Source organism: Vibrio sp. K4, assembly GCF_051122595.1.
In the GTDB taxonomy this organism is placed as follows: Bacteria; Pseudomonadota; Gammaproteobacteria; order Enterobacterales; family Vibrionaceae; genus Vibrio; species Vibrio owensii.
This window is the reverse complement of record NZ_CP178577.1, coordinates 1,210,179-1,267,849: the sequence shown is the minus strand read 5'-3', so window position 1 is coordinate 1,267,849 and position 57,671 is coordinate 1,210,179. Positions and strand designations below refer to the sequence as shown.

Genomic DNA, 57,671 nt, shown 5'->3' with positions numbered 1-57,671 from the left:
CTGATACAGATCTTGTGCTTCTACAGCAGTCAAAAGACCATCTAAAGCAAGCTTTTCAACAATATCTGCAACATCATGGATTGGCTTTGATATCTTTGCCGCCTCTTTCTTAATTCCAGCTCTATCAATATCGAAATAACCACGGCATTCATTCACTTTTGCTTCATGATATATTCTATAATAAGATTTGTGTTTAGCTATAAACTTGTCGTAAGCCCCTTTGGTAACATTATACTCCCCTGACTTTACACATTCAGTTACATCGTTTTCTAGAAACTCTTCAAATGTATACTTTGGAATGTCATCAATACGTTTTTTGGCAACAATGACAACCTTATTCTTAGGACAGCCATTTCTTACTTCTTCATCACATCTTTTAATATTTAGTCGAAGATAAAGAGTCATTCCTTTCCTATGTCGATACGGAGTGAAGTTCTTACCATCATCAAGTATATTATTTCTTTTCTTATCAATCGCGACATTCATTGCATCTGCATAATTAGCCATAACTTAAACCTTACAATTTATTCTTATCTTTTAATACAAGATACCAGTTAACTTTATATAAGTAAACAAACTGGAATTTACAAAAAATATAATTTTAACAGGTTGATTCGTAAAATTTATCTATTACGAATAAACTAATTTTAATTATTATTGACGGGTAAATTTAATAAAATATTTATTAACTATGACGAATCATTGATTTTTAATAATTAGTGAGGAATTAAAAAATAATGACTAGTGAATTATATATAGAAAGTGATATAATTACATTTAATGATAGCTATAAATATTAGGCTAATTATTTATACCTTAGTGATCCTGGCTAATGATACTTTCTAATAGTTTGTTCACCGAACTTCGTTGTGGTTTATCATTCTTGTGTAAGATATCAACATGAGCAGTAGCAATAAAAGTCTTATAGTCACTCTCAGAAATCTGTTTTGTGCTTAAATTTTCAAATACATTTTCCATTGTTTTTCGCTTAGTGATACAGCTAAATGCTTTATCAAGAGTATCCAAAAATAGCGCTTCAATAACTGTTTCAAAACCCATTTCGACATCTTTAAGCATAGAAATCATCTCAACGACATACACGACATCAGAAGCGCCTTTTAATCTTTTACGTGCTCTCAGATTCCATTTCATGTCATCTATGAATTGTTCTACTTCTTTGCGATATCTAACATTCACAGAAAGCATCACAAGATAACTCCTCATATCTTGATCTTGCTTACTTTCGTAAACTCTAAGCGCATTATCTGATTGTTCTTGAGCGTGCGCAGCCGCTCTTTCTAGTTCTTCTTCATAGTTACTCAGGTCCTTACAGGCGTCATGTAGAATACCGTTTCCAATAAGCTTTCCGAGTGTATATTTTCGATTTCCACCTAACTGGGAGGCAGACATTCGAACTCCGTCGAGATTAAATACGATCCCCACCGCAACCCCCTTCTTTGTTTGTAGCTCAACTTTGAGGCTTGAATGTGTTGATTCAACAGCAGTGACAAACTCTGCAAGATTAGAGCGTGGCTTTAACTTATTGATACCAGTTTTTACCAGACGAGCTATTTGAGCCTTTTTGTTAAATATTTTAGCGTCATTAATATCAGCATAGGAATCGTAACCAATCTTATTACTACTTACTAATTGTCGCAGACCAAACTCTATCTCTAGCTCCCTCATTACTTCTTGTGCTCGTATCTTGCTATAAGAGTCTTTGATGCGTTTTCTTGTTACTATATCGATAGTAGATGTGACTACATGTATATGTTGTTCATCGGTATCATTATGTTTAAAAGCAATATATCGGCAATTTGCGTAACCCAAATGATTCATCAACTTTTTAGCTGTTTTGCACCATTGGAAATTAGTTAAACTCTCATTAGTATCTAAGCTTACAATCATGTGCTTAAATTGCTGTTTGGCGGTTGGATTAAGCCTTATAGACTCCTGCATCTCCCTTATCGCAAGTGCCATATCTAACATCTCCCCTGGTGCGTTTTTAGCATTTACAGGGATATGTATAATATTATTTGCATAAATAAATTCTGTTACTGCATCAGCGCTTTTAGTGATTCCTGCACCATAATTTACTAAATATTTAGCCACTCGTTCATCGTCACCAGCCACATACTTTATGAGAGCGTCTACGGTCTGCTCAGTGTGCTCACCGCCTTTTTGTGCAGGTTCCTTATAGATCATGACTTGACCCTCTGAATTCTTTCAGTGCCTGAACAAGCTTGTCTTCACTTAAATGCTGTTTTGCTATTTCATAAGCCGCTTCTTGAGTAAAGCTATTTACTAGCAAGTGACGAGTTGCCTGAAACTCTCTTAATAGTCCCGCTAATATTACAAGAGTACTTTCTATTTCATCTCTTGTGAGAGCTTTACTATTCTCAATATCGGTGGCAATTGTTTTAATTTGATCACTGAGTTCTGAAGTTTCTGTAAAGAACTCTTTAGATGCCTCTAGAATGATGGGTTTGACTTTTACAGCATTATTGATGACGTCACGAGTAAATGCTGAAAGCTTTGAATAACCAGCCATACATTGCTTTTTAACTAGTTCTTGATATTCTTTTTCAGTGAGATTTGTCTTTACTGATTTAATCTGCAAATCACCAGGTTCTTTACGAGGTTTGTATTTCTCTTTTTTTACTGTCTTAATGGCGGTTTCAATAGCTCTAAAATCTTTTGCACCTACACTTCTTAAAATGTCTAACATATCGTGTTTCATAATTATTACCTTTTATTGTATCTATACTCACCTCTCAAATAATTAGATATAGCTATTAAGATTTAAGACTAACAACATATGATAAACCAGCGCTAACACCGAAGGGGGTTAGAGCAACCAACCAGAATGGGCGGAGTATTTGTCGGCGTTTTTATTTGGGACAAATAAACGCGCAGACACAGCTTGCTTCAAAACTTATTTCTTATATTATTAAATTAAATAATAATATTTTCAATATTTATTTAACCTTAAATAGCACTAAATATTTAAATAAAACATCACTCTTGAAAAAGAATATATAAATCATAATGATAATATGCCTTGATTAACTTGGAACGTTTTAGCTACTTACAATATAAGTAGAAGATAAGTCTAATTTACTTAATCATTAAGAAGTCATGACATATTATTTTCGTGGAATAATCAGTCCGTAATTATTAGCATGTAAAATTTAAATCATTATTACTTACTGTAAATTAATAACTAATCTATATTGAATAAAAGTAGATTTTATCTTTGTTATAGATTCTGGGTTTGTTGTAGAAATCGAATGAACTAAATCAGAATCTTACGATCAGTTCAGGGACACTTATTCACTTACTTTAATTTCATTCCGAAGCTTCAGTACAACACCACGAGCTGGCGCAAGTACAATAGCTCACGAATCTACCGAGCTTAACTCACGTTTTGGGTTGACGAAGCTGCGATAACTGAATGGAACAACCTAAGCAGGATAGGCATGGTAGACTACGGTTGTTTAGTGATCTATCTATCACGACTGCTCTCATGGTAAAGCGCGTGTTTACCTTGCCTTTAAGGGCATTGCAAGGCTCTATCGACTCCGTTTTTAGATTGGCAAATGTTCTGTTGGTTTGTCCCTATACCTATATAAGTCGCCGAGCTAAGGATGTTGAGGTTTGCTTTAAAACCTCTTCACGAGGCGCTATTCAGCACTTAACCATTGGTGCAACTGGACTCGAGGTATACGGTGAGGGCGAATGGAAAGAGAAAAAGCATGGAACCACTGGTAAGCTTCGAGCCTGGCGCAAACCACATCTTGCTGTTGATACCGATACTCATGAAATTATCACAGTTTAGCTGACACTATCAGGCGGGACAGGTGTAGAAGTACTCCCCTAAACACTTAAGCAATCAAGGAAATCTCGGGAGTCGTTGCTTACGAAACCAGGGAGTACCACAAGGTGATTAGAGTTAAGAAAATGATGCCTCCAAGTGCCTAAGCAACCTTCTCTGAAAAGCGGCATCTATGCAATCTGTAGTTCGCTGCCAGAGACTCTATGGGTCAAACAAAAGTATATGGTTACCATAGACGTTCACTGTCTGAAAACGCAATGTATCGCGTGAATGTGTTACTTGGAGTATCACTCACTCATTAGTAATGACAATGCATAAATTGGGGACAGTTATGCCATGATTAATGCACTCAATAAGTTCACTTGGATAGGTATGCCCAAAACTCAGTATTTCGCTTAAAGGACGAACGATTTAGCTAGCGTGCGCTCGTAAGCTTGATTCAGCAACAAAGTCATTTATACCCTTAAATAACTATTAACTTTCATCTTCAGGTTGATTTATCATTTCATTCATAAAGGCTTCAGCAAGATCCGACGCAAACCAAAGGTTCTCTGTACTATTTTCATTTTCGTTAACTAATGTGCCTCTTTCACCTAGATTCTGGAAGTTATCAAAACCTACATCGTTCCATGCTTTCAGTTGTTCCTCCGTGAAACTTCCCAATGATTCATCTGCAAACTCGTCACTTATCTTTGAAAATAAAAGTGCGTTTGTTTCAGCACTCACAAAAATTGATAGTTTCTTGTCCGTATAAAATTCCACGTCAACAACATTTACAATTGCATTCTCAAAAAGATTTGGATATCCATAACATTCTAACTTCTTTTTTTCCATGTGCACTTCGATTTTGCGTATACATTGCATCAAAATACTCTTAACAAAAGTCCTCGCTTCATTATTGTTATAATTTCGAGCATCATTTACTGTTCGAATGAATTTTTTAATATCGTCAGGTGCAATCTTAAATTGTTTAAATTCAAGTTTCTGCTTAATCAATTCCTCCTTTTCATTTTCTAAAGTTTCATAGTCGAATTTTAACTTTAATTTAATTTTTTCATCTTTAACTGTACGACGCATATCTATGACATTAGCCATTTCTAAATCAATTTCTTCTAAGCGATCAGAGTTGCGAATTATGTCAGCTGGCTTAACTTGAGTATTTATTAAATTATAATCTATATGCCTCGCTACCGAGATAAGAAATGCGTCTTCAATATAGTCTTGAATGATGCTTTTACAACAGTTAGCTGTTTCCTTGTGCTTTGAACAATGTAATCTTCGTCTAATTCCATGCTTTTGCTTCTGTGGCTGAGAGCCAATACTTCTGCCACACTTTACACATACTGACTTATTTCCATAATCAGTCAATAAATATACCAAGCCATTTCTCTTGCTTTTGTCGCCTTTATTCGAACCATATCGGCGTTTTTTTATCGCTTGAAAGGTGTCAAATTCCTCTTCAGACATAATTGCTGGGTAGTATGACCTTAACACATAGTCTTCTACATGCTTCTTCCCATCCTTCTGATAGTTGAGGTTAACCACATATCTACCACAAAGAGCTTGATTAGAAACAATGTGTGATAAAGTTGATACACCCCATACATCATTCTTTGGTTTCCTTGAATTAGCAGGAGAATGTTTTAATTGTGATGGTGGCTTAATGCCACGGTTTAGCAGCTCTACACTAATAGGCCGAAGTCCCATCCCTTGCTTAAAATGCATATCAACAATTAATCGAATAATTTCCTCATGCTCATTGAGTTCAAAACCAGTCTTTATTTTGGGGTGAGGTCGTTGCTTTCTACTTATCCAAAACGGAAGAGGACCAGCTAAATCCGAAACCCCTCCTTCTTCATGTGTTGCTATTTGACCATGGAGAAAGTCAATCGAGGCCTCTGTCTTTCTTAAGGATTCTTTGTGCGCTCTAACCATCTCAAGTACTGATAAAATCATCGTTCCAAGAGGGTCTTTTGCCATAGTTTCCTTAGAGTAAATTTTTTCATCCGCAGCAGTAACTACAACTATGTCTGCATTTACTAGCGAAGCTAGGGTTGCTTGTGCAATATATGGTTGTTCTCGACTTAAACGATCAAGTGATTCTACAATCAGCACTGAGCCTGGCTTAATTAACTGTTTTTCAACAGCAGCTAAAAAGACTCCTAAAGCTCCTTTTGTTTTATGGTGACCATGAAATGCAGAAAGACCTCTATCTGTCATCACCAAGTCTTTATTGATTTTTAAGTTAAACTTCGCTGAAACCTCATCAATAAATTTCTTTTGCCTCGCTAATGAGCGGCCTTTTTCTTGTCTAATATTCGAAAATCTGCTGTAAGAATAAATCTGGGGTTCAGTATGAGAAAAATGTTCCAACTTCATCTAAATAACCTATCCATGAGGTGACTGTATAGTTATGACTGTTCGATAAGCCTATGTCAATAAATACTTTTTTAAAAAGTATCAGTGTTCAGTATGCAGATGGCGCCTTTGGTTACTTCCCATCATACACGCTTGGCGCGATGTACGCGGCGCAGTTTATGGCAACGATGCAGAAAACCGTAGACGTGGATGGCGCGATTCGCTCTGGCGATCTGTCACCAATCTTTACTTGGTTGTCTGACAACATATGGAGCAAAGGCAGCTTGTTCTCGACCGATGATTTGGTGACGCAAGCAACAGGTGAAGTGTTAAACGCGAAACACTTTAAAGCACATCTAGAAAGCCGATACTTGGGTAAATAACTTTCGCCAAGCCATCACACGAAAAAAGGCTGGTTTAATACCAGCCTTTTTATTTGCGCTAGAGTCTACTCAAAGCGCTCAGACGCTTATAATTAAGCTAGATTACGTTTCACCGTACTCTTCATGTTTTGCATGAAGTTTCTGAAGTGTGGCATGAAATCAGCGAATAACGGATGCTTGCGATCTTTCATCATCACAGGACCAAGCAGACGAAGTGCAACACCAACGCGTGTCGCATCTGCAGGTTCTAATCCGCTGCCCTGACCGATCTTATCTACGATGTTCAACATGTCTTCGCGATCTTGAACTTCAAAGCTCAAGCTTTTTGCTTCACGGCCTTCTTCTACGTTTACTTCTTCAATAGTAATGCGGTAGTGGTTGTCTTTTCTCATCTCATTTCTCCAATCAATATTCACTCGCTTTTTAGAAAGCGTTCAATCTTTGGTTTGATGGTCATGGATGTAATGGTCATCAACACCATTGCTACAGGTAACGCAGCGAAAAGTCCTTTTAACCAAGCAGTTCCAAATACGGATACGTCCTCAAACCCTATGTTGTTAGCGGCGGTGATAAACGCCATAACGGATTCCATAATCAGCGCCATAAAGACACCAACCACAAAGTTTTTCTGCTTTTCACTGGCGCGGCTGAATAGTTTGCCAACCAGTTTGGTCATTAGCGTCATCATCACCATACCCGTTGGCATAAGGACAACAATCGCCATTAAGAATGAGCGCAACCAATCGCTGAAGAAAGAATCGGAATAGCCTACGTTCATGTAAGTCATTACGCCTGTCAGTGTCCCTCCCATGAGTGTCATCATCCCTAATACAACAGCAATTTTATGAATCAGTGGCGTCTTCGCCGGTTGTGTCAGTTCGTTCGACATGGTCAAGGATTCTGTCATTCAATTCTCGCTCTTGAAGTTACTCTCAATTAAGTTGATAATGTCAACTATAGTTATTTGGTTGATAATGTCAACCACTTTTGTTTGGAGTGTTACATGTCGAATCCAAAATCGCTGGATAATCTGTTCCATCTTGTGCACGTCTTAAAGCGTCAACTGCACGAGCAAATTGAGCAACTAGAACTCCCTATCGCGCCTATGCATGTCCGGGTGATAAAAATCATTAACAAACAGTCACCATGTACGGCAATGGATGTGGTGAACTTCTTAAACCGAGATAAAGCACAAGTCACACGCTTAATTAAGACATTGATTGAAGAAGGCTTTATTGAGAAGAGACCGAATCCAGAAGATAAACGCAGCCAGTGTTTGTTGACCACCGAGAAAGGCAATGAAGTGTTGTCGAAGATCAAAGCCGTCGATGCTGAGATCTTTCAAAAGATGACGTTAAACGTGTCTGAGGAAGAGCTAGAAGCGTTCCAACTTGTCGCTGGGAAACTGGCAGAAAACCTGTCGAAAAAGCCAAGCTAAAAAACGGTAATCATTTTTGAAATCGGTTCAGCCATTATGGATTACTGGCTGAACTGATGTATAGAAAGTGCTAGCAAACTACTTCTTCTAGCGCGTGATAAACGAGCTTCCCATCAACCGTTTTGCTTTCCATTAAAGCGATAGAATAAATCGGAAGTGGTAAAGGTGATATCTCAACAGCATCAAGTGGTGCTTGTTTATCGACGTGGCGAGCAAGTGTGATGTGAGGAACATAGTCACGTGACTCCGTCACAAAGCCATGCTGTTCTAATGCCTCTATGAGTTCGTTTTGCAGTGTTGTAACCGCTAAATTATCTTTAATCCCCAACCAAGCCAGTTGCCTGCCACTTTGGCGAAATGAACCTAGGTGATCGACCGTAACCTGCTCACAACGGCAGCTAAGTTGATGAAGAATATCAATAAGACGCTGCGTTTGTTCTTCTGTCGATTCACCGATAAAAGCCAACGTAATATGAAAATTATCGACGCAAGTATAGCGCCCTTCTATCTCATGCTGTTGAAGCCTATCTTGGATCTGCTTGAGCTGTGATTTACTGCCTTTATCAAACGTGAGGGCGAAAAATAATCTCATCTAAACGCTCCTACAACCACTCTAAACCTTCATAAGGTTGATGCTTTATGCTCTCTAATCGCGAGTACAAATCACCACTGTGGATTTCTAATTTGTGCCCATCAGGATCTAGAAGATACAGCGAATCCCCTTCACTCTTGTTCTTTTTCCATTGAGCAATATCGAGCTGAATAAGCTTTTGAGAAAAGTCCGTGAAGTCTTGCTGTGAGATAGAAAAAGCGATGTGGGAGTAATCACTCTTCTCGTCTGGCTTATCGACCGATAAACAAAACCAGAGATCACCCAAAGAAAGATACGCGCCTTGTCTCCACTTCACGTGCCCCTTAAAACCGAGCGCGTTGATATAGAAATCGAGCGAGCTTTCTAAATCACTCACCGCTATCGTAATGTGGTTCAATCCTGTCAGCATGGTTCATCCTTGGTCATCAAACGTCGCTATTGTGGCAAACAATCAATCAATCAATCAATCAATCAATCAATCAGAAATGAATCGACAGATAAAATAAAGCCCAGAACAAATGTCTGGGCTCGTAGGTTACATCGCAGGTACAAGTTGGGGTCTATATAAACAACATTCTCCATCCGGACGAGTTTTAAAGCGACGATGCAGCCACATGTACTGCCCAGGGCATGCCATGATCGACTTCTCGACAATCTTGTTTACGAACGCTGCCGCTTGGTCTGGGTCGTTTTTAGGGAAACCTTCAACTGGCGCACTAATGGTTAAAGTGTATTGCCCATTGCTTTCACGAACCATAGTAAATGGCACAATGGCACAATCCGTAGCATCCACCAGCAAACTGGTTCCCGTTGTTGTACAGGCACGCTTTACCGCAAACAAAGGCGCAAACGTCGATCGACGTGTACCATAGTCATGATCCGGTGCGTACCAAACACGCTGGCCTGTCTTCAGTGCTTCCAGCATGCCCTTTACATTTTTGCGGTCAATCAAAGTACGATTCGAGCGAGAACGTCCTTTGTATTGGAAGTAGTCAAAACATGGGTTGTTGTTTGGGCGGTAAACACCAGAACCCGACTTTTGGATCCCAAATGCTCGCGCACCAAGTTCTAGATTCATGGAATGCACTGCTAACATCAGAACACCTTTGCCTTGTTGTTCTAACGCTTCGATATGTTCCATCCCTTCGATGTTGACGTGCTTACTGACACGTTTGTCTGACCAAAACCACGCCATCGCGGTTTCAAACAGCGCGATACCCGCGTTATCGATGTTTTCTTTTATTATCGTCTCACGCTCTTGGTCGCTCATGTCTGGAAAACACAGCTCTAAATTACGTTTGATCGTGACTTGCCGTTTTTTCATTAATCGCATCGCAATGCGACCAATTCCGCTTCCTAGCGCGAGTTGTACACGAAATGGAAGGAGGCTAAGAAGGTACATGATGCTAATAATGATCAATGTACCCCAGTAGCGAGGTGCCAAAAATTCTGCCTTGAATTTTGGTGCTTTGTGCTTATTCATGAGTGTGTCATCAGACGAATTCGTCTATAAAAATCCTTAAAAACAACGATAAATACGAAAAGTTATTATCATTGACTGTGCTTATTAAAAACTAAAGCGCGCGGAGTGTAGGCCTCTTTGATACGCTACACAATAAGAACTTTTGGAGATTGCGGGCGACTTTATCAAATCTAAGAGAAATGCCGTGATTTTCGTCGAATTGTAATAAAAATGCGGCTTACTGTACTGACAGCAAACGGTAATTCCACCGCAGCGAGTAATTGCGTTTCGAGATATGAATGTTGAAAGAGTGAGCGTCCCGAGAGTGTCTCTATCGTCTATCGCCCAATAAAAGGAAAAAGGGAGCGAAAAGGCTCCCTTGTTGAGTCAGTTTTTAAGTACGCTTTGTTCCAATAAACCATCTTTAACCAGTTCAGTAAGAATGACTTTAGTTTTTTCTCTGAACAGATCACGCAGTAATCTTACGGTTGGCGTAATTGATTGTCGGCTCGGACAAATCAGCCACAGTTCCGTTGGTGTTGGTTTGTATTCACTCATGACATTCACTACGTTGCCTTTTAGCAAATCTTGCGACATATCTAAACACGATTTGATAGCCAAGCCCTTTCCAGAGACACACCAACGTCGGACTAAATCGCCATCATTGGAAGCTCGATTGCCTTTGAGTTTGACCTTGTGTTCACTATCACCGTCACTGAATCCCCAAACATCCTGCAACGTATCGTGGAGTTGATACAACAAACCATTATGTTCGATTAAGTCTTGTGGGTGCTTAGGCGTTCCATGTTCCGCAAGATATTCTGGTGTTGCGCATAATAACCTTGGCACATTGCAGATTTTAAACCCATACATGCTGGAATCTGTCGGTGCACCGTAACGCAGTGCCATATCGACAGAGTCTCGATAGAAGTCCACGTTGCTATCACTGATGTTGCTTCTCAGCGTCACCTGCGGATAACTGTCCATAAACTCATCGAGCCAAGGAGTAACTAAGTTTCGTCCTAAATCGGAAGAAAGCGCGATTCGCACTTCCCCATCAATAATGTCGAGATCTTCACGCATGTTCTGTTTCGCGTGTTCTAACAGTTCGAGTGCTTTCTCACACTGAGGAAGATAACGCTCACCCGCACTGGATAAACGTAAATGGCGCGTAGTCCGCACAAACAACTCTGCCCCTAAAGAAGCTTCGACTCTTTTTACCGCCGCGCTGGCCGTGGCGGTTCTCATATCTAATGCGGTCGCGGCTCCTGTAATGCTACGAAACTCAGCGACTTTGAGCACTACTTGAAGATCTTCAAGCAACATATTATCTAATCCTATTTGATAATCTCTTGATGATTATAAAGCTTTAGAGAAGATAAGGTTGTTTGAAATCTCACATTCAAAAAACGACAAAGGGAGCACTTGGCTCCCCTGTCATTAAATTCTTAGGATGTTATTTCTCAATGGCATGCGCAAATTCATTCGCAAAGTCATCGAAGTTGCGTGCTGGCTTACCAGTCACTTGCTCAACGGTGTCTGTCACTTCTGTGTAAGCTCCTGTCCCAAACCAAGCCATGATTTCAGCCAACGCATTGGCGAACCATTCATCCATCCCTGCTTCTTTCATCGCTGCGGCGGCGTCTTGTTCAGAAACAGCCACATATTCGATTTGCTTGCCTGACGCTTGAGAGATCACTTCCGCTTGCTGTGCAAAAGTCAGTGCTTCAGGGCCCGAAAGTAAATAGGTTTGGCCATCGTGACCTTCTCCAATAAGCGATTCAACAATCACTGCCGCTACATCACGAATATCCACCACACTTTGTTTAGCGTCACCAAGCGGTAAGAAGAATTTCCCCATCGCATTAATGGTCGCTAGGCTACCGTAGAGGTTCTGGAAAAAAGAGTTCGGCTGAATAATGGTCCAAGCCAAACCTGATGCTTTGACTAAATCATCGGTGACTACATGGGTACGAATGATTTCTGAACCAGCATCACTCTTAGCCCCCATGCCCGATAGCTTAACAACGTGCTCAACATTCGCTGCTTTTGCCGCCGCAATGACGTTCTCCACCCAAAGCTTGTTGTCTTGATGAATCGGCATAGAGACGTAAATACGTTTTACACCCTGCATCGCTTTTTCCATCGCAGCAACGTCTGTAAAGTCACCTTCACGAACTTGTTCTGGCTGAAGATTCATGGTTGCTGTTGACTTGGCATTTCTTACCATGACACCAAAATTTGCGCCTGTTTGTTGTAGTTGACGAACCACTTCTGAGCCTGTGTTACCTGTTGCGCCTAAAACTAGAATGTCCATGATGTTCTCCTACCGAGATTGAGCGTATGTTCTGTGTTTGCAGCATGCCGCTGCGGTATGGAGTAACTTTAGTTAATCCCGTAAAAATTGACTAGATAGCTAATCTGGGCTTCACTATCCCATATTCGGGATGAAGAAAAATAGAGTTAACATGAAAGAGATATCAGCCTTGCCTTTATTTGCGCGCGTCATTGAGCTCAATAGCTTTGCTGAAGCGGCAAGGCAACTCAATGTGCCGACAACAACCGTGAGTAGGAAGATTCAGCAGTTGGAAGCAGAGCTTGGCGGCAAGTTGATTAATCGCTCCACTCGCTCATTGTCGCTCACTGAACTCGGCCAACAAGTCTTGCCCAAAGCACAGTTAATCGCAGATACGGTCAGCGAGCTTTATCATGAAGCCGAAGATGCCGCGAGCAAGCCGATTGGCACACTCAATATCACTGCACCTCGTGCACTCAGCCAGAACCTACTCGCCTCCCTATTTGCGGAGTTTCAAGCACGCTATCCCACGATTAAGATCAACCTTGCTTCGTCTAATCGATATCAGGATATGACGAAACAGAGTTTGGACTTCGCCTTTCGTTTAGGCCCATTGAGCGATTCTTCTTTGGTGGCGATTTCGCTCTCTCCCGTGAAGTATGTTTTGGCCATTTCAAACGCTCTGGCTAACGCTCTACCCAAGTTCGAACACCCGCGTCAATTGAATGCAGCGCCGTGCATCCGCAATCACGTGGAGGGCTACTTTTTACCTTGGCGGTTTAGCTTGAAAGATGAAGTAGTCGAAGTGACCGAAGCTGGCAGTGTCACAACCGATGATTTCTTTGTTAGCAAACAACTTTGCTTAGACGGTGCAGGCGTTTGTTATCTGCCAAAGTCTATGCTCTACCAAGAATTGCAAACCCAAGAGCTCACGGTGATTTTGGATGATTGGGTCCCCCAAGATAAAACCATGCTCTTGGTATATCAGGACAGAAAACACTTACCGCAGAAGTCGCAATTGTTTATCGATTTTATAAGAGAGAAAAAGTCTTATATCGAAGCGTTTTTATCCGGTCAAAACTGACGATGACGTCGCACTCTAATCGTTTGTTTTTCAACACATGCGGGTGTAAAGTCTCGCCATAATAGCTATGAGACATTCTCTTTAATTGGAACAAGTATGAACTTCGACATCTTGTTGGCGTTTGGCGGCATCGTTTTCTTTCTGGCTGTGATACCCGGCCCTAACGCTTTGCTGATTTTGTTTACAGCCCTGACGCAAAGCCGCCGCTTCGCGATAGCCAATATCCTTGGCGTGGCGCTAGGCTTTCTGATCCATGCGTTTGTATCGGCGAAAGGTTTAAGCCTGCTGCTTTCTCAGTCCGCGTTAGCATTTAATATTTTAAAGTGGATGGGTGTCACTTACTTGGTATGGCTGGGGATCAATAACTTGAAAAGCGGCCTTAAGTTGGCAGACCAAAAGCTAAAGCTCGACCGCAAGATAGAAGAGCAGACGCTGAAACAAGCCTTTGCGAAAGGATTACTGACCAATCTTCTGAACCCAAAAATCGTGTTGTTTTACCTATCTATCTTCCCTCAGTTTGTGCAACCTGAACACATTCTGGAGCAAAGCATGATGTTGGGTGCACTACAGGCAAGCATCGTCGCGAGTTGGTTTTTGTTTGTGATCTTCTTTGCCACCAAAGTGAAAGCACTGCTTACGTCTTCCAAAACCAGTAAGTGGCTGAACTACGTGAGTGGTGGGCTGTTTATCTTCTTTGGTATTGGGTTAGCCAACACCCGTTTTTAGCTCCCAATGACAGACACAAGAAACACGCTCTAGGGCGTGTTTTTTAATACTGCTCTATTAGCCAAAAACCGCGGCCAATACTAAGATCCCGACAAATAACACCGCCACCAATCCCAGCAAATAAGAGAGTTTTCCGGTGCCACCTTTTGGCGCTTGATTACAACATCCCATGGTTTTCTCCGCTTTCTAAATCACTCTAACTGCCCTCAATCTAGACCTTCCCCCAAGGTTAGAGTCAAACAATGGCGTATTTCGACCAAATTTCTAGGATTCTGGTAATAAATAATTCGCTATAAACACATTTCTTAATATGCATTTTTTAACGCAATCTTGCGTTTTTTGACCAGAGCAAACGTTTAAATTGATTACGATTAAACCACTGAGATTTCGGTTCATTTTTGAGTAAATACATACCATTTTTGGCTATATACCGGCAGATTCGTGCAGCCCTACAATACGCCCGTCTTACTTGTAGCACGCGGGTTCTCCGTCCGAGACACGTGGCTCAATAATTAAAGGTATCGAATGAGCAATATCGCCAAATCCGCCGTCAAACTCAGTGTCTTTTCTGTCATCATGATTACGGTTACTTCCGTCGACAGTATAAGGAACATTCCGGGTGCCGCCTTATTTGGTAGTCACGCCATCTCTTTCTTCTTACTGGCAGGTCTTTGCTTCTTCGTCCCTACGGCATTAGTGTGTGCAGAATTGAGTACCACCTACCCGCAACAAGGCGGTGTATATCTGTGGGGTAAAGAGACATTAGGTCCAAACTTTGGCTTTGCGACCGTGTGGTATCAGTATGCTGAAAACATCGTGTACTACCCACCTCTCATCTCGTTTATCGTCGCAACCGGTGCGTATCCTTTCTTCCCTGAACTAGCCCAGAACAACATCTTCATGTTGATCATGATTAACGTGATTTTCTGGGCGCTGACGTTGGTGAACATCTTCGGTCTGCGTTTGTCTTCGCTCATTACCAATGTGTTCGGTACACTTGGACTTATCTTCCCTATCCTACTGATCATCGGCCTAGGTGGTTACTGGGCTTACACTAATCCGAGTGAATCGCATATCTCACTTAGTCATGCATCTGACTGGTTACCTGATTTCTCACAAGATGGCATTGGTGCTGGCTTTACCGCGGTTGTGCTTTCTCTAACAGGGCTTGAGATCACCACCTCTTACGCGAGTGAAGTCGATAATCCCCAAAAGACTTATCCAAAAGCACTTATTGCTTCAACCGTGTTGATTCTGGTTTCTCTAACCGCGTGTTCGCTTTCCATCTCTTCCGTAGTATCGAGCGATCATTCAAGCCTAAGCGAAGGGGTTATTCTGGCGTTCAAGGCGTTCTTCGATGATTTGAACATGTCATTCATGCTGCCAGTTATCGCGCTTGCGATTGTATTTGGTAGCTTGGCGAGCCTGAATAACTGGATCATTGCACCAACTAAGAGCTTACATGTCGCTGCGAAAGACCATTTCATGCCGCTGACATTATCAAAAGAGAACAAGAACCAAGCGCCAGTTCCACTTCTGTTGCTGCAAGGCGCGATTGTAAGTGTGCTTTCTTTGGTGTTCATCTTGGTGCCAAACGTGAACCAAGGCATGTGGCTGTTGAATATTCTGATGACTCAACTCTACATGGTGATGTACATCTGTATCTTCGTTAGCTTCTTGGTCTCACGCCGTAAACACGCAGATATTCAGCGTCCGTTCCGTGTGCCTGGTGGCAAGTTCGGTATGATGTTGGTGGCGACGCTAGGCTTGGTTAGCTGTCTGGTGACCATCTTCGTTTCATTCGATGTGCCAGCGGGTATTAGTGCTCAAACAGGCGCCTCTGCTTTGATTCTTGGCTTTATCGCCTTCAGTTTGCCAGCAATTGGTGCCGTAATGTACCGCAACCGTAAGCGTCGCCGAGAAGGCCAATTGATTGAGGCGATGGCGAATTAATCGCATCCATGTCTCTTTACATAGCCAAAGAGTGTTTCTTCAGATAGCAAAAAGCCGCGAACTATTCGCGGCTTTTTGTTGGTAAATCTATGGATTAGTGACCGACGGTCTTAGACAGCAAGTTCACAATCATAACGCCAGTAAGAATGAAACCAATACCAACGAGTGCAGCAAGGTCGAGTTTTTGTCCGTATAGGAAGTAACCGACAGCAGCCACAAGTACAATCCCCGCCCCGCTCCAGATCGCATATACAATACCAACTGGCATGCTTTTTACGGTCACAGACAGTAGGAAGAAAGCGATACCATAGCCGATGATAACCACGGTGCTCGGCATCAATTTAGTAAACTGTTCTGTCTTTGGAATAGAAGAAGTCGCAATCACCTCACACACGATAGCAATAGACAGCGCAACCAGTGGAGGCATAGAAACAAGCATTTTGAACATAAGGCAAACAACGCTCAATTAACCTGAACTCGATGACATATCGAATCTCTGAGCGGCGCATTATAATCAAAATCCGTCAGTACGCTATAAAAAGTGATGCAACTCACATTTACACCAGCGTAATAATCGCAGTTAGAAGTCGGTCTCTTCCAAATTGATCACGCAGGCAGACGCGTCATTTCTGGCTGTGAGTAACGAATCTGGGTCCGCATACACGATGTTGTCCAACCCTAACTTTTGCATATCATCAATGTGATACATCCAAGCTGCATTGCTGGTATCACAACCTGCTTTGTGTAATTTTTCACGTTTGTTCAAGTGTCCAAACATGGTGATCTTTGGATTTACCGCCACCAGCGCAAAAAAGGCTTCTTCGTGCTGACGCCACAAACTTAAGGATTGATGCCATTGTTCGAGTTCTTGTTGATCAAAGCCATCGGTGTCCCATTCATCTTGCATCGCGCCACCAAACCAAAGCACTTCTGAGCCTTTCATAACCAAAGTACTCGGTGCCGCTGTTAAAACATAGTTCGCACAGGCAGAAGCGCACGTTCCATTGACGATTAAATGAACCTGATTGTTGTAAACCCAGCGTCCTAGTTCCATCGCTGGTCGATACTCGCCTGAGTCGCTGTCTATCATCAAGGCAACAACACCATGCGGTTGAACGTTGGCAAGCTCGATGGCTTCTCGCACGCTCTCCGCGGTTATTTCGCCATTAAAGTAAAGTGTTCGCCCTTCCATGTAGATATCATCAGATAAACTGCACGCTGATAACCCAGTGAGCGTGAGTGCACCTAGCCACTTTCGCATATCTCTCTCCATGATCTTCATTCCAAAACTCGACATCCAACTTCAAATGAGTATTGAACAAGTTGAATAAAAACGACGGAGAAAGTGGCACATTTTTGACCAACGTCAAGATATGCACATTGTTACTTATAACCTATTATTTTTTAGCGAATGGCGATTTAAATTGCACTAACGTGGGGGGGATGAAAGATATCAAGAACTTAGCTCGGATGACTCCCAAACCATAATGATAGTCTGGACTCCGTTGTGAGAAGTGTTATGCAGAGGACGGAAACCGTATTTCAGATACAAGGCTTCATTATGCGGCTCGCATTGCAGAAACAATTTTGGAATGCCAAGTTGAAACACGTGATTTTGTGCACGAACGACCAGCGCAGCAGCATAACCTTTACCTCGTGATGAGGCATCGACGTAGACTCCACCTAACCAGTGCTCATACTCAGGGAAATGAATGTTCTCTCGGATCTTGAGTTCAGCGACTGCTACAAGGTCATTGTTTTCGTCATGAACCAAAAATGAAAGTGGAAATGCATGGCGGCTATTGGCTTTGAGTAAAACCTTCTCGCGAACTTGAGCGGGCGTCACACCAGGGACAGTGTAAGCCCACTCATCAAAGTACCATTGTGCAATAAGATCAGACTCATGGGGGAAGTCAGCGAGAAAGTTAATTTGGAATGCCCTTTCTGCCACTATTAATAGCCACCATCTGCACTATCGACCACAGTCGCTTCATTGCCAACATCCGCTTTGGCATGGTTAAAATGATGCTGCTGTGAAAGCTCAAAGTAGATGTGCATATCAATCGGTTCTGGTGTGTTGAGAAGCATTTTGCCAACCTCCCGTTGGAAATGGCCGTAATTGCCAAGCTCCTCTGTTAAACCTAACTGCTCATAGCTTGCCAAGCTGGTGAACATACCGTAAGCGTATTGATAACGCGTCATGTCTTCCAACTTGTCGTGCCCAAGTTCGGCCAACGCTTGGTCGACTTCGTCTGGCAGATAAACGTCCTTATCGCCAAACTCCCTAAGCAAGACGTTAGGAACTTGATGTGCAATGCTCTGAATGGTCTCTTTTCTTTTAAACATACCGAACATAATGTCCTCCACTGACGATGATTTTCCATACAACGTATTTAAGTACGTGCTGGCGAGCCAATTAGTGTCTTTATTGGTATTAAGGCTCAAAATTTATACTAACTCGATCTCATAATTCTCTTCAAACGCAACCGTATCCGTTACACAAAAATGTACTCAGAAATATTGCCGCAATCACAATTGCGGAGCGTCAGTTTGAGTCGACAATTCATACCAATTGAGCAATAACCCTGAATCGATTTGGATTTTCAATGGAATCTAAAAAGTGTTTCGATTCCGCTCTCTCTTATCGAAATGACCAGACTGCATTAAGCTAAATTTCATCGGCTAACGTGCAATCAAGGAGCATACCGTGACTTACTATTCAGTATTAGATGTAACCCCTACAGCCCAAGACTGGGTACCTGCTTATGTCAGCGTCTCGAACGCACTGGTGGAAAAACACGGTGGCAAGTACATCGCACGAACCAACGTGCACGAACGACTAGAAGGCAACGGTGAAGCACCGGCACTTCGCATCATTATCGAATGGCCTTCTCGCCAAGCAGCACTCAACTTTATGAATGACCCAGAGTATGTACCTCACCTAAACGCTAGAACCGCAGGTTCAATCAGTAATCACTACTTGATCGAAGGTAATGACCAACTGGCATAAGACACATAAAAAAAAGCCCAGCGAACGCTGGGCTTTTTCCGGTTTATATCAACAAGGTGAGTTTTCACTGCATCAACAGAAATAGTTTCAATATCATTATATTATTCCTGCTATCACCTTTTAATAAACCACCTACACTAACTGACGTGTTAATGAATGATGCATAATGTATGATTCTCAATCATCAAAATAGCTCCAACGTTAAGAATCAAAAACTTTGTCATTGATATGTTTATATCTCATAACTAACTTACAAGCCTATATTTTATTTCTAATTTAATCTTATCAATCTTTGTTCGCTTTAAATTACACAATATCTAAATAGAGTTCTTATCTAAGGCTCATCCTAATTGTGATATAAGAGCGTTGAAAACGGTGTCTAACAACGTAAGTAGGTGTTGATGATAAGATCCAAGTTCATTGGCCTCTAGCGCTTAGACCTCCTGCCCCACACTGATTAAACTTCAAGAAAACTCAGCGCTCTCTACCGACTCAACTTACTAGTAAGATCATTATTCGGCTTTTTCCTACAATAACTTTTAGGGGTTGTTATTTCCTATAAATTCAAACTTTAATTTATTGCTTCATTAATTTCAATCTTACACAGTCAAATTCCAGTTACTACAAGTTAGTTGTTAGCATATCATTCGATAAAAGACAAAGTAACTTGTCATAACCTTTAACAAGGCATCACATAAAAACAAGAGTTAGAATATAATCTAACTAAATTAAATGAATTAATAATTTTAATTATCTTACATCGGCATAATTTAACCTTCCGGATTATTAGCGCAATCAAGTATTCACTTACTGAAAATAAGTGATTGGAATATTTAAAATTAGAACAGTTCGACTTAGGTTTTTTATTCTAAAGAGCGCTATTCTCATATGTAGAGTCTCTTTTGTATGTTTGGCTCCTGTGTGAGATGAAAGTAGGAACAAAAGAAATCCCGTTCAAAGTCACATTTCATGTCGACATCCGTCAGTAATTACGTTAGCTTTAGAAGTATAGACGTCTAAAAAGTTAAGCTTAGGGAGAGAAAGCCGTGCCAATTAGAATTCCAGATCAGTTACCCGCTAGCGATGTATTAAGGACAGAGAACATCTTTGTGATGAGCGAAAGTCGAGCGGCGAGTCAGGAAATCCGTCCATTGCGAGTGCTTATTCTCAATTTGATGCCAAAGAAGATTGAGACAGAAACTCAGTTTCTTCGCCTACTTTCTAATAGCCCGCTTCAAGTGAACGTGGAGCTGTTACGAATCGATAATCGCCCAAGTAAGAACACACCAACGGAACACCTGGACACGTTTTATCGTCAATTTGAAATGGTAAAAGGCAAGAACTTCGATGGCCTTATCATTACTGGTGCTCCATTAGGTTTGGTTCAGTTTGAAGATGTGATTTATTGGGATCACTTGAAGACCATTATGGAGTGGGCAAAAGATCACGTCACGTCCACACTTTATGTATGCTGGGCTGCACAAGCAGGTTTGAAGCTTCTATACAACTTGCCAAAGAAAACACGTAAAGAAAAGCTATCAGGCGTGTACCATCACTCTATCCATCATCAGTACCACCCTCTTCTGCGTGGTTTCGATGATACGTTCTTAGCACCACATTCTCGTTATGCAGATTTCTCGCCGGAGTTTTTAGAAGAACATACGGACCTCGATATTCTCGCAACGTCCGATGTCGCGGGTGTTTATCTAGCAACCACAAAAGACAAGCGTAATGTGTTTGTCACTGGTCACCCAGAATATGACTCTCACACACTCCATAACGAATACATTCGAGATTTGGGCGAAGGGATGGAACCTGCTATTCCAATCAATTATTACCCGAATAACAACCCAGACAATCCACCTTGTGCGAGTTGGCGCAGCCATGGACATCTGCTGTTCTCTAACTGGTTGAACTATTGCGTTTACCAACAAACTCCGTACGATCTGGATCATTTCAGCGAAGACGCCTTCACTAAAGACGACTAACTGCCTGAATTTAGAGTGTGAACTAAGCCGCCAACTGGCGGCTTTTTTGTATCAGTTTGCTAACCTGATCGCATAGTATTTTTTCCCCAATAGGCTTTTGCATCGTAATTCATATCATGCTGTGTGAATCAGGGATGTGGGGCATATATATGAAGCTTGGAAAACTCGGTGCATTAGTGTTAGCAAGCCAGCTAGGTTTGGTTGGGTGTGTTACCGTCAATGAAGATGGAAACAGTCCAGTTGTGAAAGCCGATCCGGTTTCTATGGCAGAGTCTAGAATCGCTCTCGGTCTCGGCTATTTAGAGAGTGGCAGTATGATCCGAGCACACGATAATCTGCAGCAAGCCCTTACCCACGCACCTAGCTACTATCGAGCACAACTTTCGATGGCGCATTACTACGAAACCGTAGGTGAAGATTCAAAAGCAGCACAGATGTACAAACGCTCTCTTCGCCAGCATCCCAAAAATGGTAACGTACTGAACAATTACGGCACCTTCCTGTGTAAACAAGGCGAATACAGCCAAGCAGATAAAATGTTCAATCGTGCGATCGAGCAACCTTACTATTACCTTATCCCTGCGAGTTACGAGAACGCCGGATTTTGTGCACTAAAGTCGAATCAAGCTGAAAAGGCAAAGTATTACTTCGCTCGCGCTATCGACCATGACCCTCACCGTCCTAAATCTATCCTTCAGTTAGCTAAGTTAGAGATCGACAGCGGGAACTATACCGATGCACGTATTCGCTTGATGCGCTTTAACCAAATGTACGGGGTCAAGAAACCCTCTCTCCGCTTAATGGTGGAACTAGAACGCGCTGCGGGCAATGAAGCCTTAGAGCGAAAGTATCAGTACCAACTCGATCAAATTTCTTAACTCCATAAACTCAAAGAGTCGACCACAAAGCGTCGACTCTCGTCATGCTCGGACTGTTTGCCTAGCATTCTTCTGTCGTTCAATGCTTTTCTAAAGCCACTTTCAATCGTCTAAAATTACAGAAGTGTCATCGTGAATTTTCGCGTCAAAAATAGCACTAACTTGCTATTTATTAATGAATTTTTAGATTTAACTAAATTAGTAAACTGAATTTTTACTCTAATTTATATGACACCAATCACACTAATTTGCTTAGTGTTTGCACAGCAACGAACAAGATCTATACATTCGAGTGGCTTATAGGCAATTTATTAAAAACAATTCAAATCTATAAATGTCACAGAAATAAGGAAATTTATGTTGAAGTATAAGAACACAGCGTTGGTGGCAACTCTCCCTCTTCTATTGTTACAAGGCTGTGGAGGCGGCGGTGACAATGGAAATAGCTCTAGCACTGCAGTCGGCAATAACATAACCTGGTCAGCAGGAGACTTCTCTACCCCGGCTAGCGAGTTTGCGAATAAATGTAGCATCGCTAGAACAGGTATTGACCCATACACAGGGGATTATTATCCAGACCAAACAGGTTCAGCACTGCAAGAAAAAATGTTCTTACGTGCCTTCAGTAATGATACCTATCTTTGGTATGACGAGATCCCAGATATCAACCCGGACAACTTCCCTACCGTTGCGGCTTATTTTGATTCGCTGGTAACGACAGAAAGAACGGCTTCTGGCCAATACAAGGATCGATTCCACTTCACTCGCTCTTACGACGATTTCATGAAATCACAACAAGCGGGTCTTGTTGCTGGTTTCGGCTTTAACTGGAAATTCGTTCAAAGCTATGAACCGCGAGAAATCATCATTTCTTACACAGAAGATAACTCTCCAGCCTCTTCAAATGGCGTTGCTCGAGGCGACAAGCTATTGAAAATCAATGATGTTGATGTTGTGAACACCTCTTCGAGCTCTGAGATTGATTTCATCAACAATACGCTTTTCTCTCCTACGCTAGGTCAAAACTACACCTTCACGTTTGAAACCGTTGATGGCGCTCCGAAGGTGGTGACTCTGACATCGGCAGATGTCGCAACAAGCCCAGTTCGCAATGTAAAAGTCATCGACAACAACGGAACAAAAGTCGGTTACATGCAATACAACGCTTTTGAAGTGACTGCGCAACAGCCACTTATCGATGCGTTTAATCAGCTGTCAGCTGCGAACGTTGATGAGATCGTGATGGATTTACGCTACAACGGTGGTGGTTTAGTTTGGCAGTCTGCGCAAGTCGGCTACATGTTGGCTGGCACACATTCTAATGCCACTTTCGCTGAGCTGATTTACAACGACAAGATCATGAACTCTGGCAAGGTAGAAAATAACGTTTATAACTTTGTCGATACTGAAATTGATTGGGGTAAAGGTATCTTGACTGACATTGCCCTACCGACATTAAGTGCGAAACGCGTTTACGTTCTAACGACTGACAACACCGCGTCCTCAAGTGAACTTCTTATCAATGGTCTTCGTGGTATTGATGTCGAAGTGGTTCAAATTGGTACCACGACAACGGGTAAGCCATACGGCTTCTCTCCAGAGCAAAACTGCGGCAACATGTACTACACCATTCAATTTAAGTCTTCGAATGCTAAAGGATTTGGCGATTTTGCCGATGGCTTTACACCTACAGCAAAAAATCTTGTATCGTCTACTATTGGTATAGATGACAAAGTGGAAGGCTGTATTGTGGCAGACGACTTAACCAAACCATTGGGTAACAGCTCTGAAGGCATGCTATCTGCAGCGCTAAACTACATGAACACAGGAACTTGTCCTCCTGCGCCTGCTGTGGCGGCAGCTCCAAGAGCGATGCCTATGCTAGGTGGCACTCCACTTGATAAAGGGATTGATCCACTTCGACAAGAGGCTATTCATGTCAAAATTAACTAGAACAAAAGCAATAATTACCGGAGCGGGTATCAGCGTGATGCTAATGGGTTGCTCTTCTTCAGGTCACAGCGATGATGCAGTCAATGCACTAAGCATTAAAACGTCTGCAGACACCGTGACTGAGATCCAACAAGCAATCACGACAATTCAAGGCAACCAAGTGCCGCCCAAAATTGCGTCAAATACCTTCGAAACAAACTCACATTTGTTGATCGTTTCTGGGCAATTGATGGAGAGTTACAACATGCCATTGAACGGCGCAGAGACAGAATTGCCCGATCAATACACCTTGCAACTTCGTGAAGAGGAATGTGGCGTTTATTACGAGAAAGACGACAAGTTTGTCCCTCTAACCAACATACAATGCCGACCTAACCCGATTCAGGACTAAACAAAAAACCCGCCGTTACTTTATTCAAAATAACGGCGGGCTTTTCTCATTGTTCATATTCAAATCAAACGAAATCTTACGATTCGAATGACTCAGTCTGAAGCCATATTATAAGAAGTGGAACGTCACATTACCTGTGATGCTGCTTACTGTATCGCTGTCCCCATCGATATCAACCCCAAACGCTTGATAACTTGCACCGACAGAAATGTTGTCTAACAAGAAGTATTCCGCACCAACACCGTACATGTAAGACACGCCATCGTCTTTGTCCAAGCTACTCAGATTACCATTGTATTCGACGTTAAACGCGTTAATACCACCTTTCGCGTAAACGTGCAGAGGACCAAAGTCGATACTTGGCTTTGCGGCTAAGTAGAAAGAAGAGAAATCTACATCACCTCGGTTACCAGCAAGATTTAAATCCACTTGGCCATGGTTGAAATAGCCCACTTCAATACCAATCAGCGGCAAGATCCCCGTACCAACATGAATGCCATAAGTGGTGTCGTTTTCGCTATCGATGTCTGATTGACCAATTTGACCACCAGCATAAAGCCAAGAGTCAGCAAGTGCAGATGTTGAGCATAGCGCCAAAGCCAATAACGAGAGTTTTGTTTTCATAGTTATACCTTTCCTGTTCGATTCCTGAACGGAACATCACGCGAAATGCATCGCGTTCCTTATGTATCTAGGTAAATACTATATTCAAAAAGTGGCAGGTTTTAAGAACAAGAAATGAATAATTTCTGTTCAATGTCTATTTGTGTGATTTACAGACAAAAAAACACCGGCGCGTTGCCGGTGTTTATCACATAAATCTTCGAAATGTTCGACGATTATAGGAAGTGTAGTGTCGCGTTTAGAGAGAACGTACCGATGTCGTCTTTGCCCGCTGTGTAGTTCATGTAGCTTGCGCCAACAGACATAGGGCCGAAAATGAAGTATTCCGCACCTACACCGTACATTAGATCCACATCATCGTCGTCTTTGCCGCCAGAAACTTTCTTATCCCACTGGTGGATACCGCCTTTCGCGTAAACATGCAGAGGACCGAAGTCGATGCTTGGTTTAAGCGCAGCGTAGTAAGAAGTCAGTTTAGTTTCTTGACCAGCGATCTTGAATTCACCGTGTTGAGTAACACCCGCTTCGATACCGATGATTGGCAGAATACCTGTACCTACGTGTACAGAGTAAGACGTGTCTGTTTCGCCTTTGTAGTCAGACTGACCTACAGAAGCACCACCATAAATCCATGAATCTGCCATTGCTGCAGAAGAAGCACTTAGAAGTGCCACTGCCAATAGAGTTTTCTTCATCATCAACCTTTACTCTTTATTATTACCCACTTCTGCATCAAGCAGAGGTTGGTACTGCAAACACAAGGGAGGCGAACCATTGCCTCCCTTGTGACTTAAAATCACTTGTGGGTGAATAACTGCAATTACTGTACCAATCGAGCTTGCCACTGGACAAACCATTGATTACTCAGCAAACCCCACAAGAAAAAAACTGCCGCTATTGTACCGATCGATTAGCAAGCATCAATCGCATTTTTGATACGTTTATCAGAAACTGGGTACGGAGTCCCCAATTGTTGAGCAAAGAAGCTCACTCGAAGCTCTTCGATCATCCAACGGATCTCTTTTACGTTCTCAGGAATCACCATGCCTTTCGGAATTTTGTTGAGCAGCTCTTTGTAGTCGCTCGTCACGGATTCCACTTTCAGCATGTGCAAACGGTCTTTGTTTGGATCGATCGGCAGCTTCTCCATACGACGCTCAATCGCACGCATGTAGCGAAGAATATCTGGCAGGCGTTTCCAGCCACATTCTGTCGCGAAGCCCTTGAAGATCAACCCTTCGACTTGTGCTTTGATGTCCGATAACGCGAACGCCATGGTGAAATCGATCTTACCTTTCAACTTCTTATTGATGTTGAAAGCGGTCGTCAGGATAGTTTCCACTTGCTGTGCAATGTCCACCACCGTATCACCAAGCTCAGCACGAACGTGTTCTTTCAGTGCATCAAACTTCTCTGGCTCCCAAACCAAACCGCCCTGCTCTTCGATAAGCTTATCGACACCACACGCGATACAGTCATCAATCAGATCCAGCACCTTACCGTAAGGGTTAAAGTACAGGCCCAACTTCGACTTGTTCGGTAAGTTAGAGTGCAGGTATTTAATTGGCGACGGCACGTTCAGCAAAATCAGACGACGCTGACCCGCTTGCATTGCCGTGACCTGCTCGTATTCGGTCTCGTACAGTTTGATTTCAACGCTGTCTTTGGCATCCACAATCGCTGGGTACGCTTTAACGTCGTAACCACCGCGTTTTTGTTGGTATACCTTAGGCAGTTCGCCAAAGCTCCACGTATGCAGACCTTCTTGCTCGATGTCGTCATCCGCAACTTTTGAAAGGGTTTCTTGAACTTTGTCTTTCAAGCTCTCTTTCAATTCGTGAAGGTCTTTATTTTCCTTCAACTTGCGATTTCTATGGTCAACCGCGCGGAAAGTCACCTTCAAGTGCTCCGGAATTTGATCCATATTCCAATCTTCGCGCAGAACTTCCACACCCGTCATTCGACGCAACTCTTTCTCTAATGAGTCCAGCAGCGGCGCTTCCATCGGTGTTGCACGAGCTAAGAAAGCATCGGCGTAGTTTGGCGCAGGAACAAAGTTCTTACGCACAGTCTTCGGCAGCGACTTAATCAAACTCACCACAAGCTCATGGCGCAGACCTGGGATCTGCCAGTCAAAACCCGCAGGCTCAACTTGGTTCAAGATCGGCAGCGGCAAGTGAACTGTCACACCGTCGCTGTCATCGCCCGGCTCAAACTGGTAGCTTAGCTTAAGTTTCAGGTTGTTTTGATGCCAGAAGTTCGGGTAATCCAAGTCGGTAACGTGGCTTGCATCGCCCTTGAACAGCATCTCTTTCTCGAAGTTCAGCAACTCTTTGTTGTCTTTCGACGCTTTCTTCCACCATGTATCGAAGTGTTTGCCAGAGACCACTTCAGTGCCAACACGTTGGTCGTAGAAATCAAACAGTTCATCGTCATCGACCAAGATGTCACGGCGACGAGATTTGTGTTCAAGTTCTTCCACTTCTTGAAGAAGCTTACGGTTTTGCTTGAAGAACGCGTGTTTGGTTTCCCACTCACCTTCCACCAGCGCACTACGAATGAATAGCTCACGACTGACGGTTGGATCGATACTGCCGTAGTTCACCAAACGCTTCGGCACAATTGGCACGCCGTAAAGCATCACTTTCTCGTGTGCCATGACTGCTGCACGTTTCTTCGACCAATGCGGTTCGCTGTAACTGCGCTTAATCAGGTGCTTCGCTAATGGTTCAATCCACTCAGGTTGAATCTTCGCGATGATGCGACCCCAAAGTTTTGAGGTTTCCACCAATTCAGCAGACATGATCCACTTAGGCTGCTTCTTGAATAGACCTGATGCAGGGAAGATATGGAAGCGAGCGTTACGCGCGCCTTGGTATTCATTCTTCTCTTGGTCTTTCATACCGATGTGTGACAACAAACCGACTAGGATTGAACTGTGTACGCCATGGTAAGACGCAGGCTCATCGTTCAGTTTGAATTCCATTTCACGCATCGACTGGTGAATTTGGAAGTACACATCTTGCCACTCACGCACGCGCAAGTAGTTCAAGTAATCTTGTTTACATTGCTTGCGGAACTGGTTGCCCGTCAGCGCTTTTTGCTGCTTCTGGATGTAGTTCCACAGGTTCACAAACGTCAGAAAATCTGAGTCTTCATGGAAGAAACGTTTGTGTTTGTCATCTGATGATTGCTGCTTGTCACTTGGACGCTCGCGTGGGTCTTGAATCGACAGTGCCGCCGCGATGATCATCACTTCTTTCAATGCGCCTTGCTTTGGTGATTCCAATACCATACGTGCTAAACGTGGGTCGATTGGAAGACGTGCAAGTTGACGGCCAATGCTGGTTAGGCGTTTTTTCGATTCTTTCGCATCAGAATTGATTGCACCTAACTCTTCTAGAAGGCGAACACCGTCTTGAATGTTACGTTTGTCAGGCGCTTCTACAAATGGGAAGGCTTGAATATCGCCCAAACCAAGTGCCGTCATCTGCAAGATAACCGACGCTAGGTTGGTACGCAGGATCTCAGGATCGGTAAACTCCGGACGTGACTCAAAATCTTCCTCTGAGTACAGACGGATACAGATACCCTCTTCCACACGACCACAACGACCTTTTCGCTGGTTCGCACTCGCCTGAGAAACTGGCTCGATTGGAAGACGCTGAACCTTAGTACGGTAGCTGTATCGACTGATACGCGCCGTACCCGGATCGATAACGTATTTGATTCCGGGAACCGTCAAAGAGGTTTCCGCTACGTTGGTTGCCAGTACAATTCGACGACCAGCATGAGGTTGGAAAATCTTGTTCTGCTCACCCGCCGACAAACGCGCGTAAAGCGGCACAATTTCCGTGCTCTTCAGATTACGTTTAGACAGTGCATCCGCGGTATCACGGATTTCACGCTCACCGTTCATGAAGATCAGGATGTCACCTAAGCCTTCATCGCACAGTTCGTCTACCGCTTCGAAAATACCTTCAAGCTGGTCACGATCGTTATCGTCATCACCGCTTAGTGGGCGGTAACGCGTTTCTACTGGGTAAGTACGACCTGACACCTCAATGATTGGTGCGTTGTTGAAGTGTTTTGAAAAACGCTCAGGGTCGATGGTTGCCGACGTGATGATCACTTTCAGATCAGGACGACGTGGTAGCAACTCTTTCAAGTAACCCAAGATGAAATCGATGTTCAGGCTGCGCTCGTGCGCTTCATCAATAATGATGGTGTCGTATTGATTCAAGAAGCGGTCATGCTGAATTTCAGCCAGCAAGATACCGTCCGTCATCAATTTGATTTGGGTGTTTTCAGAGATCTGATCGTTGAATCGAACCTTGTAGCCAACAAACTCACCAAGCTTGGTTTCCATCTCTTCGGCAATACGGTTCGCAACCGAACGCGCCGCAAGACGACGAGGCTGAGTATGACCAATCAGACCGAATTTACCGCGACCAAGCTCAGCACAGATTTTTGGTAGCTGAGTGGTTTTACCTGAACCGGTTTCACCCGCAACGATAACCACTTGGTTTTCTTCGATCGCTTTCGCAATGTCGTCGCGTTTTTGACTGACTGGCAGGATTTCAGGGTATTCAATCGTTGGTTTGTAGCTACTACGTTGCTCCACAACCATCATGGATTTGGCGATATCTAATGCGATTTCATCAAACACAGCGTTACGTGCTGCGTCTTTTTTGATTTTGCTTGCACCAGAGATTCGTTTACTCAAGCGGAAGCGGTCACGCATCATGCACTGGTTAAGTGCCTTGCGTAGTGACGCCGCGTTATTTACTTGAGCCTGAGGCGCAGCATTCTGAGAAGCTTGTGCTTGAGATGCATTAGCCTGCTTCGCTTTGGCATTTTGCGCACCATTTGACGGTGTCGCTTGCTCTTCAGCGGGATTCTTTTTTGGGGGCTGTGACGAAGTCAAAGCGTTTCCTATTCTTTTCATTACATAAAACTGCGCGGATTGTAGCACATAAGGGCTAGAACAAGATAACGGAAAGCAGCTTCAAACAGTCATTCAATTTTTTCGAACAACTTAAGCAAATCCATCGGGTTTTGAGTCGACGAGCATTGCCTATAATGCATCACATAGCCGAAAGCACTTATTAAAGGAAATCCATATGTCTCGTGTACTAGCTCTTAAATCAAGCATCCTTGGCGATTACTCTCAATCAAACAAGCTGGTTGAAGACTTCATCAAAAATGTAGACCAAGATAAGCTAACTGTTCGTGACTTAGCTGCAAATCCACTACCAGTTTTAGACTTTTCAGTTGCGACAGCACTACGTGCAACAGAGGATCTTTCACAAGAGCAACAAGCGGTGGTTGACCTATCTGATACCCTAATTGAAGAAATCAAAGCAGCAGATACTTTGGTTATCGCAGCACCAATGTACAACTTCACGATTCCAACCCAGCTGAAAAACTGGATTGATTTGATTGCTCGTGCAGGCGTGACATTCAAATACACAGAAAACGGCGTTCAAGGTCTGATTGAAGGTAAGAAAGCAATCGTAGTCACCACACGTGGCGGTCTTCATAAAGATTCACCAACCGACAGCATGACACCATACCTACGCACAGTATTAGGCTTTGTTGGCATCACAGATGTGGAATTTGTTTACGCAGAAGCGCTAAACATGGGCGAAGACGCAGCAGCAAAAGGCATTTCAGACGCGCAAAGCCAATTGGCAACCTTGGCGTAAGATTAAATAGAATTGAGTACAAACAAAAAGGGATTGGTTCGCGCCAATCCCTTTTTTATCGTTTTAAGTCAAAGCTGATCATGCTGTTGTAGCAGCTTTGCGCGCATTGTCCGCAACCTTTGCATTTGGCAGCGTCAATTTTAGGTTTGAAATCGTCTTGCCATTGCAAAGCATCATATGGGCAACTGTCCTCGCAACTACCGCAATAACCGTATAAGTTTTCGCAACTGTTCGAGATAGTTGCTACCAAGCCTGTAGACTCTGTTCGATTGGAAAGCGCTAATGTAGGGCACGCCGACTTACACGCGCCGCATAAATCACATGCCGAGTAACTGATGTCTAACGCGGCAACGCCATCAACCATTTCTATGATTTGGCTCGAACATGCAGAAGCGCACTTTCCGCATCCATCACAAAGCCGAGTGAACATCGACTCTTCCACCGCATACGGCGGTCTCGCTTTAACACGAGGCTCTTGAGCTTGTTCCACTGGCGCGCGACGGAACGAAAACAGACGTCGCTTGCTTAGGTCAACCGATTCAGACTGGCGCATCCGAGTAATCTCTTTTTGCTGGTATAACGACTTGGTATTGCTCACTCAAGGATTGAAGTAATTCTTCCGTAAGGTTCGACAGTTTTGAGTAAGGCGTGAGAGTCACCGCTTTTTTGAAGCGCTTGTTGAAAAAGCCAAACCACGTCATCAAGTGTTCGCGTAGCATTTCAGCCGCCAGTTTTTGCTGTTCAGTTTCAATCAACATGCCTAACACCATCAGCATCAAGCCGATCTGGTCTTCTGGCTCACGTTGGTCAGATTCCAAAGCAAAACCACAACGCTGCAAGAAGTAACGATATTCAATGGTTGATTCACCAAACAACACCGCCTCTTTATCTAGATAAGCCGAACCCCAAGGTGGCGCTGGCATCTCACCAATACCGGCAAACATGCGATCGTGCTCCATTTGCAGTGCCTCTTCGCTCTCGTTTTGAAAGCTGCGTAGCATGTCATTAAGCGCTTCAATTGGTGTATCAGTATTGCTTAGCAACGTATCGAGATTCGCCGCTGGGTAATCTTTTGGTTGGTAGTAAAACAGTGCACCAAACAGCTTAAGAACGATGCTGGTATCTTGTGGTTCAAGTTGAGAAATTTGCATGAAGTACCTTTGATGACTGGTGTTTTTATTCTTCGATTAAGTAAAACGGAAAAGAGGTGGGACGAACACTCGCCCCCCTCTATTAATGGTTATCAGTACAAATAATGGTTATCAGTACAGACCAGATGTAAAGTGCATGCCGTAGAACACATTGCGACCCAGAATCTCTGCGACGAACAAGGCAACGAATGCCACGATAACTAGCAAGTTCTTCTGACGACCTTCCACGGTAAACAACTCAGCGAATACCCAAAGAGCAGCAGCAACCACAAGCAACAACACATGACCAGCAACATAGCCAGATAGCAAGGTGATTTGATCCAAGCCACTGTGAATCGCTGTTGAGATACCTGCGAAGTAAATCGTCTGCATTACTGAGAACGCTAGGTTCAGCGCAATCAAGCTCACACCGGCCCACATTAGGCGACGATTGGTTTTCTCAGCCGTCACGTCCAATACGTTGATCAGCGTGTAACCAAACATCAGACCTGAAGTCACGACCGTGAACCAAAACGCAACCGTTGTCATTGGTGAGTACCATGCTGGTACCGTTTCGATTTGGTAAACATTTGCCATCGCGAACATGAAAATCACGCCAACCGCGATAGACAACCAGTTCACGATTTTGCGAACGCCTTCGCTGCCGATTTTTAGAATCGTTAGCAACCAGTACAAACCCGCTAAAGACAGAAAGCTTGCACCCGTTAAGATCTCGTTAGATAGCGCCGCACTACCAACACGGTTTAATGCGTTGAAGGCACGAAGAGGGCTACCCAAGTGAGTGGTTGAGAACAAGAAACCCAAGCCCATTACAACCAAGATAGCGAAACGAGCGATGTTCATACGAGGTTCTGTCACGCGTGGTGGCTTACCGAATTTCTCGAACGCATTAACCGTTAGGTGCGCGCCAACCGCTGTTTGAGCAAGAACCGTAAAGGCAACTAATGGTGCTTCGTATAACATTATTTCACCTCTCTTGGATTCTGTAGGAAACCAGTGCGGTCATTGGTTGGACGACCATTTGGATTTAGCTTCACGATCAGGTTCGGGCTCGTAATGCGAGAATCTGGCAGTGGTGCCACATCCGCGTTTGAACCGTATTTCGCGCGTAGCTCATCAATTGGACCAAACTCAATCGCACGCAATGGACAGCTGTCCACACACACTGGCATTAAGCCTTCTGCGACACGTTCGTAACAGCCATCACACTTAGTCATGTGACCTTTTTCTTCGCTGTATTGAGGTGCGCCGTAAGGACACGCCATGTGACAAGATTTACAGCCGATACACACGCTTTCATCGACAACAACAAAGCCGTCTTCTTCACGCTTGTGCATTGCACCTGATGGACAAACCTTGGTACACGCAGGGTTAGTACAGTGGTTACAAGAAATCGATAGGTAGTACGCGAACACGTTTTGACGGAACGCGCCGTTTTCTTCCGTCCAATTGCCGCCTACGTATTCGTAAACACGACGGAAGTTACGATCGATACCCAGATCTTTGTTGTCTTTACAAGAGAGCTGACATGTTTTGCAGCCAGTACATTTGCTTGAATCAATGTAAAAGCCATACTGCTTCGCTGTGCTCATTATTTAGCCCCCATTTTCTTAATTAGCGTCACTTCAACGAGGTTGGTATGGCTCGGGTTTGATTTTGCCAACGGGCTTGGACGTTGTGTCGTCAGTACGTTGATTGAACCCGCTTGGTCAACACCTTTACCATTTGGTGAGTACCATGCGCCCTCACCTAAGCCAACGATGTGTGGCATGATGCGTGGGGTTACTTTTACGCGAACGTTCATTTCACCGAACTTGCTGCGCACGCTAACCAAGTCACCGTTATCGATGTTGCGTGACGCTGCATCAATCGGGTTAATCCAAAGTTCCTGTGGTGCCGCTGCTTTTAGGATGTCGACGTTACCGTACGTAGAGTGCGCACGAGCTTTGTAGTGGAAACCCGTTAACTGAAGTGGGTACTCTTTACGATCAGGAGAATCCCAGCCATTAAACGTCGAAACGTATTCTGGTAATGGCTTGATGGATTCATCTTCGTCCAATTCCCATTCTTCGTTTATCTTCGCTAACGTCTCTGAGTAGATCTCAATCTTGCCCGATGGCGATGGTAATGGGTTCGCTTCTGGATCACGACGGAAGTCTTCATACGCCACGTGTGGACGGTCGAATTGTTTCTTGTAGATACCCTGCTTTCTCATCTCATCGTAAGACGGCAAGTTTGGATCGTTGTTTTGTTTAACGGTCTGAGCGTACATCCACTGCAGCCACTCTTCTTGAGTGCGACCTTCAGTAAACTCATCAAACACGCCCATGCGCTTCGCCACACCAGACATAATGTCGTAGATAGGTTTGCATTCGAAACGAGGTTTAATCGCTTGGCTTGCAAAGATGAAGTAAGGCATTGACGCTGCTGCACCATCCATACAGAAATCCGATTGCTCTGACGTTGTACAGTCTGGCAGTACGATATCGGCATACTTCGCAGAAGACGTCATGTGGTTGTCGATCACCACAATCATTTCACACGCTTTTTCATCTTGAAGAATTTCGTGTGTGCGGTTGATGTCTGAGTGTTGGTTAATCAGACAGTTACCTGCGTAGTTCCAGATAAACTTGATGTTGTTTTGTAGCTTCTGAACGCCTTTAATACCGTCGGTCAGATCTGTCATTTCCGTACCGCGGTAAATCGCGTCTGTCCAAAGGAACATTGGGATAGAAGCGCTGATCGGGTTTGGCACTTTCGGGAAGCGTTGGAATGGGTATGAGTGGTTACCTTCACGAGCACCAGTACCACCACCTTGCAAGCCAACTTGACCACGTAGCAATGACAACATCATGACCGCTTTACACGCTTGCTCACCATTTGCTGAGCGTTGTAGACCCCAGCCTTGAGTGATGTAAATGCGTTTAGCATAGCCAACTTCACGTGCAAGTTTCAAAATCACATCCGCTGGAATGCCTGTGATAGGCTGTGCCCACTCTGGCGTTTTCTCGATGCCATCTGGGCCAGTACCCATGATGTAATCTTTGTAGCTGCCGTTTTCTGGCGCTGATGCAGGAAGCGTTTTACGGTCGTAACCCACACAGTAGCGATCAAGGAAGTCTTGATCGACTTTGTCTTCCGTAATCAATACATGGGCGATGGCTGCAATTAAAGCTGCATCTGTACCGTGCTTGATAGGAATCCATTGGTCTTCACGGCCAGCTGCGGTGTCGGTGTAACGAGGGTCGATACAAATCGTGCGAGTGTGACTGATATTTTTCGCATCCACATAGTTGTGAACCTGACCACCACCCGACATACGAGTTTCTGCTGGGTTGTTACCAAACATCAGACATAGGTCTGCATTTTGAACATCGTCAATTGAGTTGTTATCAACGAACGAACCGTAGAAGTACTCCGACATACATTCGATGTTTGCTGCAGAGTAGTCACCGTAGTGATTTAGGTAACCACCACAAAGGTTCATCATACGTGCAACCAATGTCGCGCTCGGGTCCCAACTCTTAGTTACTGTGCCACCAAGCGTACCTGTACCGTAGTTTAGGTACACCGCATCGTTACCGTGGTCTTTAATAATGCGTTTTAGGTTATCACCAATGAGGTCAAAGGCTTCATCCCAAGTGATGCGTTTGAACTTACCTTCACCACGCTTACCAACACGAAGAAGTGGGTATTTCAAACGGTCTGGCGAGTAAACACGGCGACGCATAGAGCGACCACGCAAACAAGCGCGAACTTGGTGATTATGGTTATACACATCATCACCCGTGTTGTCGGTTTCTACCCATTTGATTTCACCGTCGACCACGTGCATACGAAGCGGACAACGAGAACCACAGTTTACGGTACATGCCGACCAGACAATTTTTTCGTTTGGTTTTGCTGGTGTTTCTTTGGCAACCGCTTTAGTTGCAAACGGGAGAGAAAGCGCGTTTCCTGCTAACGCCAAAGCGCCAAGTGCAGAACCGCCCTTTAAAGCATCACGCCGAGTAATATTAAACTTACCATTTTGACTCATGGTTTTTTCCTAAATTACGTTTTTGAATTTGGTCGTGGCGCTTAATTAATGGCTTTAAGTGGGGAAAGAACACTCGTTAGAAATAAAAGACATAGAGATTGTATTTTCAAAATAGGCATTCATTGAAAATATCTAATTTCGCTTTAATTAATACACAAGGCAAATCAAAGCAACATTTCTACAAAACCATCAATTAAGCTAGATAGCACAGGCCTTGAGCAACTAAGGCATGGCCACCCGCCACTATTAATATCCTTGTAGATTTAAGGGGTGATAATCTTGACCACAGTCAATTATTAAAAAATACAAAATGCAATCTTATATTTCATTTCAACGTTTTATATGAATGAAATATTAATAGGTCAGAGAGGTGTCAATTCAATTAAATATTAGAATAGTTTTTAAATTGAATAGATAATAAATACGAATACAGAAGAATAGAAATAAGAATAATTACCAATTAGCAGAAAATAAATAAGCCTCATGTCAAGATGAGGCTTAGTCGTATTTGTTTTTAGCTGAGCTTAGAAATCGTACTGGAAGTAGATCGTATTGTAGTTACTGCCGCCTTTGATACGGCCAAACTGAGAGGCGTTCTCGAAGATTGCACTGCGGTGATGCAGTGAGTAGCCGACCCACATGTTCTCCCAGTCTTTTTGGTTGAACAGGTCACCGACGTTTACATCCAATGAGAAATCGAGATAGTTGAGCAAGTTGCTTGGTGTGTAGCCCTTCTCTTCCATCTCTGTCCCTTCGATATAGGTAATGTTATCGATGTAAGACATACCTTCTGCAACACCAAAACGCCATTTAGTAGGCCAATTAAAGGTGTAATACGCTTTAATCGCCATCACGTATTCGGTGCTAGAAGATTGCACGTCTGACGACCAATGGTGAACAAGACCTGGGGTTAGATAGATATCTAGAGGTAAACCAAATAGCTCGTCTGTCAGCGGATGCCCGTAGAAGAACGACGTCAGTTGGTTATTGTATTCATCTTTCTCAGCATTGAACTTAAAGATGTCACCCATGTTAGAAGGCGTTGCCCAGCCGTGTGCAATTCGAAGATACGGACGATTACGCAAATCTGACTTGCGCTCTTTGCCTTTATCATTGAAGAAGCCAAAGCCAACGAACACTTCACCTTGGTAACGATCTTCCACAATTTGGCTGTTGTACGCTTCACTATCCAGACGAGTGATGCTGGTTTCACCCAATAGATACAGGTTAGAAATTACGTGGTAACGTGCTTTGATACCCAAATTAGCATCAATACCCGCACCAATTTTCTCACCTGTTGAATCTTTAAATGAGTAGTACGAACTGTTGAAGTCGGCATCTTTATAACGAATGGTAAAAGAGGGCTCTAACTCCCAATCGCCCAATTCATAGTTCGCAGCGATGCGGTAGTTAGAGTGAAATTGAAATTCGTCATCCGTCATGACTTCAAATTCAGCGCGCCAATTTTCGTCGAAGTTATAACGAATTTGGCCACCGAAATCGACACGATCCCCTTCAAACGCATTTTGAATGGATTTAGGAATATCAACAAAACGTAATCGCATGATGGCACTGGTACGCCAGTTAGAATCGCTCTCATCAAATAAGAACACACCGCCTTCGATACCGTCGATGTACAAGTGTTCGTTTTCAAAGAACATCATTGGCACAAACGTGCTCACCGTTGAGTCATCATTGGCTGTATAAAACGGGATCGATGCCGTTCGGTACATTGCCGCAATGCCCCACTCTTGCTCCGCGTGCTTTGTTTCAGCCAACGCCGAACCGCTCAGCAATAAACCAGAACATACTAACGATGCTCCTACTAGGTGTTTCATAGCTCTCCTATGTCACTGTAATTTGAGAAGGTCTCGATTGAAAAAGAGTATATCTGACTTTGGTCTAAGATCGGGTAAAAATTCCTACAAGACTCCGTCTCCCCTCATATCACAGTACAAACCTTGAGCAATTTATAAATTTATTTTGAATTAACGTCAAATATTCAATTAATTGCACTTAAACATATCACTTAATTATCTTTACTCTGCACTCGCATTCCTTATGCAAATAAATACACATAATAAAAGGTAAACTATGCGAAACGTCACTTTATTAACGCTTGCGCCCTTCGCTTTTGCTTCACATGCAGCACAAATTCTGGACCATTCACAAACGGATCTATCTACGGTACTCAATAACACACAACGAGCGTCTTATTCCGCGGCGAACACTAAGCTGAGTTATCGAGACATCAATCGAGTCGAAATCGGTAATCAAATTTTGATTCGCAAACAGCAACTCCATTACGGCATACCGGTTTACGGACACTCCGTTGTAGCCGATCTCTCTACTCGAGGATTTGCTCAACCTGTCGATGGTGATGTTGTTGTCGGCATTGAGAGCGATATTGATTCAACCCTACCTATGATCAGTGGCAAGCAAGCCATTGAGATCGCAACGGGCAACCGTCAAGGTGTCGCCGCAAGCAAATCTCCAAGTAATGAAAACTCGCCAAGTGATGACGCTCAGGCAGAGCTAATGGTCTGGTTAGATGAGCAACAAACCGCGCGGTTGATTTACAAAGTCGATGCAATCCAGATTAAGAATTTCCGCCCTTCTCGCCCTATCACTTTGGTGGACGCAAAATCAGGCGAGATCGTCGACCAATGGGATGGGATCGCGTTTTTGGAAGCCGAAGGACCGGGAGGCAACCGCAAAAGCGGCCGTTATTACTTTGGTCCCAACACCAAGTTTGGTGGATTCCAAGTTAATCAATACTGCCAAATGGACAGCGAAAACGTCATTACCCTCAACATGAACAACCAACAATGGGGTGGCCAAGTTCATCGTTTCGACTGTAACGTGAACAACTATCGAGAAGTAAATGGCGCCTACGCTCCAATGAATGACGCGCACTATTTTGGTCAACGCGTGTTTGATATGTACCAAGATTGGATTGGTGCACGCCCTATTCGTCAAAAGCTAACCATGCGTGTTCACTACGGTTCGAACTATGGGAATGCCTTTTGGGATGGTCGCCAAATGACCTTTGGTGACGGCAATAACTCAATGTACCCACTGGCAACGTGGGACGTTATTGCTCATGAGGTTAGCCATGGCTTTACCGAGCAAAACTCTGGGTTGGAATACCGTGGCATGTCGGGCGGAATAAATGGGCTTTGTTGCGTAATTCAGACGAGAAACCAAACCTCCTAAAGTTGAGCGACTGTTATACAATATACTGAGTTTCAGGCATACCAAGCCCTGTAAGTTTGTTCAGTGCTTTGATCATGGCGTAAGTCTCGCCAACCTGAGCGTTGTAATTTCTTAGACTTAATTTCCCACCTAGCAACTGTTTTACTCGGTACATTGCGGTCTCTGACAGAGAGCGCTTATGATAGCCATACCGCTTTTTCCACTTCTTGTTGGAGCCGTAGAGCTTCTGGCAACCTACCGCTAAGTTACGAGGATGCCCTTGTTCCCAGAAGGCTGCTCCTTCTCTTGGCGGGATGAGCGGAACAGCTCGCTTGATCCGTATGGCATCATGGCAATTCCTTGTGTCATAAGCGCCATCGCCTGATATCTCAATGATTTTACGACGTGTTTGCTTGAGTAAGTTGGGGAGCACTTCGGCATCAGTTACGTTAGATAAGCTCAGCTCTGCTGCGACTATTTCGTGGGTGCTTGTATCTACCGCGATATGCAGCTTACGCCAGACTCTTCGCTTCCCATCAGTTCCATGCTTCTTGACCTTCCATTCACCTTCGCCATAAACCTTGAGGCCAGTGGCATCAATGGCCAGATGTTGTATTGCTCCTCTGGTTTTGGTTTTAAATGAAACTTCAACTTCCTTAGCTCGGCGGCTTATACAGGTGTAGTGCGGGCAAACAAGCGGGATGTTAGCCAGCTTAAATACGGAGTCTAGAAAACCTTGCAGCGCTCTCAAGGGCATAGAGAAAACGCGTTTCACCATCAGTGCGGTAGTAATGGCTAAGTCGCTGAATCGGCGAGGTCTACCACGCTTGCCTTGTTTGTTTTGCTTCCACTCAGCTATCGCTTCCTCATCAATCCAAAAGGTCAGAGAACCACGGTTGATTAAGGATTTATTGTACTGCTTCCAGTTAGTTGTTTTGTAACGAGGTTTAGGCATGAGGCTACGACGATTGATGGGCGTAGCCGCTCAGATCGTAGTTTCTTGATTTAGTTCCATCGAATTACGCAACAAAGCCGAATAAATGAGTCCTTTTCCGATGTCGCCGCAGCAGCACTCAGCCAATATGTGCATGGCAGCTTTAATTGGAAGATGGGCGAACACGTGATGAAATACTCGCCCGCTATGCGTTACTTCATCAACCCAAGCCATGACGGTTCCTCAATCGACCATATCAACCAATACTACAATGGCATCGATGTGCACCACAGCTCAGGCATTTTCAACAAAGCCTTCTACCATTTGGCAATGAGCCCAAATTGGAACATCAAGAAAGCATTTATTGCTTATGCGACGGCCAACCAACTTTACTGGCAACCAAACTCGAACTTTCAACAAGGTGCAGAAGGCGTTTGTAAAGCTGCACAAAAACTTGGATACGATGGCTCTGCAGTAACCTCTGCGTTCGCAGAAGTTGGTGTGCAAGTAATGAACTGCGGCGACACTCAACCAACGCCAACACCGAACCCTGATCCAGAGCAAGGGACAACAGAGTTGGAGATCAATATGCCAACACCTGTTGAAATCACACCGAATGGCGAACAACAGTTTGTATTGCGTCAGTCTCCGGCTGATGAGGTATGGGTGCAAACTTACAATGGTTACGGCAATGTCGACATGTATGTTGCAATCGACCGTCCAGCAACACTTTCTGACTACGACTGCGTTTCGACTAACCAAGGTAACCACGAGTATTGCGGTTTCAGTGGTATTAAAGGAGCAGATATCTACGTGCTCGCGGCGAACACTCAAGGCTCATCCGACGTTTACGTGGCAGTGAGCGCAGAGTTAGAAGCGCCACAACCAGAGCCGGTTCCACAAGATCAGTGTGCAGACCTAGAAGAGTGGTCTCCGTACTATTACTACCCTGCGGGCACGGCGGTGAAATACTGGGGCAATCACTTTGTCGCCTCACAAGACAACTGGGGTGCAAATCCATTCGACAACTATTGGCTATGGACTTTTGAAGGCAGCTGCCAATAACCCAGCCTCCCCCCCCTTTAACAAAGAGCTCCGAAACGAGCTCTTTTTCATTGGTTGATTACTCTGCACGCAATCAAACACGAAACGGTCAAAATTCTCTCTTCTCTCAGCAATGAGATTTAGATTTTTGCCAGATTCGCCGATACAATAGAAAACCAATGACCAAAGCCGCAGTTTATCGTGAAAGCATCCGAACTCATCTCCATAATCAACAACTTGCCGGAAGGTAGCGACCCCGATATCGTGATGGGTGAAGAATGGCTACCAGAACGCTTGGAAAGCACCACTCTTGATGGTGATATGCTGTTTATGCATTTCGATAACGCACCAGAAGATGGCCAAGGCGAAGAAGAAGGTCGCGGTTTTGTTGATCATGAAATCGACCTGATCCGTACTCGTCTACAGCAAATTCTCGATGAAGACAGCGACAGTGCATCTAAAGCCGATGCTATGTTAGGTTTATTTCTGATGGGACATGAACTTAGTAGTTCGCAAGTTATCGAAATACTCGAAGAAGATTCAGAACACTGATTCAAAATATTAAGGAACCGCTTTGCCAACATCGCTCAACACCAACGAACTTTCCTCTCTTCCTCTGATTGTTGCCGGTCCGATTTTAAGAAAAGTCACCGCAACGGAAGTGAACATTTGGTTAGTGACGACGCAACCTCTCGAAGGCTTGGTGGAAATCAGCGATGCAACCACTGGGGCGCAATATTACTCTCAACCAGTATCGGCAGAGCATCTATTACAAGTTGGTAAACGCGCTTGGGTTTGCATGCTCACGCTGCAAGGTGAGTTTCCTACCCATCAAGCATTGCGCTATCAAATTCATACCCAATCCGGTTTGCTAACCGAGTTGATGCCCCACCTAGTCTACGGTGAAGACACCGATTCAGCACAAGGTGTGGAGTTCCTAATCAGTGAAAAAGCCGATTATGTCCTGCACGGCTCGTGTCGTAACCCACATCATTTTAGTAAAGACACTCTGGTCCAAGCTGACGCAAAAGTTGCTAGCCAACCGATAGAAGACCGCCCTGATATGCTCATCATGAGCGGCGATCAAATCTATGCCGATCATGTAGCAGGTCCAATGCTGGATGCGATTGAGCAATTAGTCGAGTTACTAGGCTTGCCTGATGAAGAGTTCGCGCAAGCACCAATAAAAAACACGCAAGAACTGTATCAAAGCCCAGATTGCTTTTATGGCCGAGACAACATTCTGCCTCACTACGTGGACGATGGCAGCTTACTTAGCAAGTTCTTCCCTCATCGTGGCACTCCTATTTTCAGTTCACGTGAATGCGAAAACCATCTCATCAGTTTTGCCGAGCTGTTTGCGATGTACCTACTCGTTTGGTCTCCAGTGCCATGGACGTTAGTCAATCGTGAACGTTTATTGGAAAGAGAGTTTACAACGGGCGGAAAAGCGTTAGAGCCGAAATGGCAGCAACATTGGCGTGATGAGAAAATCCATATTGATGCGTTTGTCGAAGGCTTGGATAAAGTCCAGCGTTTACTCGCTCACGTTCCTACTTACATGATCTTTGATGACCATGACGTGACCGACGATTGGAACCTAACGGTTGGCTGGGAAAAAGCAGCCAATGAAAACCTCTTCTCACATCGCATCATCGGTAACAGCCTGATCGCTTACTGGCTGTGCCAAGGTTGGGGCAACGCGCCAGAAAAATTCAACGCCCCGTTTATGGAGCATGCGCGCCGTTACTTTGCAGAGCTGACTTCAGAATCTCAAGACGAGTTCATAAAGTACCTCTATCGTTTTGAAGATTGGCACTATACGATTCACACCTCACCAAAAGTGGTGGTATTGGATACACGTACTCGTCGTTGGCGTTCAGAATCACGCATGAATAAACCGTCGGGCTTGATGGATTGGGAAGCTTTGATTGAATTCCAACAAGAGCTGATGCATCAAGACAAAGTGATCATTGTCTCTGCTGCGCCCATGTTTGGTGTGAAGTTTATTGAGACGCTGCAACGCATCATGACCAGTTTTGGTCAGCCGCTGTTGATCGACGCGGAGAACTGGATGGCGCATCCGGGCAGTGCGAATACTTTGATCAGTATTTTCACTCACACCAAAACCCCAACTAACTTCGTGATTCTCTCTGGTGATGTACACTACTCTTTCGCCTATGACATCAAATTGCGTTTTCGCCGTAATAGTCCAAACATCTATCAGATTACGTGTAGTGGGATTAAGAACCAGTTTCCAGCGCAACTTCTGAGCGCATGTGATGCAATGGATCGTCTGCTGTATAGCCCTCGCTCGCCATTGAACTTGTTTACCAAACGTAAGCGTTTGAAGATTTTTAAACGCGCACCAAGCAACCACAATTTTTATCGACTCGTGAACCAAAGTGCGATTGGCGAGCTGAGATTGGATGAAGACGGAAAGCCAAATAATATCAGCATCTTAACGAGTGAAGGCGATTCAATCGATTTTCCGCCGACAAAGGTTGAGGAATAAATCCGCTTTTTGGCGGTCAAATACTGTATTGAGCAAAAATGTCATCTCAATCGTATGAGATCTTGATCGAATTTCATCAAGACCTTGAGATTTGCTCAAACCATTACCATCTTAAATAAATAGATAACAGCTTGGTGCTCAACATGTTTAATTCGCTTACTTCATTATTTAAACAACTTATAGAAGGCTCGGACCTTAGCCAATCCAACACGCTGTCACCCAATATGGCGATAGCCTGCTTGCTTTGTGAAGTGGCTGGTGCGGACCATCAAATCGATGAAAGAGAGCAAGCAACCAAACGCTCTTTGATCATGAAATTGCTTTCCCTAACGGAAGAAGAGACCGACACACTGCTGAATCAGGCTCAGAACCGATCGAGTGAATCGACTTCCCTTTATGACTTTACGTCTCAACTGCGTGAGCTTTCACAAGAAACCCGCTACGAACTGATTAAAAGTATGTGGGAAGTGGCGTACGCTGACGGTGAAATTGACCCATTGGAAGATGCCGTAATTCGCAAAACAGCAGAGCTACTCTACGTCGACCACAGCGACTTTATCCGAGCGAAATTGCAGTCTCAGTAAAGCGCTACCTCAATAAAATACAGCCTCAACAAAAATAAGAACCAATAAAAAACGCGCTTCATGAGCGCGTTTTTTATATCTCTAGTCTGGATTTGCCCGAATCAAACATCGTCATCTCCGCAAGAGTCTAGCCAACATTGTTGTTATTTATTAATAACTAATTTAGAGCTGGCTTATGACGAGCAGACTGAAATCCAATGAAAGATTTATGAAAACAGAAGCTTATAGCATGGTCAGTGCAAGTTTCGCCAAGTTGTATGCATCCACATAACCGGAATGCTGACGACCTTCCCACTCGATACCTTTGGCTTCTTGCGCCGCTCTGTGTCCGATACGTTTTTCTTTAAGACGATTTTGAATGCGGTACAAGGTTGCTAAGTTAATGAACTCGGTAAATGGCGCGTCAATGCCCTTTTGTTGGCATTCTTCAAGCAAGATAAGGTCATCACGTCCCCATGATGCGTAAATCTTATTGCGGCCGCCAAAGTTCTTCAGCATCGATTTGAGAACTTCTTCTAGTGGTCGACCTTGCTTTTCAATCTTACGTGGTGTGATACCCGTTAACTCGGCGCAGAACAGAGACACTTCATCGTGTTCTGGTTTCACGTAGTATTGCGCGCGCTTTACGATTTCACCTTTCGACAAATCTATTTCAGCCAAACCAACTTCAATGATCTCGCCCGTGCGACCCACGCCGTTTTCATTCCAGCAGCACATTTCTAAATCGAAGCAGACGATACGGTTATGGTTCATAGTTTGTCTTGATTCCTAACGTAAATTTGAAAGCGTGAGATTCTACCGTAACCAATCTCAAAACTCGAATTTGCTCGCTGAATTAATCGCCGATCGATACAGAGTTTCGACCATTTTCCTTACTTTGGTAGAGCTGCACGTCCATTTTGTGGAATAAACTCTCAGGATCTTCATCTTTGTGTACCGCAGCACCGATGCTCAGCGAACAAATGATTGGCGTACTTTCGTATTCAAACGGAGAGCTTGCCACTATCCCACGGAGCTTATCTAAGTAGACGGCCAACTCTTCTTTGTCCGTCACTCGCGATAAAATACAGAACTCATCACCACCTGCGCGGTAAAAGCGGTCGCCATCAAGTAGATTTGCGTTCACCAACTTGGTTACGTGCAATAACGCTTCATCCCCGGCCAAGTGCCCATATTTGTCGTTAATAAGCTTAAAACGGTCAATATCGAAGCCCACTAAAGAAAACTTAACGTCACTATTAATGTAGTGCAGTAAGTTATCGTTAAATACGCGTCGGTTCAGTAATTGGGTCAATGGATCTAACTCTGCCATGCGCTTTAGCTCCACCGTTTTATTGTCGAGCATCACCGCAAGGCGTTCCTTCTCACGCGACTGTAGATTAACGATATAGCTAATCAAGAAGGCGATAACCAAACCCGCGATGCCTGTACCATACAGTACTGAACGCTCCCACGCAGATACGGATTCAGAAAGTTTAAACTCGATGACCCAATCTCGGTTTGGCAAATGAATAGTACGGCTGATGATCTTACCGTTTAAAGCGTCCCAGTTTTCACTCTTAAACAACAGAGGATCGTCGTAAGCATCAAACCCCTTATCTTCAACCTTGACGGACATATCCAGTTCCGTTGCCGTCTTTGTGATCAGTTGGTCGAAGTAAGCCGTGCTGCGCACTACCCCAACAACGACACCAAGCAATTCTTGTTTGTCGAAGCTGAATACTGGGTGATAAACCAATAAACCGGTTTTCTCTAATGACTGGTCGTAGCCATCTTGTAATAGACGAACTTTGTCTGAAATGTTGGCTCTGTCATGAGTGATGATGTCATCTAAGATCAACTCAAAACGCAGACGTGAGGAATAAAAGCCAAGCAAAGACAGGTTGGTTGCGGTTCTTGGATAGATATCGGTCGCCACATAAGCAGGCGCATCGTCTTTAAGGATGTATCCGAATGTCTTCTCGCCATCCTTGGGTACAGTAAAGATCTGAAAGTCTGGGAAAGTTTGACGTGTTTTAGCGAGGTAACTTTCTAACTCACTCGGCTCAACACGTTGCATCCATTGTAAAGCAATCAAACTCTCTGAGCTGCCCACTACTTGCTTCGCATAGTAAGGAAATTGCGTCCAGTAAGACTTATCAACGGAGTGAAAAAAGTTCGCACCCGCACCGATGAACTCAAGATCGTTTTCTACGGCAAGTTTAAGAGATTCCGCTTGGCGGTCAGCCAAGGTATCAAAGATGGTCATGGTGTAACGCTGTTGTATTTTGTAGGCAACACCAACCATGCCAGCGGTAACGATAATGACCGTAATAAAGGCTACAATAGAAGCAGAATATCGTTTGAAAATGCTCTGTTGAGCCGTGCTATATGTCATTTCGTGTTCCACGTTTTTTGCGTGCAATGCTTCGATAATGATGGAAATACTGCGCCACATGTGGGTAAACATCAAGCAACAACGTTTGCCGCTCCGTCTAATCGTTGATTTTTCATGCTAATCATGCGGTATATTCACGAATTATTACAGTCTTAAGCCTTGAATATGCTACCATCCACCATCATTTTAATGTCTAAACTTGGTGCAGGTCGCAAAGACGATCCTTTTAGTAAACACATGAGCCAATACTGAGCACCAATAAATCAATAGAAAGAGAAAAAACGTCATGAACATTGATTTGAACCTAATTCCTCAAACGTTCGATATGCTGCATGCTGGTTTGGCAGCTTCGAGTGTTTTGCTTCTTCTGATCGCGGTATCGCGCAAATCAAAAGTAGTCGAGAAAGTGGTAGAAAAACCGGTCGAGAAAATCGTCGAGGTTGAGAAGCCAGTTGAGAAGATCGTTGAAGTAGAAAAAGTAGTGGAAGTAGAGAAAGTCGTAGAGCGTGTTGTAGAAGTTGAATCAAAACTTGCAACTGCATCAACGGACTCTGCAATGCAGCTGCTTTCTATCATGCAACAAGAAGCTCGTCTGGTTGACTTCCTAAAAGAAGACCTAACGTCATTCTCTGATGAAGAAGTAGGCGCAGCCGCTCGCGTAATCCACACTGGCGGTCAGAAAGTACTGAACGACTACGTGACGCTAGCGCACGTTCGTAACGAAGACGAAGAAACTCGCATTACGGTTGAAGAAGGCTTCAACCCACAAGAAATCCGCCTAACTGGCAACGTAACAGGCAGCGCGCCATTCAACGGCACGCTAGTTCACAAAGGTTGGAAAGCAACATCAATGACGTTGCCTAAACTGGCTGAGAACTACGATGCATCTGTGATCGCTCCAGCTGAGGTTGAGCTGTAATGGAACACATGAACCAAGAAAACCATTCTCAAGAAGCGTCTGTTGAAACTCAACAGACGCCTAAATTCAGTGTTGGTATCGACTTAGGTACAACACACTGTGTCATGTCTTTTGTTGATACACACAACGAAGACGCTCGCGTTGAAGTGATGCCTATCCCGCAGCTTACTGCACCGGGCACGGTAGAGACTCGCAGCCAATTAGGCTCTTTCCTTTACCAGCCGCACGAGCACGAAATGAACCCGCAATCACGCGTTCTTCCGTGGTCGAGCGAGCCAAAAGCTCTAGTTGGTGCAATTGCACGTAACCTAGGTTCGAAAACGCCAATTCGCCTTGTTGCAAGTGCGAAATCTTGGCTTTGCCACGCAGGTGTGAATCGTCGTGATGCCTTCCTACCAGCAGGTAGCCCAGAAGAAGTGGAAAAAGTATCCCCTCTTCGCGCGACAGAGCTTTACCTAGAGCATCTAAAAGACGCTTGGAATCACGCGAATCCAAATCACAACCTTGCCGATCAAGACGTAACTATTACAGTTCCTGCTTCTTTTGATCCTGCTGCTCGCGATCTAACTGCAGAAGCAGCACGTAACGTTGGCTTTGTGCACCTAACGCTTCTAGAAGAGCCACAAGCTGCGCTTTACAACTGGATCGACAACAGTAACGACAAATGGCGCGACGAAGTTGAAGTTGGCGACATCGTGCTTGTGGTCGATATCGGTGGTGGTACAACCGACCTTTCTTTGGTTGAAGTAACTGAAGACGATGGCAACCTAACTCTGAACCGCATCGCGGTAGGTGAACACATCCTACTTGGCGGTGACAACATGGATCTTGCACTTGCGTACCGCTTGAAGATGAAGCTAGCGCAAGAAGGCAAAGAGCTACAGCCATGGCAAGTTCAGGCGATGACGCACGCATGTCGTGACGCGAAAGAAGCGCTATTGAACGACAGCGAACTTCAGTCAGTACCAATCGTAGTACCAAGCCGTGGTTCTAAACTGCTTGGCGCAACGCTGAAAACAGAACTGACTCAAGAAGAAGTACAACAAACACTGGTTGACGGCTTCTTCCCTCAAGTTGCGATTACGGACCACCCTGTTCAACGTAACCGTGGTGCACTAACGCAAATGGGTCTGCCTTACGCACAAGATGCAGGCATTACTCGTCATATCGCTGCGTTCTTGTCTAAGCAAGCTAATGCCCTTTCTGCTTCAGGAAATGGCGCAGAAGCAGCAGCTCAAGATTTCAATCCATTCGCTAACATGCCTGGTATGCCAGGTGCGGATGCAGCCCAATCAGCTGACTTCATCAAGCCAACCGCAATCCTATTCAACGGTGGTGTTCTGAAATCGAAACTTCTAGCAACTCGTCTAGAAGACACGATCAACGAATGGCTAATTGAAGCAGATGCTGAAATGGCAAAACGCCTAACAGGTGTGGATCTAGACCTTGCAGTTGCTAGCGGAGCGGCTTACTACGGCTCTGTGCGTCGTGGTCAAGGCGTTCGTATCCGTGGTGGTATTGCTTCTGCGTACTACGTGGGTATCGAAAGTGCGATGCCAGCGATTCCGGGCATGGCGCCTCCAATGGAAGCACTTTGTGTTGCACCATTTGGTATGGAAGAAGGTTCAAGCGTTGACGTACCAAGCCAAGAGTTTGGTTTGATCATTGGTCAGCCGGTTAACTTCCAATTCTTCGGCTCAACCGTTCGTCGTGATGACCTAGCGGGTACTCACCTAGACTACTGGGCACCAGAAGAGCTCGAAGAGCTACCAGAAATCCAAGTAACGCTGCCAGTATCTGAAGGTCGTCGTGAAGGTGAAGTGGTTCCAGTAACCCTAGCTTCTCGCGTGACTGAGCTTGGTACGCTTTACTTAGAAGCCATTGCCGCTGATAACGGTCAAAAATGGCATGTTGAGTTCGATGTGCGCGAAGACGCGAAAAGCAACTCAAACGAAGAAGAATAAATAGAAATCAAACGGCATCCAATCGGGTGCCGTTTTTAAATACACGAAGGTTTGTATGGCATCTCCTCGTTTTCTTGTTGGTATTGACCTTGGCACCACAAACACTGTGGTGGCGTATTGTGAAATCACCGACAACCTTGAACAATCCGAAGTATCCCTATTCGACATCGACCAATTGATTGGTCCCGGTGAAGTGGTTCGTAAACCATTGCTGCCCTCTTTCCGCTATCACCCTGCGGTTGGTCAAATCTCCCCTTCTGACCTAACACTCCCTTGGGAAAACGAACCTGTCTCTGGCGACATTAGTAATGTGATCGTGGGTGAATGGGCTCGTGAATTAGGCGCTAAGGTGGAAGGACGTCAGGTATCCAGTGCTAAAAGCTGGCTATCACACCAAGCCGTGGATCGTAGCTCAGACATTCTTCCTTGGGCTGGCGCGCAAGACGTAGATAAAGTATCTCCCGTCATTGCCAGCGCAAGCTACCTCAACCACATTCGCCAAGCATGGAACTACCGTCATCCTAGCAATAAGCTAGAAGACCAAGATGTGGTTGTGACCGTTCCAGCGTCATTCGATGAAACCGCTCGTAAGCTCACGCTTGAAGCCGCTGAGTTGGCAGGTTTGAAAAAAATCGTCCTGCTCGAAGAACCACAAGCCGTATGTTACGACTGGTACGCACGCCACCAGCAAACCGCAGCTGATGAACTCAAAGAGTTACCGCTGATTCTGGTGTGTGATGTGGGCGGTGGTACTACCGACTTGAGCTTGATTGAAGCCAGTTTCTCTTCTCAAGATGAACTAGCCCTTGATCGTATTGGTGTTGGCGAACACTTGATGCTTGGTGGTGATAACCTCGATTTAGCATTAGCACACCTTGCAGAGAGCCGCTTCAACCAAAGTAAGAAGCTCACTGCAGCAAGCCTAACTAAGCTGATTCAGCAAACTCGCAAGGCGAAAGAGAACCTGCTTTCAGCGAGTGCACCTGAAGAAGTGAAAATCACCATGCTGGGCAGCGGCTCTAAACTTCTTGGCGGAACAAAGAGTATTGGGCTGAGCAAACAAGAAGTGCACCAAATCGCTTTGGATGGCTTCTTCCCGCTTTCTGATTTCAGTGAAGTACCAGACAAACGCCGCAGCGCCGTTGTCGAGTTTGGTCTTCCATACGTTGCTGACCCAGCAGTGAGCAAACACGTTGCCGAGTTCTTAACTCAGCACCAACAAGTTGCTCGTGCCGCTCTTGGCATTGAAGACGACAAACAAAATGCCATTCCAGTCGGTTTGCTACTCAACGGTGGTGTGTTCAACAGTGAACTTGTGACTGAGCGTGTCACTACCCTCCTTTCCGATTGGCGAGGCGCTCCGGTTACGGTATTGGATAACCCACATCCAGATTGGTCTGTTGCACTAGGTGCTGTTGCGTTTGGTAAAGCACGTCGTGGTGCACAACTAAAAATTGGTGGTGGTGCAGCGCGTTCTTACTTCTTGCATCTTCAAGAAAAGAACAAGATGGGCAAAGCGCTCTGTTTGCTCGCAAAAGGTACAGAAGAAGGACACGAGATCCGCTTAAGTGGTCGTCGTTTCTCGCTTACCTTGGGTGAACCCGTTCGCTTTAACCTGCTGACCTCTACCCACGACACCTTAACCAATAACACCGCTATTCAAAACGGTGTGATGGTGGACGTTGATCCTGACTTATTTGCTCCTCTGCCGCCTTATATCACCACCCTTGAAGGTGAAGGCGCCGAGCTACAAGCCAACCAGAAAGAGCGTGTAGAAGTGCAACTGGCGTGTCAGTTGACTGAAGTCGGCACACTTAAGATGGAATGTGTCAGCGCAGAAGACGATAGCAAACGTTGGGAGCTGGAGTTCGAAGTTCGTAACAAGCAAACCGACGACAGCGAGCAAGTTAAGCTTCACCCTAAACTGAACGAATGTAAGGAGCTGATCGCTCGCCTTTACAGCGGTAATAAGAAAAGCGCGGAAAGTAAAGAGATCAAAACCTTAGCCAAAGATCTTGAGAAGAAACTGGGCAAACGTGATGAATGGGATTTCACTACCCTACGTCAACTGTTCGATACCTTTGCACAAGGTCGTAAGCGTCGCCGTCGTTCTGAACAACACGAGAAAAACTGGCTTCGTTTGGCAGGTTTTGCACTGCGTCCGGGCTTTGGCGATCCAACCGACTCATGGCGCATTGAGCAAGTTTGGGGTCTCTACCAGCAAAACATTCAGTTTAAGAACCATCAAGGTTGGACTGACTGGTGGGTTTTCTGGCGTCGTATTGCCGGTGGTTTAAGCCAAGAGCAACAAGAGACCATCTTGGCGGACATCGCGAAATACCTACACCCTGGCGCGATGAAAAACCCACAATCAGCCAAAGCAGCGCAAGATATGGGTTACGAGTCGATGGTACGTTTGTCAGCCTCTCTGGAGCATTTAGAAGTCGAAGACAAGGTTCTATTGGCTACGTGGTTCTTGAGCAAAGCCATCAACCACAACCAGTTCGAACAAGCACACTGGTGGGCAATGGGTCGCTTGGCATCACGTACGCCTTTGTATGGCAGTCAGCATAACGTCGTCCCTCGTGAACAAGCGGAACAATGGTTGCCTAAGCTGTTAGAACAGAACTGGCAGAAAGAGCCAATGATCGCGTTTGCAGCTGTTATGATTTGTCGTAAGACGGGCGACCGACTATTCGATATCTCTGACGACTACCGTGAGCAAGTGCTGGCTAAGTTGAAACAAAGCAAGGTGCCTGAATCTTGGGTATCATTGGTTGAAGAAGTCAAAGAGCTATCTGAGAGCGAATCGAAGCGTATCTTTGGTGATGCACTGCCAAGCGGTCTGACGCTGGTAAACAACTAAGCTCACATGCATATAAACGTAACAAAGCCCTTCGAGTGAAGGGCTTTGTTTTATCTGATTCTACTTGCTGACGAAAGGCGACTCGTTAGTTCATTTCCGTATTGATCACCACATCGCGCGTTTCATTATCCATATCACTGATGCCGACCACTGAGATTTCACGGTCAGATAAATTCTCAATCATGCTGTCTTCTAACCCACCGTCCGTCATCCACGCATAGAATTTTTCTGCAATACGATCCGAACCTTCCCCGACAAACGTTAATGTGACCTTCTTCATTTGTGACACTCCATCAATTTACGATTCAGCCACTTATAGCGTAGTATGTTTCGCAAATATCGACATAAACTAGGACTAACTTCTTTTATGAGTATCGAAAAATTTGACGCGATTTATCAGCGTGCTGCTGAGCGTAAAGGTGGTGAAGATCAACTTGAAGCGCTTTTGTCTCATCCACTAAGCAAAGAGGAACTGGCTGCGATTCCAGATGACCGTTGGCTGGCCGCTTTTTCGATGAAGGTATTCCAAAGTGGCATTTCATGGAGCGTGGTTCGCAACAAGTGGCCGAACTTCGAAGAAGTGTTTTTCGGATTTAAGATTGAGCCGCTGTTGATGCTGTCAGACGAGCAATGGGAAACCAAAGCAACCGACAAACGTATCATTCGCCACCTCACTAAAGTCATGTCGATTCCTGCCAACGCACGTATGATCCACGAAGCAAAAATCGAATACGGCTCGTTTGGCAAAATGGTTGCCGATTGGCCGCAAGAGAAAATCACCGACCTATGGGCGTATTTGAAGAAACGCGGCAATCGCCTAGGCGGAAATACTGGCCCTTACACACTGCGTCAAATGGGCGTTGATACCTTCATCTTGTCTAGCGACGTTGAAGCTTACCTGCGTAATTGCAAGATCATTGAAGGTGGCAAAGATACGAAAAAATCGCTCGATGCAACCAACAAAGCGTTTGTTCAATGGCAGCAAGAAAGTGGCAGAAGCCTGTCTGAGATCAGCCAAATTATTGCGTTCAGCACCGGCGATAACCGTATTTAATCCAGACTGAACACAAAACAATAACGGCGCACTAATCATTATATTTAGTGTGCCGTTTTTATGTTCATTGGTTCAAGTACAGACTTACTTTGAAGTCAGTGATTCCCACTCCGTCAGTAGCTGCATAATACGATGAGAATCGTCCCATGTTGCACAAGGGTTCTCTAACGAGGTAAACCCCGCTTCAACCGCTTGGCGAACATTACGGACTTGATAGAAGAAAGCGTCTCCACCTGCCGATACAGACACTTCACGCTTCGACGTCTCGTAAATTTCCACACTAAACTGGTTTTCTTGCGTTGGTAGCCATGGATTTGAATCTAACGTAATACAACCTTTGCTACCCAGAATGGTGAATTGGTGTTTCAATCCATGATCTTCGGCAGTGTGTACGCTCGCCGTTTGTTGCTCACCAAATTGCATCATCAAGTTCGACTCGCAGATGTTCCCATCATTACCTCGTCGGCCTATCGCCGTCATAGAGCGGTTTCCAAAGGCTTGTTCACCCAACATGGTTTTCACCACCAAATGCATCAATGACATTGGGTAGCAGCCCAAGTTATACAAAGCACCTTTGCTGTCTGGGTTCACAAACTGTGCAATCGACGCAATATAAGAAGTATGAATCGAGCGAAGTTCACCAATCTCTCCCGATTTAAGCACCGAAACCAACTCGCTGATCAATGGGTGATGCAAGTACATCAAACCTTCAGCAAAGAATACCTTGTGCGTTTCGACTGCTTTTAGTGCCAACTCGGCTTTTTTCATATCTACCGACAGTGACTTTTCACACAGAATCGCTTTCCCTTGCTCTGCCGCTTTAACGATAAAGTCATGATGAAGGTGATTTGGCAATGCGATGTAAATAATGTCGACTTGCTCATCGGCAATCAACGCATCGTAATCGGTGAACGTATTCTCGATGCCATATTGCTCAGCAAATGCCTTTAAGTTTTGTTTCGAACGCCCAGCAACCGCGTACAGTTCACTCTTGTCATCACCTTGGATTGCTTCAGCCATGACACCTGAGATAAAGCTTGTACCTAAAATGCCCCATTTCATCTTCACGTCTCCTATTGCGCTTGGGTTTCGAATGCTTGGACTAACTCTGCCATTTCAGCCGTAATGAACGCTTGTGTGTGCGGCATAGCAAAATGCGCTTCAATCGCGGTGCGGCTTTCATATCGCTCCCAAAGAATCACACGCAGTGGGTCTTTCGAATCGTAGGTCGCATTCGCTTGCAAACACCCAGCCTCGCTCTGCATATCAAGGCAAAATTGTTCAATGGCTTCAACCACTTGTTGTCTTGGCTTATCGGCATTCATTTTCAGTTCGGCGGTAACAAAAATCGTCTCGCTCATGATGGCTCTCTTTCTCCATTCTTAATCATACGCCCACTGTAATTAACCTCATTTGATTGATAAACTCTGCTTTAGTTATTTCTTTATCAACTCTGGGTGTGCAATGGATAAATTAACAAGCATGAAAGTTTTCGCTTACGTGGTCGAACACGGCAGCTTTCGTAATGCAGCACACCACTTTGATATTTCACCGACCATGGTTGGCAAGCACGTGAGCTTTCTTGAGCAAAGCTTAGGTACACAGCTGATTCATCGCACCACGCGCAAACAGTCCCTGACCGAAGCCGGTAGACTCTACTACCAAGAGTGCCACCGCATTATTGAAGACATCACCAACGCAGAGAACCTAATCCAGACGCTGATCAATCGTCCAACCGGAACAGTGAAAGTTAACTGCCCTGTCACGTATGGCAAAAAGGTCATTGCTCCTATCGTGGCTGACTTCTTAGCTGAATTTCCCGATTTGAACGTTGAGCTGATGTTGGACAACAATTTGATTGACCCATATCGAAGCGAAGCTGACGTGATTATTCGAATCGGTGAGTTGGTCGATTCGTCGTTAGTCGCGAGAAAATTGGGTGAATACCACATGACTTACTGCGCTTCCCCCTCTTATCTTGAGCAACATGCCCCTATCCAATCGCTTGATGACCTTGAACACCATCATTGTTTGGGGTTTCAGTATCACCAAGGAGAAAGCCAACAAGTGGTGAACATGCCATCTAATACCTTTGGAAACAGCAACACCCGATTAACGTCTAACAATGGTGATGTGCTTAAGTTTGCCGCGTTAAAAGGCTCTGGCGTTCTTCTACAACCAAAGATCTTAGTTGAACAGGAAATCCAATCTGGCGCATTGGTGGAAATTCTCCAGCAACATACTCCCAAGCCAAAGCCGATCCACCTGCTTTACCGTTCAAAACAGCTTTCCCTTAAAAACCGCACCTTGGTTGATTTTGTTCTTTCGCATGTGAATCCGTAACACCACCTCATAAAGCGGCGACAATTTAACCATTCAATCAACTTTTATTGTCGATATGACAAATATTATTTCTTGTTAATTATCTTTATTTTTCAGGCCGTTAGTATAGAACGCTCATTTAGCGAACATCATTTATTGATTCCCATCAATTGCATTACTCTGACAAAGTGACTAGGATTGCCGCCTTTCCTGAGTGAACTATCAAAATAACATCGAGAAATTTCATCAAATTTCTCTTCAAGTTCGTGCGCAATCACGACATTTGCACTCATTTCAAACTGCATAAGCACATTCCTTTGCTTATGAAAACGACATTGATTTCTCAACACTTTTGGTCACGTATGTGACTTTTTTCGTTGGGAGCGATTTTTCAATCAAGGTTGGTCACAAGGACGCTACCCCTTGACTGCATTTACTGGAGGATAAAATGCCTAAAGGTCTAATGCTGACTGACTTAGCCATTGCTGGCTTACTATTGATTTTGGCAAAAGTCATTCGCGTTCACACGCCACTACTACAACGTATGTACATTCCATCGGCGGTTCTCGCGGGATTATTCGGTCTGATTTTTGGACCAGCCCTGCTAAACGTACTGCCTTGGACCGACACCTTTACCGCTAACGCAAGCCTGTTAACTGCTGCACTTTTTTCTGCGTTAGGTCTGGCAACGGATGTTCCATCACCTAAAACCGTCGCACAGCGCGCTGGCTCATTGTGGGCATTCAACCAAATCGCTTCTGTTTCTCAGTGGTTGTTTGCAGCAATGTTTGGTCTTGCGATCACTACCTTCTTCTGGCCAGAGATAAATCCCGGCTTTGGTGTGACAATGTCTGCAGGCTTTATGGGCGGTCACGGCTCCGCCTCTGTTGTTGGTGAAATCTTCACGGGACTCGGCTGGGAAGATGGCTTCACACTAGGCTTAACCTTCGCAACCGTGGGTATCTTCATCTCAATTTCTGTTGGCATGCTCATGCTGCAATTCGCATTGAAGATGGGTTGGATTCGCAGCTTTACGACATTCGACAGCATGGACGAACACGAACGCAAAGGCCTTGTTAAGCCTGATGATCAAGAACCGGTAATGAAAGACACCATGTCTTCCCTGTCGGTTGATTCTTTCGCGATTCACGCTGCGCTAGTGGTTGTCGTAACCGCTTTCTCTTATGTCGCTGCCAACTATTTGTCTTCTTTCCACGATAAGGTGCAGATCCCGACGTTTGTAACTGGCTTCCTTGGCGGCATGCTTGTGCGAATCATCGCGAAACAAACGAAAGCTTCACGCTATCTTTGTGACGGTGCATTCAAACACGCTGCGGGCATCAGTACCGATTATTTGATTATCTTTGGTATCTTAGCCATCAAGATTACCGTCTTAGCCCAGTACTTAATGCCTATGGTAGTACTAGCAATTGGCGGCGTAAGTTTCACACTTTGGTTAATCTTTTGGGTAGCACCACGAATCATGGGTGAAGATTGGTTTGAGAAAGGCATCTTCTCTTGGGGTTGGTTGACCGGTACGGTAGCTATGGGTATTGCTCTACTTCGAATTGTTGATCCAAAGATGCGTAGCAAGGTACTTGATGATTACGCCATCGCTTACGTCCCAGGCTCAATCACTGACATCTTCATCATCTCTTTGATGCCAATCGCGATGTATAACGGCATGCACTGGCAAGCGCTTGGCGTTGGTCTAGCTTACATAGCCGTGGTTCTTTTCATTTGGCGTTTTGTTTTCAAACAAGGCTCACACGCCGCCACAAGCACCTCATAAAGCGATGATTTAAAGCCCCATACCTTCAAAAAATTGGGGCTTTTTCTTATTGAGATTACACTTACTTTTTGTGTGAGGTTGAATAAATTCCGAATACAATTTTAAGCAACTTGTTTTATATATTAGAACCGAATCATTCATCGCATAACTTCATTCTTTTTCAATACCTTTCCAGCCATAATTTTGCTCCAGAATAGCAGACTATAAAAATACATATTCGGAGGTTGGCTGTGCGT

At 44.4% G+C, this 57,671-nt stretch carries 51 protein-coding genes and 4 pseudogenes (2 of these 55 cut by a window edge); 24 read left to right on the top strand and 31 right to left on the bottom strand.

What is annotated here, in order from left to right:
• The 3 genes from ACLIIY_RS05935 to ACLIIY_RS05925 all read right to left on the bottom strand — a co-directional run.
• Positions 1-507 carry the 5' portion of a hypothetical protein gene (locus tag ACLIIY_RS05935; RefSeq protein ID WP_025794814.1) on the bottom strand. Its footprint begins 261 nt before the window's first position, so only the first 507 of its 768 coding nucleotides appear in the window; its start codon is at positions 505-507; its stop codon lies beyond the left edge, outside the window.
• 309 nt (positions 508-816) lie between these two features.
• Positions 817-2,205, bottom strand: coding sequence for a relaxase/mobilization nuclease domain-containing protein (locus tag ACLIIY_RS05930; protein ID WP_025794811.1), 1,389 nt, complete (start codon positions 2,203-2,205; stop codon positions 817-819).
• Positions 2,195-2,740, bottom strand: coding sequence for a hypothetical protein (locus ACLIIY_RS05925; protein WP_025538535.1), 546 nt, complete (start codon positions 2,738-2,740; stop codon positions 2,195-2,197). The genes ACLIIY_RS05930 and ACLIIY_RS05925 overlap by 11 nt, the downstream gene beginning before the upstream one ends.
• A 610-nt stretch (positions 2,741-3,350) precedes the next feature.
• Here ACLIIY_RS05925 and ACLIIY_RS05920 point away from each other — a divergent pair.
• Positions 3,351-4,234: pseudogene (locus ACLIIY_RS05920) on the top strand (IS5 family transposase).
• Between the two features lie 75 nt (positions 4,235-4,309).
• Here ACLIIY_RS05920 and ACLIIY_RS05915 read toward each other — a convergent pair.
• A complete protein-coding gene (locus tag ACLIIY_RS05915; protein ID WP_069500128.1) occupies positions 4,310-6,214 on the bottom strand; it encodes a recombinase family protein in 1,905 nt (634 codons plus the stop codon).
• Between the two features lie 98 nt (positions 6,215-6,312).
• Here ACLIIY_RS05915 and ACLIIY_RS05910 point away from each other — a divergent pair.
• Positions 6,313-6,576 (top strand): annotated as a pseudogene (locus tag ACLIIY_RS05910) (carboxypeptidase M32); the annotation flags it as partial.
• 92 nt (positions 6,577-6,668) lie between these two features.
• Here the strand turns inward: ACLIIY_RS05910 and ACLIIY_RS05905 are convergent.
• Complete coding sequence (locus ACLIIY_RS05905; RefSeq protein ID WP_020197642.1) at positions 6,669-6,968, bottom strand: DUF3861 domain-containing protein; 300 nt, start codon at positions 6,966-6,968, stop codon at positions 6,669-6,671.
• 20 nt (positions 6,969-6,988) lie between these two features.
• Positions 6,989-7,483 (bottom strand): DUF2798 domain-containing protein, encoded by a 495-nt coding sequence (locus tag ACLIIY_RS05900; protein ID WP_434528298.1) that lies wholly within the window; start codon positions 7,481-7,483, stop codon positions 6,989-6,991.
• A 96-nt stretch (positions 7,484-7,579) separates the two neighbouring features.
• On the opposite strand from ACLIIY_RS05900, the gene ACLIIY_RS05895 reads away from it, so the two are divergent.
• Complete coding sequence (locus ACLIIY_RS05895) at positions 7,580-8,014, top strand: MarR family winged helix-turn-helix transcriptional regulator (protein WP_434528297.1); 435 nt, start codon at positions 7,580-7,582, stop codon at positions 8,012-8,014.
• 70 nt (positions 8,015-8,084) lie between these two features.
• On the opposite strand, the gene thpR is transcribed toward ACLIIY_RS05895, so the two are convergent.
• The 5 genes from thpR to ACLIIY_RS05870 form a co-directional block, all read right to left on the bottom strand.
• Complete coding sequence (gene thpR, locus ACLIIY_RS05890) at positions 8,085-8,606, bottom strand: RNA 2',3'-cyclic phosphodiesterase (RefSeq protein ID WP_285379243.1); 522 nt, start codon at positions 8,604-8,606, stop codon at positions 8,085-8,087.
• 10 nt (positions 8,607-8,616) lie between these two features.
• The gene (fos, locus tag ACLIIY_RS05885; RefSeq protein ID WP_434528296.1) at positions 8,617-9,015 is read right to left on the bottom strand and encodes a fosfomycin resistance glutathione transferase; all 399 of its coding nucleotides are present in this window, start codon (positions 9,013-9,015) and stop codon (positions 8,617-8,619) included.
• A 126-nt stretch (positions 9,016-9,141) separates the two neighbouring features.
• Positions 9,142-10,089, bottom strand: coding sequence for an LpxL/LpxP family Kdo(2)-lipid IV(A) lauroyl/palmitoleoyl acyltransferase (locus tag ACLIIY_RS05880; protein ID WP_434528295.1), 948 nt, complete (start codon positions 10,087-10,089; stop codon positions 9,142-9,144).
• Between the two features lie 366 nt (positions 10,090-10,455).
• On the bottom strand, positions 10,456-11,394 hold the full coding sequence (locus ACLIIY_RS05875; RefSeq protein ID WP_005443476.1) for a LysR family transcriptional regulator: 939 nt from the start codon (positions 11,392-11,394) through the stop codon (positions 10,456-10,458).
• A gap of 130 nt (positions 11,395-11,524) precedes the next feature.
• Positions 11,525-12,385 (bottom strand): SDR family oxidoreductase, encoded by an 861-nt coding sequence (locus ACLIIY_RS05870; RefSeq protein WP_434528294.1) that lies wholly within the window; start codon positions 12,383-12,385, stop codon positions 11,525-11,527.
• Positions 12,386-12,536: 151 nt separating this feature from the next.
• Between ACLIIY_RS05870 and ACLIIY_RS05865 the strand changes: the two genes are divergently transcribed.
• The 3 genes from ACLIIY_RS05865 (at position 12,537) to ACLIIY_RS05855 (ending at position 16,127) form a co-directional block, all read left to right on the top strand.
• Positions 12,537-13,448 (top strand): LysR substrate-binding domain-containing protein, encoded by a 912-nt coding sequence (locus tag ACLIIY_RS05865; RefSeq protein WP_434528293.1) that lies wholly within the window; start codon positions 12,537-12,539, stop codon positions 13,446-13,448.
• A gap of 96 nt (positions 13,449-13,544) precedes the next feature.
• A complete protein-coding gene (locus ACLIIY_RS05860; protein WP_434528292.1) occupies positions 13,545-14,174 on the top strand; it encodes a LysE family translocator in 630 nt (209 codons plus the stop codon).
• Positions 14,175-14,699: 525 nt separating this feature from the next.
• Positions 14,700-16,127, top strand: coding sequence for an APC family permease (locus ACLIIY_RS05855; RefSeq protein ID WP_180825194.1), 1,428 nt, complete (start codon positions 14,700-14,702; stop codon positions 16,125-16,127).
• A 94-nt stretch (positions 16,128-16,221) separates the two neighbouring features.
• Here ACLIIY_RS05855 and ACLIIY_RS05850 read toward each other — a convergent pair whose 3' ends face one another.
• From ACLIIY_RS05850 to ACLIIY_RS05835, 4 genes are all read right to left on the bottom strand, one after another.
• Complete coding sequence (locus tag ACLIIY_RS05850) at positions 16,222-16,554, bottom strand: DMT family transporter (protein ID WP_005442747.1); 333 nt, start codon at positions 16,552-16,554, stop codon at positions 16,222-16,224.
• A gap of 153 nt (positions 16,555-16,707) precedes the next feature.
• The gene (locus ACLIIY_RS05845; RefSeq protein WP_080642196.1) at positions 16,708-17,388 is read right to left on the bottom strand and encodes a hypothetical protein; all 681 of its coding nucleotides are present in this window, start codon (positions 17,386-17,388) and stop codon (positions 16,708-16,710) included.
• A gap of 192 nt (positions 17,389-17,580) precedes the next feature.
• Positions 17,581-18,078, bottom strand: a complete 498-nt coding sequence (locus ACLIIY_RS05840) for a GNAT family N-acetyltransferase (RefSeq protein WP_434528291.1) — start codon at positions 18,076-18,078, stop codon at positions 17,581-17,583.
• 2 nt (positions 18,079-18,080) lie between these two features.
• Positions 18,081-18,482, bottom strand: a complete 402-nt coding sequence (locus tag ACLIIY_RS05835; protein ID WP_009704283.1) for a hypothetical protein — start codon at positions 18,480-18,482, stop codon at positions 18,081-18,083.
• A 352-nt stretch (positions 18,483-18,834) separates the two neighbouring features.
• On the opposite strand from ACLIIY_RS05835, the gene ACLIIY_RS05830 reads away from it, so the two are divergent.
• From ACLIIY_RS05830 to ACLIIY_RS05810, 5 genes are all read left to right on the top strand, one after another.
• The gene (locus ACLIIY_RS05830) at positions 18,835-19,137 is read left to right on the top strand and encodes a DUF1330 domain-containing protein (RefSeq protein WP_434528290.1); all 303 of its coding nucleotides are present in this window, start codon (positions 18,835-18,837) and stop codon (positions 19,135-19,137) included.
• Positions 19,138-20,183: 1,046 nt separating this feature from the next.
• Entirely contained in the window at positions 20,184-21,125 is a 942-nt protein-coding gene (gene metA, locus ACLIIY_RS05825; RefSeq protein WP_005442735.1) for a homoserine O-acetyltransferase MetA, read from the top strand.
• 149 nt (positions 21,126-21,274) lie between these two features.
• A complete protein-coding gene (gene pilW, locus ACLIIY_RS05820; RefSeq protein WP_032801970.1) occupies positions 21,275-22,003 on the top strand; it encodes a type IV pilus biogenesis/stability protein PilW in 729 nt (242 codons plus the stop codon).
• Positions 22,004-22,360: 357 nt separating this feature from the next.
• A complete protein-coding gene (locus tag ACLIIY_RS05815) occupies positions 22,361-23,956 on the top strand; it encodes a S41 family peptidase (protein WP_434528289.1) in 1,596 nt (531 codons plus the stop codon).
• The gene (locus tag ACLIIY_RS05810) at positions 23,940-24,347 is read left to right on the top strand and encodes a hypothetical protein (RefSeq protein ID WP_038894019.1); all 408 of its coding nucleotides are present in this window, start codon (positions 23,940-23,942) and stop codon (positions 24,345-24,347) included. Before ACLIIY_RS05815 ends, ACLIIY_RS05810 begins: the two co-directional genes overlap by 17 nt.
• Positions 24,348-24,455: 108 nt before the next feature.
• On the opposite strand, the gene ACLIIY_RS05805 is transcribed toward ACLIIY_RS05810, so the two are convergent.
• The 3 genes from ACLIIY_RS05805 to hrpA all read right to left on the bottom strand — a co-directional run bounded on the left by ACLIIY_RS05805 (position 24,456) and on the right by hrpA (position 29,919).
• The gene (locus ACLIIY_RS05805) at positions 24,456-24,971 is read right to left on the bottom strand and encodes an outer membrane beta-barrel protein (protein ID WP_009704277.1); all 516 of its coding nucleotides are present in this window, start codon (positions 24,969-24,971) and stop codon (positions 24,456-24,458) included.
• A gap of 215 nt (positions 24,972-25,186) precedes the next feature.
• A complete protein-coding gene (locus tag ACLIIY_RS05800; RefSeq protein WP_009704276.1) occupies positions 25,187-25,666 on the bottom strand; it encodes an outer membrane beta-barrel protein in 480 nt (159 codons plus the stop codon).
• Positions 25,667-25,881: 215 nt separating this feature from the next.
• A complete protein-coding gene (hrpA, locus tag ACLIIY_RS05795; protein WP_080765333.1) occupies positions 25,882-29,919 on the bottom strand; it encodes an ATP-dependent RNA helicase HrpA in 4,038 nt (1,345 codons plus the stop codon).
• Between the two features lie 175 nt (positions 29,920-30,094).
• On the opposite strand from hrpA, the gene ACLIIY_RS05790 reads away from it, so the two are divergent.
• A complete protein-coding gene (locus ACLIIY_RS05790; protein ID WP_005433839.1) occupies positions 30,095-30,679 on the top strand; it encodes an FMN-dependent NADH-azoreductase in 585 nt (194 codons plus the stop codon).
• A gap of 55 nt (positions 30,680-30,734) precedes the next feature.
• Here the strand turns inward: ACLIIY_RS05790 and ACLIIY_RS05785 are convergent, their stop codons facing one another.
• The 6 genes from ACLIIY_RS05785 to ACLIIY_RS05760 form a co-directional block, all read right to left on the bottom strand.
• Positions 30,735-31,232 carry a 4Fe-4S binding protein gene (locus tag ACLIIY_RS05785; RefSeq protein WP_434528288.1) on the bottom strand — a complete coding sequence of 166 codons (498 nt, stop codon included), beginning with the start codon at positions 31,230-31,232 and terminating at the stop codon, positions 30,735-30,737.
• A complete protein-coding gene (locus ACLIIY_RS05780) occupies positions 31,219-31,830 on the bottom strand; it encodes a TorD/DmsD family molecular chaperone (protein WP_285379266.1) in 612 nt (203 codons plus the stop codon). The genes ACLIIY_RS05785 and ACLIIY_RS05780 overlap by 14 nt, the downstream gene beginning before the upstream one ends.
• Positions 31,831-31,941: 111 nt before the next feature.
• Entirely contained in the window at positions 31,942-32,793 is an 852-nt protein-coding gene (locus tag ACLIIY_RS05775) for a dimethyl sulfoxide reductase anchor subunit family protein (RefSeq protein ID WP_434528287.1), read from the bottom strand.
• A complete protein-coding gene (locus ACLIIY_RS05770; protein ID WP_005433785.1) occupies positions 32,793-33,422 on the bottom strand; it encodes a DMSO/selenate family reductase complex B subunit in 630 nt (209 codons plus the stop codon). The genes ACLIIY_RS05775 and ACLIIY_RS05770 overlap by 1 nt, the downstream gene beginning before the upstream one ends.
• Positions 33,422-35,869, bottom strand: a complete 2,448-nt coding sequence (locus ACLIIY_RS05765) for a DmsA/YnfE/YnfF family dimethyl sulfoxide reductase (protein WP_434528286.1) — start codon at positions 35,867-35,869, stop codon at positions 33,422-33,424. The genes ACLIIY_RS05770 and ACLIIY_RS05765 overlap by 1 nt, the downstream gene beginning before the upstream one ends.
• A 524-nt stretch (positions 35,870-36,393) precedes the next feature.
• Entirely contained in the window at positions 36,394-37,707 is a 1,314-nt protein-coding gene (locus ACLIIY_RS05760; RefSeq protein ID WP_020195926.1) for a MipA/OmpV family protein, read from the bottom strand.
• Between the two features lie 256 nt (positions 37,708-37,963).
• On the opposite strand from ACLIIY_RS05760, the pseudogene ACLIIY_RS05755 reads away from it, so the two are divergent.
• Positions 37,964-39,043 (top strand): annotated as a pseudogene (locus ACLIIY_RS05755) (M4 family metallopeptidase); the annotation flags it as partial.
• A gap of 55 nt (positions 39,044-39,098) precedes the next feature.
• Here ACLIIY_RS05755 and ACLIIY_RS05750 read toward each other — a convergent pair.
• Entirely contained in the window at positions 39,099-40,019 is a 921-nt protein-coding gene (locus ACLIIY_RS05750) for an IS5-like element ISVa2 family transposase (protein WP_010446562.1), read from the bottom strand.
• An 81-nt stretch (positions 40,020-40,100) separates the two neighbouring features.
• Between ACLIIY_RS05750 and ACLIIY_RS05745 the strand changes: the two are divergent.
• The 4 genes and pseudogenes from ACLIIY_RS05745 to ACLIIY_RS05730 form a co-directional block, all read left to right on the top strand.
• Positions 40,101-41,063: pseudogene (locus ACLIIY_RS05745) on the top strand (M4 family metallopeptidase); the annotation flags it as partial.
• Between the two features lie 180 nt (positions 41,064-41,243).
• Positions 41,244-41,594 (top strand): hypothetical protein, encoded by a 351-nt coding sequence (locus tag ACLIIY_RS05740; RefSeq protein WP_005442702.1) that lies wholly within the window; start codon positions 41,244-41,246, stop codon positions 41,592-41,594.
• A 22-nt stretch (positions 41,595-41,616) separates the two neighbouring features.
• Positions 41,617-43,557: an alkaline phosphatase D family protein gene (locus ACLIIY_RS05735; protein WP_434528285.1), complete on the top strand. Its 1,941-nt coding sequence runs from the start codon at positions 41,617-41,619 to the stop codon at positions 43,555-43,557.
• Positions 43,558-43,700: 143 nt separating this feature from the next.
• Complete coding sequence (locus tag ACLIIY_RS05730; protein WP_005451837.1) at positions 43,701-44,141, top strand: TerB family tellurite resistance protein; 441 nt, start codon at positions 43,701-43,703, stop codon at positions 44,139-44,141.
• A gap of 222 nt (positions 44,142-44,363) precedes the next feature.
• Here the strand turns inward: ACLIIY_RS05730 and ACLIIY_RS05725 are convergent, their stop codons facing one another.
• Both ACLIIY_RS05725 and ACLIIY_RS05720 read right to left on the bottom strand, forming a co-directional pair.
• Positions 44,364-44,894 (bottom strand): 3'-5' exonuclease, encoded by a 531-nt coding sequence (locus tag ACLIIY_RS05725; RefSeq protein WP_005442698.1) that lies wholly within the window; start codon positions 44,892-44,894, stop codon positions 44,364-44,366.
• Between the two features lie 82 nt (positions 44,895-44,976).
• Positions 44,977-46,518, bottom strand: coding sequence for a sensor domain-containing diguanylate cyclase (locus ACLIIY_RS05720; RefSeq protein ID WP_009704264.1), 1,542 nt, complete (start codon positions 46,516-46,518; stop codon positions 44,977-44,979).
• A gap of 286 nt (positions 46,519-46,804) precedes the next feature.
• On the opposite strand from ACLIIY_RS05720, the gene ACLIIY_RS05715 reads away from it, so the two are divergent.
• Genes ACLIIY_RS05715 through ACLIIY_RS05705 form a run of 3 tightly spaced genes read left to right on the top strand, consistent with a single transcriptional unit; the run spans position 46,805 to position 52,267 of the window.
• Entirely contained in the window at positions 46,805-47,437 is a 633-nt protein-coding gene (locus ACLIIY_RS05715; protein WP_331405533.1) for a DUF2760 domain-containing protein, read from the top strand.
• Positions 47,437-49,401 (top strand): Hsp70 family protein, encoded by a 1,965-nt coding sequence (locus ACLIIY_RS05710; RefSeq protein ID WP_039842927.1) that lies wholly within the window; start codon positions 47,437-47,439, stop codon positions 49,399-49,401. Before ACLIIY_RS05715 ends, ACLIIY_RS05710 begins: the two co-directional genes overlap by 1 nt.
• Positions 49,402-49,456: 55 nt before the next feature.
• Entirely contained in the window at positions 49,457-52,267 is a 2,811-nt protein-coding gene (locus ACLIIY_RS05705) for an Hsp70 family protein (protein WP_039842929.1), read from the top strand.
• 85 nt (positions 52,268-52,352) lie between these two features.
• On the opposite strand, the gene ACLIIY_RS05700 is transcribed toward ACLIIY_RS05705, so the two are convergent.
• Positions 52,353-52,547, bottom strand: coding sequence for a hypothetical protein (locus tag ACLIIY_RS05700; RefSeq protein WP_005377692.1), 195 nt, complete (start codon positions 52,545-52,547; stop codon positions 52,353-52,355).
• A gap of 87 nt (positions 52,548-52,634) precedes the next feature.
• On the opposite strand from ACLIIY_RS05700, the gene ACLIIY_RS05695 reads away from it, so the two are divergent.
• Positions 52,635-53,321 carry a DNA-3-methyladenine glycosylase I gene (locus ACLIIY_RS05695; protein WP_005377694.1) on the top strand — a complete coding sequence of 229 codons (687 nt, stop codon included), beginning with the start codon at positions 52,635-52,637 and terminating at the stop codon, positions 53,319-53,321.
• A gap of 84 nt (positions 53,322-53,405) precedes the next feature.
• On the opposite strand, the gene ACLIIY_RS05690 is transcribed toward ACLIIY_RS05695, so the two are convergent.
• Together ACLIIY_RS05690 and ACLIIY_RS05685 are read right to left on the bottom strand one after the other, a co-directional pair.
• Positions 53,406-54,383 carry a Gfo/Idh/MocA family protein gene (locus ACLIIY_RS05690; RefSeq protein WP_434528284.1) on the bottom strand — a complete coding sequence of 326 codons (978 nt, stop codon included), beginning with the start codon at positions 54,381-54,383 and terminating at the stop codon, positions 53,406-53,408.
• A gap of 11 nt (positions 54,384-54,394) precedes the next feature.
• Complete coding sequence (locus tag ACLIIY_RS05685; protein WP_434528283.1) at positions 54,395-54,682, bottom strand: putative quinol monooxygenase; 288 nt, start codon at positions 54,680-54,682, stop codon at positions 54,395-54,397.
• Positions 54,683-54,785: 103 nt separating this feature from the next.
• Between ACLIIY_RS05685 and ACLIIY_RS05680 the strand changes: the two genes are divergently transcribed.
• Positions 54,786-55,664: a LysR family transcriptional regulator gene (locus tag ACLIIY_RS05680; protein ID WP_262638501.1), complete on the top strand. Its 879-nt coding sequence runs from the start codon at positions 54,786-54,788 to the stop codon at positions 55,662-55,664.
• A 128-nt stretch (positions 55,665-55,792) separates the two neighbouring features.
• Here the strand turns inward: ACLIIY_RS05680 and ACLIIY_RS05675 are convergent, their stop codons facing one another.
• Positions 55,793-55,948 carry a hypothetical protein gene (locus ACLIIY_RS05675; RefSeq protein WP_434528282.1) on the bottom strand — a complete coding sequence of 52 codons (156 nt, stop codon included), beginning with the start codon at positions 55,946-55,948 and terminating at the stop codon, positions 55,793-55,795.
• A 143-nt stretch (positions 55,949-56,091) separates the two neighbouring features.
• On the opposite strand from ACLIIY_RS05675, the gene ACLIIY_RS05670 reads away from it, so the two are divergent.
• Both ACLIIY_RS05670 and ACLIIY_RS05665 read left to right on the top strand, forming a co-directional pair.
• Complete coding sequence (locus ACLIIY_RS05670; protein ID WP_434528281.1) at positions 56,092-57,435, top strand: sodium/glutamate symporter; 1,344 nt, start codon at positions 56,092-56,094, stop codon at positions 57,433-57,435.
• 230 nt (positions 57,436-57,665) lie between these two features.
• Positions 57,666-57,671 carry the beginning of a prepilin-type N-terminal cleavage/methylation domain-containing protein gene (locus ACLIIY_RS05665; protein WP_009704256.1) on the top strand. The gene runs 486 nt beyond the window's last position, so the window shows 6 of its 492 coding nt (coding positions 1-6); it begins with the start codon at positions 57,666-57,668; its stop codon lies beyond the right edge, outside the window.

Coding starts and splice junctions, on each gene's coding strand:
- ACLIIY_RS05930 (WP_025794811.1), bottom strand. CDS start 2,205: ATGATCTATAAGGAACCTGCACAAAAAGGCGGTGAGCACACTGAGCAG.
- ACLIIY_RS05925 (WP_025538535.1), bottom strand. CDS start 2,740: ATGAAACACGATATGTTAGACATTTTAAGAAGTGTAGGTGCAAAAGAT.
- ACLIIY_RS05915 (WP_069500128.1), bottom strand. CDS start 6,214: ATGAAGTTGGAACATTTTTCTCATACTGAACCCCAGATTTATTCTTAC.
- ACLIIY_RS05905 (WP_020197642.1), bottom strand. CDS start 6,968: ATGAGAAAAGACAACCACTACCGCATTACTATTGAAGAAGTAAACGTA.
- ACLIIY_RS05900 (WP_434528298.1), bottom strand. CDS start 7,483: ATGACAGAATCCTTGACCATGTCGAACGAACTGACACAACCGGCGAAG.
- ACLIIY_RS05895 (WP_434528297.1), top strand. CDS start 7,580: ATGTCGAATCCAAAATCGCTGGATAATCTGTTCCATCTTGTGCACGTC.
- thpR (WP_285379243.1), bottom strand. CDS start 8,606: ATGAGATTATTTTTCGCCCTCACGTTTGATAAAGGCAGTAAATCACAG.
- fos (WP_434528296.1), bottom strand. CDS start 9,015: ATGCTGACAGGATTGAACCACATTACGATAGCGGTGAGTGATTTAGAA.
- ACLIIY_RS05880 (WP_434528295.1), bottom strand. CDS start 10,089: ATGAATAAGCACAAAGCACCAAAATTCAAGGCAGAATTTTTGGCACCT.
- ACLIIY_RS05875 (WP_005443476.1), bottom strand. CDS start 11,394: ATGTTGCTTGAAGATCTTCAAGTAGTGCTCAAAGTCGCTGAGTTTCGT.
- ACLIIY_RS05870 (WP_434528294.1), bottom strand. CDS start 12,385: ATGGACATTCTAGTTTTAGGCGCAACAGGTAACACAGGCTCAGAAGTG.
- ACLIIY_RS05865 (WP_434528293.1), top strand. CDS start 12,537: ATGAAAGAGATATCAGCCTTGCCTTTATTTGCGCGCGTCATTGAGCTC.
- ACLIIY_RS05860 (WP_434528292.1), top strand. CDS start 13,545: ATGAACTTCGACATCTTGTTGGCGTTTGGCGGCATCGTTTTCTTTCTG.
- ACLIIY_RS05855 (WP_180825194.1), top strand. CDS start 14,700: ATGAGCAATATCGCCAAATCCGCCGTCAAACTCAGTGTCTTTTCTGTC.
- ACLIIY_RS05850 (WP_005442747.1), bottom strand. CDS start 16,554: ATGCCTCCACTGGTTGCGCTGTCTATTGCTATCGTGTGTGAGGTGATT.
- ACLIIY_RS05845 (WP_080642196.1), bottom strand. CDS start 17,388: ATGCGAAAGTGGCTAGGTGCACTCACGCTCACTGGGTTATCAGCGTGC.
- ACLIIY_RS05835 (WP_009704283.1), bottom strand. CDS start 18,482: ATGTTCGGTATGTTTAAAAGAAAAGAGACCATTCAGAGCATTGCACAT.
- pilW (WP_032801970.1), top strand. CDS start 21,275: ATGAAGCTTGGAAAACTCGGTGCATTAGTGTTAGCAAGCCAGCTAGGT.
- ACLIIY_RS05815 (WP_434528289.1), top strand. CDS start 22,361: ATGTTGAAGTATAAGAACACAGCGTTGGTGGCAACTCTCCCTCTTCTA.
- ACLIIY_RS05810 (WP_038894019.1), top strand. CDS start 23,940: ATGTCAAAATTAACTAGAACAAAAGCAATAATTACCGGAGCGGGTATC.
- ACLIIY_RS05805 (WP_009704277.1), bottom strand. CDS start 24,971: ATGAAAACAAAACTCTCGTTATTGGCTTTGGCGCTATGCTCAACATCT.
- ACLIIY_RS05800 (WP_009704276.1), bottom strand. CDS start 25,666: ATGAAGAAAACTCTATTGGCAGTGGCACTTCTAAGTGCTTCTTCTGCA.
- hrpA (WP_080765333.1), bottom strand. CDS start 29,919: ATGAAAAGAATAGGAAACGCTTTGACTTCGTCACAGCCCCCAAAAAAG.
- ACLIIY_RS05790 (WP_005433839.1), top strand. CDS start 30,095: ATGTCTCGTGTACTAGCTCTTAAATCAAGCATCCTTGGCGATTACTCT.
- ACLIIY_RS05785 (WP_434528288.1), bottom strand. CDS start 31,232: ATGCGCCAGTCTGAATCGGTTGACCTAAGCAAGCGACGTCTGTTTTCG.
- ACLIIY_RS05780 (WP_285379266.1), bottom strand. CDS start 31,830: ATGCAAATTTCTCAACTTGAACCACAAGATACCAGCATCGTTCTTAAG.
- ACLIIY_RS05775 (WP_434528287.1), bottom strand. CDS start 32,793: ATGTTATACGAAGCACCATTAGTTGCCTTTACGGTTCTTGCTCAAACA.
- ACLIIY_RS05770 (WP_005433785.1), bottom strand. CDS start 33,422: ATGAGCACAGCGAAGCAGTATGGCTTTTACATTGATTCAAGCAAATGT.
- ACLIIY_RS05765 (WP_434528286.1), bottom strand. CDS start 35,869: ATGAGTCAAAATGGTAAGTTTAATATTACTCGGCGTGATGCTTTAAAG.
- ACLIIY_RS05760 (WP_020195926.1), bottom strand. CDS start 37,707: ATGAAACACCTAGTAGGAGCATCGTTAGTATGTTCTGGTTTATTGCTG.
- ACLIIY_RS05750 (WP_010446562.1), bottom strand. CDS start 40,019: ATGCCTAAACCTCGTTACAAAACAACTAACTGGAAGCAGTACAATAAA.
- ACLIIY_RS05730 (WP_005451837.1), top strand. CDS start 43,701: ATGTTTAATTCGCTTACTTCATTATTTAAACAACTTATAGAAGGCTCG.
- ACLIIY_RS05725 (WP_005442698.1), bottom strand. CDS start 44,894: ATGAACCATAACCGTATCGTCTGCTTCGATTTAGAAATGTGCTGCTGG.
- ACLIIY_RS05720 (WP_009704264.1), bottom strand. CDS start 46,518: ATGACATATAGCACGGCTCAACAGAGCATTTTCAAACGATATTCTGCT.
- ACLIIY_RS05715 (WP_331405533.1), top strand. CDS start 46,805: ATGAACATTGATTTGAACCTAATTCCTCAAACGTTCGATATGCTGCAT.
- ACLIIY_RS05710 (WP_039842927.1), top strand. CDS start 47,437: ATGGAACACATGAACCAAGAAAACCATTCTCAAGAAGCGTCTGTTGAA.
- ACLIIY_RS05705 (WP_039842929.1), top strand. CDS start 49,457: ATGGCATCTCCTCGTTTTCTTGTTGGTATTGACCTTGGCACCACAAAC.
- ACLIIY_RS05700 (WP_005377692.1), bottom strand. CDS start 52,547: ATGAAGAAGGTCACATTAACGTTTGTCGGGGAAGGTTCGGATCGTATT.
- ACLIIY_RS05695 (WP_005377694.1), top strand. CDS start 52,635: ATGAGTATCGAAAAATTTGACGCGATTTATCAGCGTGCTGCTGAGCGT.
- ACLIIY_RS05690 (WP_434528284.1), bottom strand. CDS start 54,383: ATGAAATGGGGCATTTTAGGTACAAGCTTTATCTCAGGTGTCATGGCT.
- ACLIIY_RS05685 (WP_434528283.1), bottom strand. CDS start 54,682: ATGAGCGAGACGATTTTTGTTACCGCCGAACTGAAAATGAATGCCGAT.
- ACLIIY_RS05680 (WP_262638501.1), top strand. CDS start 54,786: ATGGATAAATTAACAAGCATGAAAGTTTTCGCTTACGTGGTCGAACAC.
- ACLIIY_RS05675 (WP_434528282.1), bottom strand. CDS start 55,948: ATGCAGTTTGAAATGAGTGCAAATGTCGTGATTGCGCACGAACTTGAA.
- ACLIIY_RS05670 (WP_434528281.1), top strand. CDS start 56,092: ATGCCTAAAGGTCTAATGCTGACTGACTTAGCCATTGCTGGCTTACTA.